The organism is Acetobacter cerevisiae, assembly GCF_001580535.1.
Taxonomy (GTDB): domain Bacteria; phylum Pseudomonadota; class Alphaproteobacteria; order Acetobacterales; family Acetobacteraceae; genus Acetobacter; species Acetobacter cerevisiae.
In genome coordinates, this window is sequence record NZ_LHZA01000154.1 from 1 (window position 1) to 57,671 (window position 57,671).

Here is a 57,671-nt window from a genome sequence, read left to right on the forward strand (position 1 = left end):
CGCAGCGCAGGCCAATCAGCAGGCCGAGGCCGCGCCGTTCTGCAAAAATGGAGGGCGCGCTCTGCACCAGCTCATCCAGCAAACCGTCAAGCAAGGTCGCGCGGGCGCAGACCTGCTCCAGAAAGCCGGGGGCCAGCAGAACATCGAGCACCGCATTGCCTGCCGTGCAGGCCAGCGGGTTACCGCCAAAAGTTGTGCCGTGCGTGCCCGCCGTCATGTTTTTAGCAACAGCTTCCGTGGCCAGAACGGCCCCGATGGGGAAGCCCCCGCCCAGACCTTTGGCAGCGGACATCACATCCGGCGTAATCCCGGCCCATTCATGCGCAAACAGCTTGCCGGTCCGGCCGACGCCGCACTGCACTTCATCCAGTGCCAGTAGCACGCCGGTTTCATCACACAGCGCGCGGACGGCTTTCAGATACTCAGGGCTGGCGACCTTGATGCCGCTTTCCCCCTGAATGGGTTCCAGCATGATGGCGGCCGTCTGCGGGGTGATGGCGGCTTTCAGGGCCGCGATGTCATTAAACGGTACATGGACAAAACCCGGAACAGGAGTGCCGAAGCCTTCCAGATATTTCGGGTTGCCGGTAGCGGAGAGCATGGCCAGCGTCCGGCCATGGAATGCGCCATCCATGCAGATAATGTCCGTCCGTTCCGGGTGGCCGGACATGGCCTGTGCGCGGCGGGCGAACTTCACCATGCCTTCATTGGCTTCCGCGCCGGAATTGCAGAAGAACACGCTGTCCGCAAAGCTGTTGGCCACTAACCGTTCCGCCAGCCGTGTGGCCTGCGGGATCTGGAACAGGTTGGACACGTGCATCACACGCCCCACCTGCTCGGTGAGTTCTTTGACCATATGCGGGTGCGCATGCCCGATGGAGCAGGTGGCAATGCCCGCGGCAAAGTCCAGGAATCGTCGCCCGTCCGTCGTGTACAGCCAGGCGCCTTCGCCACGCTCAAAAGCGAGGGGGGCACGGTTGTAGGTCGGTGTCAGGGCTGGAATCATGGAATAATTCTTTGTGTTGCGTGTGAGGTGGTCATCAAAAAAGGAAAAGAGTGCAAAACAGAAAAGGCCCGCTGCCTGATTTGGAGCGGGCGACCCGTTTGCACCCGGCATGATGACGGTGTCCTGCGGGCAGAGTCAAACGTCTAAAACGAAAATCTCGCATGAAACTGTCACATTTCTTGCGCAGGGGAGGGGTAAATGGGTCAGGAATGGTCTTTTTGCAGCAAAGTGAGGCATAAGGTCTGGCATGGGATCTGACACCGCACCCTCTTCCGATGTTCCGCCGCCTGACCGGAAGGTTTTGAGAGAAGCGGCTCTGGCGCATCTGGCGCGCTTTTCCACCACGCGGCAGGGGCTGGAGCAGGTGTTGCTGCGCCGCATTGCCCGCTGGGAGCGCAGCGCCCTGAAAGCCGGAGCAGAGCAGGAAGATGTGCGCGCCACAGCCGCCGCTCTGCGTCCGGTGGTGGAAAGTGTTGCGGACGATATGATTCGGCTGGGCGCAGTGGATGACGCCGCTTTTGCGCAGGCCCGCGCCCGCAGGCTGGTGCGCTCCGGGCGCTCTGGCCGGGCGGTGCAGGCGCATCTGGCCGCCCGTGGGGTGGAAGCTGATGTGCGTGAGGCTGCCTTGCAGGAGGTGGTCGAAGGGTTTTCTCCTGCGGAAGTTGAACTGTCTTCCGCTCTTGTGCTGGCGCGGAAGCGGCGGCTGGGGCCATTTGCCGGGCTGCCGTCGCTCCGCCCGCCGCGCGCCTCTGCCGCGAAGGAAGAGGAGGGCGGGCGGGGCCTGAGCCCGGAAGAGGCTGAGGAACGCCGCGCTATGGGCATTCTGGCCCGTGCCGGGTTTGGGCGGGATGTGGCGCAGCGGGTGCTGGAGATGGACCCTGCGGAAGCGCAGGAGTGGATGGAGCGTTTGAGGGCCGAGTCGTGAAGCGTTGGAGTGTTCTGTTACTGCCGCTGTTGCTGGCAGCCTGTGCCGGGCATGGCGGATGGGGTGGCTCTGTGCAGTGCGCGCCTTATGCGCGCGAGCATTCCGGCGTTCAGTTGCGCGGGGCGGCGGCCAGCTGGTGGCGGCAGGCCGGGGGGCATTACACCCGCACTTCCGCGCCGGAACCAGGCGAGGTGCTGGTGTTCCGCTCCACCCGGCGTCTGCCGTCCGGGCATGTCTCTGTAGTGCGGGCGGTGAAAAACTCCCGCCTTGTGCTGGTGGACCACGCCAACTGGGAGCCGGGACGGGTGACGCGCCGCGCGCCGGTGGAGGATATCTCACCGGGGAATAACTGGACGCAGGTGCGTGTCTGGTGGTCGCCTATTCACGGCATGGGGAAAACCGTCTACCCTACGTATGGATTTATAGAACCTGTGCTGGAGGGCGGCAGCTCCTGAGGCTGGCGTCCGCCGGGTGATCAGTCCGCACGGTGTTTTGCCCCGTTTTTCAGGCCTCACAGAGAGATCGGGCTTGCATGATGGGGGAAGCGCCGCCATGTGGTCAGAACAGAAACAGGGAATTTTGGCCGTTCGCAGTGCGCCGGCCTTATAAACAGAGGGCTGTTGAATGGGTAGCTTAAGCATCTGGCACTGGCTGATTGTGCTTGCGGTTGTGCTGGTGGTTTTTGGCGGTGGCGGCAAGATCAGCTCCATGATGGGTGATTTCGCGAAGGGGATTAAATCCTTCAAGAAGCACATGGCGGATGATGAACCGATGGATGAATCGGCTCCCCGCGCCGGTGGCCATATTTCTCCCCCGCCTGCTGCCAAACCGGCAGACCCCGCTGCTGTGCAGCCTGAAAAAACACACCAGCCCTGAGGCCAGCCGTACGGCACGGCAGGACGCAGGTCGCCTTCGGGCGGTCCGCAGGCGGATTAAAGGCCGGATTTAAAGCATGAGCGAAACCATGACGGATTTTGCACGCGCCACGCAGGACATTCTGGTGGCTGGGCAGCGGATGGATGCGCGTGGCTGGGTGCCCGCTACGGCCGGGAATATCAGCCGCCGCCTGCCGGATGGGCGCATCGCCATTACACGCTCCGGTTGCCACAAGGGCTTCCTGCAGGCGGCGGATGTCATCACGGTTGATGACGCCGGAAAGCCCCACCGCAGTGGCGATAAGCCGAGTGCGGAAACCCTGCTGCATTGCCAGATCTATCAGCAGGACCCCACGGCAGGCGCAGTGCTGCACGGGCATTCCGTAGCCGCAACCGTGCTTTCCATGGTCGAGAAAGGCCCGGCCCTTCACCTTGCAGACTATGAAGTGCTGAAAGTGTTTGAAGGCCAGACCACGCACGAAACGTCTGTGCCGGTGCCTCTGTTTGAGAACGATCAGGACATTGCTCGTCTGGCGCAGGTTGTTGCCCCGTCTTTTGGCAACATGGCGGCGGGCTACATCATTCGCGGCCACGGTGTGTATGTGTGGGGTAAGGATATGCCAACCGCACTGGCACGGCTGGAAGGACTGGAATTCCTGCTGGCGTGCCTGCTGGAAAGAAGGAAGCTGGGCCTGTGAGCACGCTGACCATCTATCAGGATACCGTTCCCGAAACCCCGGTTTTGCACACGCAGGACCCGGTGGAAATCGCCAGCCAGCTGCGCCCGCTGGGTGTGCGGTTTGAGCGGTGGGAAGGCCCGGAAATTCCGCCACGCTCAGCCGATGCGGAAACGGTGCTGGCGACCTATCGCCCGTTTCTGGACAAGCTGATGGGCGAGACGGGGGCTGGTTCGGCTGACGTCATGCGCGTGGACCCCAACACGCCTAATCTTCCTGCGCTACGGGCCAAATTCCTGTCCGAACATACGCACAGCGAAGATGAAGTGCGCTTTTTTGTGCATGGCTCCGGCCATTTTATTCTGCATGTGGCGGACAAGATCTACGATGTGGAATGCACCCAGACAGACCTGATTTCCGTGCCCGAAGGCACAAAGCACTGGTTTGATGCCGGGCCTGCGCCGGATGTGGTAGCTCTGCGGATTTTCACCCACAAGGAAGGCTGGGTTGCGGACTATACCGGCACCGACCTTGCAAACCGTTTTATGGCTTACGATCAATGAGTTCAGTGTCTCACACGCCGCGCGTCGTCCTGCTGGATATTGAGGGCACAACGGCCCCGGTCTCCTTCGTGCATCAGGTGCTGTTCCCTTATGCCCGCACCCATCTGCCCAAGCTGGTGGCCGAGCAGGCGCATGACCCGGTGGTGCATGAGCAGCTGGAAGAAATTGCCCGTCTGGCCCCCGGTGTGCCCCCCATGGAACAGCTGACGCGCTGGATGGATGAGGATGCCAAAGTCGGCCCTCTTAAAGCACTTCAGGGCATTGTGTGGGGGCAGGGCTATCAGCGCGGTGAACTGATTGCCAGCCTGTATCCGGATGTCGTGCCAGCGCTGGAAGCCTGGTCCAGAGCCGGGGTGACGCTGGCGGTCTATTCTTCCGGCTCTGAGCCTGCGCAAAAGCTGATTTACGGCCATACGCAGCAGGGCGACGTCACACCGCTGTTCAGCCGGTTTTTTGATCTGCGTGTGGGCGGCAAGAAAGACGCGAAGAGCTATCGGAATATCCTGCTGGAAACCGGCTGGAAGCCTGAGGACGTGCTGTTTCTGTCCGATGTGACGGCGGAGCTTGATGCCGCAGCGGATGCCGGGTTGCAGGTCTGCCAGATTGTCCGCCCGGATGATGGCACGGTGGCAGGCAAGCGCCATCCGGTGGCGGCCACCCTGCCGGATGCGGCGCGTCTGTTCGGTCTGCCCGGTGCGGAGCCGCAGGCGTGATCAGGGCGCAGCTGCACGAGAACTGGAAGGCCATCCCCGATGAAGCTCGTGGCTGCGCTGCTGCTCTGGGGAATTTTGATGGGGTGCATCTTGGGCACGCTCATCTGGTGCATACCCTCCATTCCGCCCGGCCTGACCTACCTCTGGCTGTGGTGACGTTTGACCCGCACCCGCGTGAACTGTTCCGCCCGCAGGACCCGCCGTTTCGCCTGACCCTGTCAGCTGAAAAGCTGGCAGCGCTTGAGGCGCTGGGTGTGCGGCATGTCTTCCAGATCAAATTTGATGAAGCCTTCTCCCAGATGTCCGCCGAGCGGTTTGTGGAAGATGTGCTGTATGATGCGCTGGGCCTGAAGCATGTGGCCTGCGGGCCGGATTTTGCTTTCGGGCACCGGCGCGGGGGCGACGTGACGTTCCTGTCCGAACGTTCTGCGGAACTGGGGATGGGCTTTACCCCCGTGCAGGCGCTCTCCGACGGGGCAGGACCGTATTCCTCTTCCCGCATCCGGCGGCTGTTGCAGGATGGCTACCCGGAACGGGCTGCGGAAGAGCTGGGGCGCCCGTGGTTTATCCGGGGTGAGGTCAAGCATGGCGACAAGCGCGGCCGTCTGCTGGGCTTCCCCACCGCCAATATTCCGCTCGGGCGGCATCTGGAGCCGGCTCGCGGTGTGTATGCCGTCACGGTGCGCCTGTCCAACGGCCAGACGCGGCCCGGTGTGGCCAATATCGGCCGCCGCCCGACGATTAATGACGGGCAGGAAAGCCGGCTGGAAGTCAATCTGTTTGACTTTGATGGCGACCTGTATGGCCAGACCCTCTCCGTAGCGCTGCACCGCATGTTGCGGGCGGAAAAACGCTTTGAAGGGCTGGACGCGCTGAAAGACCAGATCAGGCAGGATGCCGTGCAGGCCCGTGGCGTTCTGGAAGAAGAACTGCGCGGGAATTAACCCTGATAATGCCCCTTGCAGCTTGACCCTTTGGGCTTGCGCTTGGATAACGGATAAACGTGCAGGTCTGCCAGTCTGGCGGGCCTGTTGTTGTGCCGAACCCGAACCAGAGTGACACCTGCCGTTCCATGTCTAAATCCAGCAGCAGTGATTCAGAGAAAAGCGCTAACGCCGATCTGTATCGCGATACCGTCTTTCTGCCCCGCACGTCCTTCCCCATGCGTGGCAACCTGCCAAAGCGGGAGCCGGACTGGCTTGCCCGGTGGGCTGAGATTGGGCTGGACGCGCAGATAAAGCAGCAGGCGGAAGGGCGTCAGGCCTTCACGCTGCATGATGGCCCTCCCTATGCGAACGGCCATCTGCACATCGGCCACGCGATGAACAAGATCAACAAGGACGTCATCAACCGCGCCCACCGCATGTCCGGCTATGCCGTGCGGTATGTGCCGGGCTGGGACTGCCATGGTCTGCCGATTGAGTGGAAGGTGGAAGAGGAATACCGCAAGGCGAAACGGGATAAGGATTCCGTGCCTGTGCTGGAATTCCGTGCGGAATGCCGCGCCTATGCCGCCAAATGGCTGGGCGTGCAGATGGAAGAGTTCAAGCGCCTTGGCGTGCAGGCCGAATGGGCCAACCGCTACGCGACCATGGATTTCTCTTCCGAATCCGCCATCGTCGGGGAAATCGGGCGTTTTCTGCTCAATGGCGGCCTGTATCGTGGGCTGCGTCCGGTGATGTGGAGCCCGGTTGAAAAAACCGCGCTGGCCGAAGCTGAAATCGAATATCACGACCACAAATCCACGACCATTCTGGTGGCTTTCCCCATTGTGAAAGATCCCACCCCGGCGCATGCGCTCAAGGATGTGTCCGTGGTGATCTGGACCACCACCCCGTGGACCATCCCCGGCAACCGCGCGCTGGCATACGGGCCGGAGATCACCTACGTGGTGCTGCGTGTGGATGAAACGCATGAGGGCGCTCTGCTGGAGCCCGGTGCCAAGGTTCTGGTGGCCGAAGCATTAGTGGACAGCTTCTGCAACGAAGCCCATATTTCCGCGCACCATATTCTCTACACCCTGCCGGGTGAGGCGCTGAAGGGTGCCGTCTGCGCGCATCCGCTGCGTGGCTCCGGCTATGACTATGATGTGCCGATGCTGCCGGGTGATTTTGTCACGACGGAAGCCGGCACGGGCCTTGTGCATATGGCCCCGGCTCATGGTGAGGACGACTTCCGTCTGTGCAAGGATTACGGCGTGGAAGTGCCGGAAACCGTACAGGATGATGGCACATATGCGCCGTGGGTTCCGGGTTTTGCCGGTGTGCATGTGTTCAAGGCAGCGGACCCGGTCTGTGCGACGCTGACCGCTGTAATGGAGCAGGCCAACGCTGCAGGCACAGCACCAGCCGGTCTGGTGGCCCGTGGTGAACTGGTTCATTCCTATCCGCATTCCTGGCGCTCCCGCGCCCCGGTGATCTATCGCGCCACGCCGCAGTGGTTCATCCGCATGGATGGCGAGGCCGCACTCCGTCAGAAGGCGCTGAATGCGCTGGATGATGTGACGTTTGTGCCCGCACAGGCCCGCAACCGCTTGACGTCCATGATCGAAAATCGCCCCGACTGGTGCATCAGCCGCCAGCGCGCATGGGGCGTGCCCATTGCCGTGTTTGTTGAAAAACGCACCGGCGAAGTCCTGCGTGATGCAGAAGTGATGCAGCGTGTTGTGGACATCTTCCGTGAGGAAGGGGCTGACGCATGGTACAGCTCTCCGGCCTCTCGCTTCCTTGGGGAAGGGCGCAACGCGGACGATTACGAGCAGGTGTTCGACATTGTCGATGTCTGGTTCGAGAGTGGTTCCACGCATTCCTTCGTGCTCGGCCAGCCCGGTCTGTCCTTTCCGGCCGATCTGTATCTGGAAGGGTCTGACCAGCATCGCGGCTGGTTCCAGTCCTCGCTGCTGGAAAGCGTTGGCACGCGGGGCATCTCACCGTTCAAGGCTGTTGTGACCAACGGCTTTGTGCTGGATGAGCACGGTCGCAAAATGTCCAAATCTCTGGGCAACGTGATCGCGCCGCAGGAAGTCAATGACAATCTGGGCGCGGATATCCTGCGCCTGTGGGTCATGAATTCCGACACGAACGAAGATCTGCGCATCGGTAAGGAAATCCTCAAGCAGCAGGGCGAACTCTATCGCCGCCTGCGCAATACGCTGCGCTGGCTGCTGGGCGCTCTGGATGGCTTTACGGAAGAAGAAGCGCTGCCGTATGACGAGCTTCCGGAACTGGAACGCTGGGTGCTGCATCGCCTGACCGATCTTGGCGGCCTGATGACCCGCGCTGTGGAAACGCATGAATGGGTTGGCGTCTATCCGGCCCTGCATGGCTTCTGCACAACGGATCTGTCGGCCTTCTACTTCGATATCCGCAAGGACACGCTCTATTGCGATGCGCCGTCCAGCCTGACGCGCCGTGCGGCTCGCACGGTTCTGGACCATCTGCATCGCTGCCTGACCACATGGCTGGCGCCGGTGCTGGTCTTTACGGCGGAAGAAGCGTGGACGGCCCGCTTTGGGGACGGCGAAAGCGTGCATCTGCAGGCCTTCCCGGATCTGCCGGCTGAATGGAGCAACCCGGAACTGGATGAACGCTGGACGCGCCTGCGCGGTGTGCGGCGTATCATCACTACGGAAATTGAAGGCGCGCGGCGCGATGGCACCGTTGGCTCCTCGTTGCAGGCCCAGGTGGAACTCACCCTTTCTGAAGAGGAAGCGGCTGAGTTTGCCGGGGTGAACTGGAGCGAGCTGGCCATTGTCTCGCACGTCGACGTGCTGATCGCTCCGCAGAGCAGCTCGGTTTATGTCGAGGGCGAAGAAGGTGGCGAACTGCATGGGGCTCCGGTTGTGCGTCCGGCAGAGGGTGAGAAATGCGCCCGCTGCTGGAAAGTTCTGCCGGAAACTGGCACGCGAGACGGTGCGCCGGGCCTGTGCCTGCGCTGTGCCGATGTGGTGGCAGAGCGGGAACAGCAGGTGACAACGGCTGTGCAGGAGGGCGCGTGAGCACACCGCTTGTGCGCCGGCCCTTCGGCATCGGCTTTCTGGTGCTGATGCTGGCTCTCTCGGCGGATCAGCTCAGCAAATACTGGATTTTGTATGGGCTGGATCTGCCGGACCGGGTTTCCGTCAAGGTCATGCCGGGCCTGAACTTCACCATGGTCTGGAACCATGCGGTGACGTTCGGGATGTTCGGTGGGTTAGGCAATGCCGGGCGGATTCTGTTTTCCGTCATCGCGCTCAGCGTGGCCTCCGGCCTGCTGGTGTGGATGGCCAGAACCCCCAGTAAACTGACAGCCGCCTGCGTGGGGGCTATTACCGGCGGGGCCATTGGCAACGTGATTGACCGCGTGCGTTATGGCGCGGTGGTCGATTTTATTCATGCACATGCTTTTGGTTGGTCATGGTATGTGTTTAATGTGGCTGACTCTGCTATTGTATGTGCAGTCTGTGTTCTGGTGTTGCAGAGTGTCTTCTCGGACCGGCAGCAGCAGGCATCGTGATTTATAAAGCAACCTGTCGTACCGGCAGGCTGGGCAGGAAGGATATAAGACAGAAGATGGCGTGCCGTGTCTCGACACTGATTTCTCCGCTGCTTCTTCTGGGTGGCTGCGTAATGCTGACCGGGTGTTCCGGGACGGAAGCCGCCCGTGCGTTCGGGCTGGAACGCAGTATGCCGGATGAATACACCGTCACCACTCGTGCGCCGCTGTCCATGCCGCCCATGGATGCGCTGGCCAAGCCGGTAAGTGGGGCAGACCGCCCGCAGGATGAGAGTGAACGCCTGCAGGCTCTGGAAACGCTCTCTCCCGATGTGGCGCTGCGTGGCACCAACGGGGATACCAGCGGTGCCCAGTCCATTCTGGTGAATGAAGCGGCAGACGCCTCCGATGCGCCGGATGAAGGCGAGCTTGGGGCTGCGGGTTCCGGCTTTGTGAGCCAGCTGATGTTCTGGAAAGGTGGCAATGCCGGGTCTGCTGTTGATGCAGATGCGGAAAACCGCCGCCTGAAAGCCAATGCGGCTCTGGGGAACAAGCCGACCAAAGGTGTCACCCCCACAGTGCATCCCAAAAAATCCGGCCTGTTCTAAGGCTAAGGTCTGACCATGTCGGACCCGGTTTCCTCCTTATCTGAAACGTCCGGCACCCTGCCGTTGCGGCCTGCGCTGCGGCGGTTGCCGGAAGTTCTGGTGAACCGCATTGCTGCGGGTGAGGTGATTGAACGCCCTGCGGCTGCCCTCAAGGAACTGGTGGAAAACGCCATTGATGCCGGGGCTAAGCGGCTGGATGTCAGTCTGCAAAATGGCGGGATTGACCAGATTATTGTGACGGATGACGGGAACGGCATGTTCCCGGATGAACTCACGCTGGCGGTTGAACGCCACTGTACGTCCAAATTGCAGGACGAATCCCTCGTTCATATTCGCACCCTCGGCTTCCGGGGGGAGGCGCTGCCGTCCATCGGGGCTGCGGCGCGGCTGAGCATCACCTCCCGCCCGCGTGGCGAGAGTGGCGCGTGGAAAATCCGCGTCGAAGGCGGCAGGATTTTCCCGCCCGAACCCAGTGCTGGCGCACCGGGCACCAGTGTGGTGGTGGAAGATCTGTTTTTTGCCACCCCGGCCCGGCGCAAGTTTCTCAAAAGCGCACGGGTTGAAGGCCGCCACGCGGAAAGTGTCATCCGGCGTCTGGCGCTGGCGGTGCCGGATACGGCCTTTCGCTTCAGCATGGATGACCGCGTGGTGTTTGATTTGCCCGCGCAGGATATGGCGGCCCGTGCGGCGGCCCTGCTGGGGGCCAATGAGGCCGATGGCTTTCTGAAAATTCACGGCGAGCGCGACGGTATGACGCTGTCCGGCTATGCCTGCGGGCCGTCCGTGCATCGGGCGACGGCGGCAGGGCAGTTCATGCTGGTCAATGGCCGTCCGGTGGTGGACCCGGTTTTGAAAACCGCTGTGCGCGTGGCGTATCGGCGGGTCATTGAACATGGACGACATCCCGTGGTGGCGCTGATGCTCACCATCCCGCCCGACCGGGTGGACGTGAACGTCCACCCCGCCAAAACAGAATTGCGCTTTGCGGATGAAGCCTCTGTCCGCTCTCTGGTCATCGGCACGCTGGGGCGGGCGCTGGAGGCTGGTGCAGGCAGCGTAGGCGTCCGGCCTTCGTTTTCCGCCGTCAGGCCGGGTCGCATCTGGTATCCGCCGGAAAACACGCCGCAACAGCCAGCGCCTCCCGCACCGGGCCAGCGGCCTATGCCATATGGCACGCAGGGAAGCTTTGCCGAGCCGCGCCTTGGGCTGGGGGATACGCCGTCCGCCCGTATGCTGCCGCCTTTGCCTTCAGGGAATGGGACGGGGTTGTATGGTAACGGAGCCGGTGCTGAGGACGGGCTGCCGGGTTCAGACATGTCTGGTTCTGGGGGCTTTGGTGGCGGATTAGATGCACCTGCCTTCTCATCGGATGGGCAGGCTCAGAATGGGCAGGGCGGGAGTGCCTCCGGTTATGCGCCGGGCGCTGGCGGATGGGATGCGGGTAGCAGGGCACCGGGAGCATTGCCGGAGTCGTATGCTGCCGGAACTGTCCCTCCATCCGCCGTTTCTGCACAGCAGGCGGCTGCGCACCCCTTGGGGGCGGCGGTGGCGCAGGTGCTGGATACTTACATTATTGCGGTGGCAGCGGATGGCAGTCTTGTGCTGGTGGACCAGCATGCCGCGCATGAACGGCTTACGCATGAGCGCCTGCGGGAGCAGTTCCTCAGCGGCAGCATCCGCGGGCAGCGCCTGCTGGTGCCGGATGTGGTGGAACTGCCACGCGGGCAAGTGGACGTGCTGGTGAGCCGGCAGGAGATGCTGGCCAAACTGGGCATTGAGCTGGAAGCCTTTGGCGGCACCGCCGTGCTGGTGCGCGCGTTGCCCGCCATGCTGAACACCACGGACGCCATTGGCCTGCTGCGGGACCTGGCCGAAGAGCTGGAAGCGGATGATTCCGGCGCGCCGGATGAAATGCCCTCGCTGGACGGGCGGCTGGATGCGGTGATTGCCCGCATGGCCTGCCACGGCAGTATTCGCGCCGGGCGACGCCTGAGCCGGGAAGAGATGGACGCCTTGTTGCGGCAGATGGAAGCCACACCGCGCGCTGGCACCTGTTCCCACGGGCGGCCCACATGGCTGAAAATGACAAAAAACGATCTGGAAAAACTGTTCGGGCGGCGGTGAGACTCCGCAGGTTCTCACAGAGTATTGGCGTGTGCTCTGCGGAACGTGAACAGCACTTCTCTGGTTTCTCTTTCTAAAAGAGAGCAGGGTCAGAGTGAAGTGATGCAATCTGGATGGTAAAAACGCTGTGCCCCATGCTCTGCTGTCTCTGATAACTTATGTCCCACTGGCGGGTGCGCTGGTAGCCTGGCTTTTTTGTCGGGGAGGGGAGGCGCAGGACCTTCTGGCCCGGCGGATCGGGCTGGGGACCAGTCTGGCCGTTCTGGCGCTGAGCGTTGCGTTGTGGTGCGGTTTTAACCCCGCAACACCGGGCCTGCAGTTTGAAACCCGGCTGGGCTGGGTCTCGGATGCCGGGATCTCCTACCATACCGGGGTGGATGGCATCTCGCTGGTGTTTATCCTGCTCACAGCGTTTCTTACCCCGCTGGCCATGGCGGCGGGAGCGCGCAGCATCCGCACGCAGGCACGGGAGTTTGTGACGGCTATGTTGTTGCTGGAAACGGCGCTCTTCGGCCTGTTTTCCGCGCAGGACCTGCTGCTGTTCTATGTGTTTTATGAAGCAACGCTGATCCCCGCGAGTTTGATGATCGGCATCTGGGGCGGCCCCAAACGGGCATGGGCCTCGTTGCAGTTCTTCCTGTTCACGTTCGGCGGCTCGCTGTTCATGCTCATCGCTCTGATCGTGATGTGGCAGCAGGCAGGAACGACGGATATTCCGGCACTGATGCAGGCAGGCTTTTCCCATTCCCTGCAAGGCTGGCTTCTGCTGGCCTTCCTGCTGGCGTTTGGCGTGAAGCTTCCGCTGTTTCCCCTGCATGCCTGGCTGCCGGATGCGTATTCTGAGGCTCCGGCTCCGGCCTCCGCCATGCTTTCCGGCGTGCTCTCCAAAACCGGGGCGTATGGTCTGTTGCGCTTCGGTGTTCTGATGTTCCCGGATGCTGCCCATCTGTTCGCCCCCTATGTGCTGGCGCTGGGCGTGGTGGCGATTCTCTATGCCGCTTTTGTCGCTTTTGCGCAGACGGATATGAAGCGGGTGATTGCCTATTCCTCCTTCTCCCATATGGGCATGATTGCCGTAGGCTTGTTCACGCTGACGGCGGAAGGCATTGATGGCGCCATTTTCCAGATGCTCTCGCATGGCGTGGTGATTGCAGCACTGTTCTTCTGTGTTTCAGCGGTCGCCTTGCGGTCGGACACGCAGCAGATTTCTGCTCTGGGGGGCGTGGCCCGGCAAATGCCGGTGCTTGCTCTGCTGACCATGCTGTTCACCATGGCCAATATCGGCCTGCCCGGCACCGGCTCCTTTGTGGGGGAGGTGCTGGTGCTGATGGGGGCGATTCACGTCTCCTTCTGGGTTGCGCTGCTGGCCGGGGGCACCATGATTATGGGGGCGGTGTATATGCTCTCCCTGTATCGTCGGGTGCTGTTTGGCGGTGTGCAGGGGGCGGTGCATCTGCTGCGTGACCTGAGTGTGGGGGAAATTGCGGTGCTGGCTCCGCTGGCGCTTGTCACACTCTGGATGGGGATTCACCCCGGCAGCTTCACCCGCCTGTTTGACCCGGTGGTGATGCAGGCCATGCATCATGGCACTCTCACAGCGACAGCCTCTCTGCCAGACGCCACGCTGCATCTGGCAGCCCGGTAAAACAGGTCTTTTAGACCTGGCCTTTCCGACGCTGGTGGGTGGCAGTTTTACTGCGGTAATTCAGGCTGCTCGTTTACCGGGCCTTTTTTGCCCGGAGTGAGCACAGTGCCTGCCGAGGCCAGCACAATGCACAGAATGCCGCCCATCCGGAGAGGGGAAAGGGTTTCGTGCAGCAGCAAAATCCCGGCACAGGTTGCACAGACGGGTTCCAGACTATACAGCACCCCCAGATCCCGTGCGGAGAGGCGGTGCATGGCCTGCATTTCCAGTGCGTAGGGCAGGGCTGAAGAGCTGATAGCCACCAGCACGGCCATACCCAGCAGAAGCGGGTGGTGCAGGCCGATGATGAACGCTGGGGTAAAGCAGGGCAGGAAGAGGATAACCGCGCTGCACAGCAGGCCCAGAGCGCAGGCATGACCCGGGGAAAGCTTGCCGGTCATGCGTTTGCCAAAAACGATGTAGAGCGCCCAGCAGATAGCTGCCCCCCCGGCATACCCAACGCCCATCATGTCCGGCAGAGCGGCTGTATCCGGTTTCAGCAGCAGGCACAGGCCCAGCACTGTGAGGGTAATCCAGCCGATGTCAGCCAGCCTGCGGGAGCCAATAAAGGCCAGAAACAGTGGGCCGGTAAATTCAATAGCGACGGTCATGCCCAGCGGAATGCGTTCCAGAGCCAGATAGAAGCACAGGTTCATCCCGGCAATGGCAATGCCGTAAGGCAGGACAAGCCGAAGGGTGCGGCGTGAGATGGCATGCCAGCTGCGGAAAAACACAACCAGCGCGACGGCCGCAAACGCCGTGCGCAGGCCAACCATGCCCCCAGCCCCAAAAAGCGGGAACAGAGATTTAGCCAGAGATGAGCCAAACTGGAGGCAGATCATGCTGCCGACCAGTTGCGTCAGTGCCAGCACGCGTTCCTTAAGAGGGCTGTTGGGAAAGGAAGCTGGCATGCTCAGGCGAGTCCATGAGTCCGGAGCATGCCGAACATGATGTTAGAAAAAGGGGGCTGGATCATACATCCAGCAGCTCACCAACAGACTGAGCGTGTTCCTGAATGAAGGCAAAGCGGAGTTCCGGCTTACGGCCCATCAGGCTTTCCACCCTCTCCCGCGTGGCCAGCCGATCTTCCGGCAGGGCCACTACGCGCAGCAGCGTGCGGCGTTTGGGGTCCATGGTGGTTTCTTTCAGGTCACCCGGAGGCATTTCGCCCAGACCTTTAAAGCGGGAGACATCAATCTTGCCCCGCGCCTTGAAGGCGGTTTTCATTTTACGCTCCCGGTCGGCATCATCCATCGCATAGACGGTGTGCGCCCCCTGCGTCAGCCGGTAAAGCGGTGGCTGCGCCAGATAGAGCCGCCCGTTGCGGATCAGATCCGGCAGTTCACGGTAGAAGAACGTCATGAGCAGCGAGGCAATATGCGCGCCGTCCACGTCAGCATCGGTCATGATGATGACGCGGCCATAGCGCAGCTTGCTCAACTCAAACCGGTCGCCCGAACCGCAGCCGAGCGCTTCAATCAGATCGCGGAGTTCCTGATTGGCGCGGAGTTTTTCCGTGGTGGCGCTGGCCACGTTCAGAATTTTTCCGCGAAGAGGAAGGACGGCCTGCGTTTCCCGGTTGCGGGCCTGCTTGGCGGACCCACCGGCGGAGTCACCCTCCACCAGAAAGATTTCAGTCTCTTCGGCGCGTTCCCGCGTGCAGTCGGTCAGCTTGCCCGGCAGACGCAGGCGGCGTGTTGCACTTTTACGCGGCGTGTCTTTCTGCTCGCGGCGGCGCAGACGTTCTTCGGCCCGCTCAATCACAAAACCGAGCAGGGCATCGGCCTGCGGCGGGTTCTGGGCCAGCCAGTGGTCAAACCGATCCCGCAGCGCGGTTTCCACCAGTTTGCTGGCTTCGGAGGAAGTCAGCTTTTCCTTGGTCTGCCCCTGAAACTGCGGGTCCCGGATAAAGACGGAGAGCTTGGCGGCAATCATGCCCAGCACGTCTTCCGCCGTGATGGAGGCGGCTTTTTTGTTGGACCGCTGATCCCCCCATGCCCGCAGGCCTTTGACCAGCGCGTTACGGAAGCCCGTCTCATGCGTGCCGCCCTGCGGGGTAGGGATGGTATTACAGTAGGAGGCGAGGGCCGCAGTCCCGCTTTCCAGAAAAGCGACGGCCCATTCCACGCGGCCATTATCCGTGCCATCGGCTGCAGGCGGCAGGTTGGCATCACCGGCCCAGAGCGGGGTGAGCAGCGGCGCAGAGGCACCGAGTTCATCCGTCAGGCTGTCGGCCAGACCGCCGGGGAAATGCAGCGTGGCTTCTGTCGGGGTGTCATCCCCCGTCTTGATAAGAGACGGATCACAGGACCAGCGAATGGTTACGCCCCGGAACAGGAAGGCCTTGGACCGGCACAGCTTGTAGAGTCGGGACGGCACAAAAACGTGCGAGCCGAAAATGAGCGTATCCGGCTGGAATGTAATCTGGGTGCCGCGCCGGTTTTGCGTGGGGCCAACCTTTTCCAGCGCCGTGACGGGCTTGCCGCGCTCATAGGCCTGACGCCAGATGGCGCGGTCCCGGGCAATTTCCACATCCATGCGGGAGGAGAGGGCGTTCACCACGGAAGACCCGACTCCGTGCAGACCGCCGGAGGTGGCATAGGCCTTGCCGGAGAATTTGCCGCCAGCATGCAGGGTGGTGAGAATGACTTCCAGCGCAGAGCGGTCGGGGAAGCGCGGATGCGCATCCACGGGAATACCGCGTCCGTTATCCCGAATGGTCAGACGATTTTCCGGATCCAGCCGCACATCAATGGCCGAGGCATGGCCTGCCACGGCTTCATCCATCGCGTTATCCAGCACTTCGGCGGCGAGGTGATGCAGGGCGCCCTCATCCGTGCCGCCGATATACATACCGGGGCGGCGGCGGACAGGCTCAAGCCCTTCCAGAACCTCAATGGCGCTGGCGTCATAGGCCTGGGGGCTGGTCTCAGCTTTGGTCGCAGTTTTTCCCGCAGGCTTGCGGGAAGGCGGGGGCGCAGAAAACAGGTCGCTCATGGATATGGTCTGTCCCGCTTTGTCGCTGATTCGTCAAGCAGGCCTGATCTGGAAGGGCGACGGATGGCCGGGCCTGAACTGCAATACCATCCGTCGCAAGGCTAAAAGCCTCAGGCGCGATGCGTCGTTTTTGCTTTGGCTTTTGTTGCGCGGCGTGCCGGGCGGGCCGAATGGGAGGCCGCAGGGGCTGCACAGGTTTCAAAAGAGGCCGGCTGGGTGACGTCCTTGGCTTCCGTATAGTTGGCCAGATCTTCAGAGCTTTCCAGAGCATTCACTTCGTCAAACATGGCAATGCGCTGCATGCAGAAGATGGTGCCGGACTGAAGGCCTTTTTCAGACTGAATATTGGCCAGCTGCGTGATGTAATCATCATGTTCACGCTGGGCGCTGCTGCCATAGGTGCTGCGGAAATAGGTGTTGAGCTTCTGCTCTTCATTCAGCAGCGTGGAGCGGAATTTGCCGACAAACGCATTGTAACGGTCCTGCGCGTTGCAGGAGAGAGCCGTGACCATCAGCTCACTTTTCAGAGCCTGAATATCGAACGCTTCATGCGCCGGGGAGTGGCCGCACGGGGTGGCAGCAAGCGTTACGGTGCTGTGCAGCACACCAAAAGCAACGGCACCAGCGGCAAGAAAACGGGAAAAAGACATGCGGGTCCTCCGATACAAGCTGGAGCGGGCGTGCCTCTTCACATCAAGGTCTCCCCGGCAGGCTCAGCGTATGAAACGGTTTTCGACAAGGTTTGATGAACGAAATAGCGTATTCAGCAGAGAAAGATAGAAGTATTTTTTCATACCGCGTCTCAGCATTACAGCACGCTGGAAGTCTCATCACATTCACGCAGGCCGGAACACAGGGATGACACAGTGTGGTCTTCCAAACTCTTAATTTCGGGCAAAATGATGTCGCTTTTTCAAAAGCGAGGCAGCCGTGCGGGGAGATGCTCTTTATCCCCCTTTCTTCCTTCCTCAGTATGTTCTAAACGCAAAGACGAATCATGCGGCACAGCGGGAAGTGGGCATAAGTTTGCCCTATTTGCCCGCAATAGAGTGCGCAGAAGGTTCATGTGTACTTAATAAATAGTGAAGCGGAGCTGTCGAGTGCGCTTGCGAGGAATTGCCGTTTTGGCGCTAACTGGTGGTATGCTTGCCGGCTGTGCGACTACAGGTGGGCCAGTTAACTCCGGGTCTCCCAACCCGTTTGGGTATATGAAGAAATCTGCGGTCTGCCAGACCACGCCGCTGAAAAAGGCCGCTGATGGCAGCCTGAGCACCACCATGACGGTGCGTTCGGACGATGGCCTGTGTGACCTCAAGGTCTCTCAGGACAACGGGAAGGCCTATGCCTCCTTCGGTGTTTCTCCTGCTCCGGAACACGGTAAGGCGTTCCTGTATAGCCTGGATAACGATACCCATGTGACCTACACGCCGACCATGGCTTATGCCGGTCAGGATACGTTCACGGCTATTCTGGTGCCGGGTCCGGGTGAAAAACGCACCCGCCTGACGGTGACGGCTCAGGTTGACGCCACAGGCGTTGTTCTGCCCAGGCCTGCCGCTCCGGTAGAAACCAAAGCTGCGGAAACGAAAACGACCGCTAAAAATGCCACCATGACCCGCCGTCGGGTGGTAAGCCACAAGAAATAAGTCTCTGATGTGTGCAGCGCCCCCGGCTTATGGGGGCGCTGCTGTTTTTGAGACGCTTTTCATAAAAAACGCGCTGTCCCCGGTATTTTCGGGGCAGCGCGTTTTTTGTTTGGGGCAGGTTGTATGCCCCCAGAAATCAGATGGAGAAGGTAATCGGTTCGCTCAGCGGGCGCTTGAGACCACAGCTCTCGGTCTTTTTAACCAGATCATCCAGCGTGGTTTTCTTCATCTGGGCGGTCAGGTCTTTGTCGAACTGCTTCCAGCACGGTTCGATCACCTTGCTGAACAGCGGACCTTGCGGGCCATCATCCCCGTTATTGTCATCCTGCGTGACCGCATTGATGATATCGACCAGAGAAATATCCCGCCGGGGGCGACCCAGACGGTAGCCACCGCGCGGCCCGCGAATGCTTTCCAGCAACCCGGTGCGTGAAAGGGCCTGCAACAGTGGCTCAATTCCACGCCGTGCCAGAGCGGAGCGTTCGGCAATATCAGCAGCACTGACCGTGCCGGAGCGGCCTGCATGAAAGGCGACATCCAGCATGATGAGCACGGCTGTCATGGCTCTGTCCCGACGCAGGATCATGGGTCTGGTTCCTTTCACCTCAGAAAAAGGCAAATCTGCCGTTAAACATGAATGACATCGAGATATAGCAGGCGTTCTCCTGTTTATCTACGCTGATAATTCGTATTATAAAAGAGCCACGTGAGAAAACACACAGAAAAGGCAGGTTCATGACAAGTTCGGATAAATCCGGGGGTGGTTACGGCTTTGCTGCACCACGCGGCAAGGTGTACGACTCGGTCCTTGGCGTCGTTGGTGGAACGCCTCTGGTGGCCCTCCCGCACCTCTCGCGGGACGAAGAGCTGAAATGCCGCCTTTTACTCAAGCTGGAATTTTTTAATCCGCTGGGTTCCGTCAAGGATCGCATTGGCGCTGCCATGGTGCTGGAAGCTGAGCGGGAAGGGCGCATTACGCCCGGTCGCACGGTGCTGGTGGAGCCGACATCCGGCAATACAGGCATCTCTCTGGCGTTTGTAGCGGCGGCGCGTGGCTATCGGCTGATTGTCACTATGCCGGAAGGAGCATCCATTGAACGGCGGCGCATGCTGCGGCTGATGGATGCGCAGGTGGAACTGACCCCGGCTCGTCTGGGGATGGCCGGGGCTATTGCTCGTGCGGGTGAAATCCTGCGGGAAACGCCGGATGCCTGGATGCCGGACCAGTTTGATAACCCCGCCAACCCGGCCGTGCATGCGGCTACGACGGCAGAAGAAATCTGGATTGATACAGATGGCCAGATTGATGCTGTAGTTGCCGGTGTCGGCACAGGTGGCACGGCCACGGGCATTGCCGAAGCCCTGAAGCCCCGCCGTAAAGGCTTGCAGGTGTTTGGTGTGGAACCGACCGAGAGCGCCATTCTGAATGGGGATGAACCTGGCCCACACGGTATTCAGGGCATTGGTCCCGGTTTTTGCCCGGCCACGCTGAATACGAAGCTGCTGGATGGGGTGATCCCCGTCTCTGAGCGCGAAGCCATTGCCGCGGCACGCCGCTGCGCGCGGCTGGATGGTATTCCGGTGGGGATTTCTTCCGGGGCGGCCCTGCATGCCGCGCTTCAGGTGGCCAAAAAGCCGGAGTCTGAAGGCAAGACGATTGTTGCCATCGCGCCGTCCTTTGCAGAACGGTATCTGTCGACCTCTCTGTTCTCCGGGCTCTAAAGGTCCGGTAAGCGCTGCGGCGTAGGGCTGGCCTGCTCTCGGGCGGGTCAGCATCAGCCAATAAAAAACGCTGCTCCAGCTTGATGCCGGGCAGCGTTTTTTATTGGAGAGCGAGGAAGCCTATCAGGGTGCTTTTCAGCTTGCCTGACAGGATTTCCGTCCGCGTTGCTTAGCGGAAGAGAATTTCTACGCGACGGTTCTGAGCTTCCTTGGTGTTGGGGCCGGTTTTGACCAGCGGATTTTCTTCACCATAGCCATGAATATCGATGGTGGCCCCCGGTACGCCATCACGCACCAGTTCGGCCTTCACCATTTCCGCACGGCGGATGGACAGCTTCACGTTGTAAGCTTCGCCACGTTTCTGGCCGGGGAAGGCGGAAGAGTTATCCGTATAACCGGAGACCAGAATGCGGGTGAGGCTGGTATGGGTAGTGGCCTGTGCGGCTACAGCCACAATGGAGCGGGCGCGGTCCGACAGGTCAGACTTGTCCCAGTCAAAAAACACCAGATAGCTGCGGGCTGGCTGTGGAGCCGGAGCCGCTGCGGGTTCCGCGATCTTCGGCGGCGGCGGCGGAGCCGGATTGAACTCATACCGCAGGCCCAGCATCAGGGAGTGGTTGAAATCCGTCTTGGTGTCACGGTTGCCCGTGGCAAAGCTGTAGGACTTGGACTGGTTGGCCCCGCCGATGGTGCCCCATGCAGAAGAGCCGTGAGACTGCGGCCCAAGCATCGTCCAGAAGCGATATTCCGCTGTGAAGGACAGCCCTACGACCCACGGCGTGGGGAAGGCGACACCGAAAATACCCTGATAGGCAAAATTACCGAACGTGCCGCCCACATGCTGGGAAAGCTGGTTCCCCGGTGCCGTGATGGAGGTGTTCATGGCCGTCCAGCCATAGCCGACACCCGCACCAAAATACGGGAAGATGAACGGGTTGCCGACATCCATGTCAAACAGCGCGTTGGCCATCACGCCATAAGTCTGGCGGCGGCCATCAGCACGGCTGGTGAGGGAGTTGGTCACAAACCGCTGATACGTCTGGTTGCGGTAGTCGCCTTCTACTTCCACACGGAAGCCGTTGCCCAGACCATAGCCGATAGAGCCGATTCCGGTTGCACCGGTGCGCCAGCGGTCACGCCCGTCCGGGAACATGTTGGAGGTGCGGACGCGCTGGTCCTGATTAAAGGTCGCGCCGCCTTCGCCCGCAATATACAGGCCCTGAACAGGCTGAGCCATGGCAGGCGCGGCACACAGCAGGAAACCTGCCACCAACGGTGCAGAAAGCAGTGATTGCGCGAGGAGGCCTTGGCGCAGCGTCATGTTCTTCTCCCTGCTGTGGCACTGTTTCCGCAGTGGCCGGGCATTGTGGTCTTGGTGCACGTGGCACATATGCCTGCCTTCTTTGCTGTAAACTGGCCTTGTGTGCAACAGCTTGTGGAAACTGTTTTCAAAAACACCCCTGTTTTGAGGGGAATCAGCGTGTCAGGCGTGTGACATAAGTCACACACCGTTAAGTATTGTCAGACCAGCGTTGCTTCAAACGGAGGTCTGAAGTCCGGCGCTTCCACTTCCAGAACCCATAAATCCGGATCGTAGCGAAGTTGCCGGTCAATATAGGCCTGTGTGTCTTCGGGTGAGAGCGGGTTTTCTCCTGAGCCTTTAAGCCATGCGGCCTCACCTTCGGCTGTGCGGGTCTGGCTGAGGACCATGGCCGTGCCATTCCGCCCCAGCAGAACAACCAGAATCCCCCCGGCATCGGCATCCCCCCGCCGGAGCATCATGGCAGATCGCCCATCCTGTCCGCACTGGCGGAGCAGGGCACGGGCCACAATGTCGGAGCGCAGACGTGGTGTGGTCATTAGTGCGTGACCGAAGCGGCTGAGGCAGAGGCTGAAGCAGAGACAGACGCAGAATCTTCCGGCATGGCGGCAATGGCGGTCTTATACCATTTGGGATTTTGCAGCACGGCGCGGGCGACTTCCAGATCCCGGTCGCTCCCCAGTGCGGCCGGGCAGGCTTTGCGGATGGCCAGAATACGCGAGACCGGCAGCGGGAAGCGGGCAAGACGGGAGGCCTCGACTGCTGGCTGATTCTCCAGCATGCCCGCAGCAAGTTCATGCATCTGGCGCGTCATTTCCGTCTCCCCAAGGCTGGCGCAGAGCTGGGGCATGACGCCGAGGCCCTGCAGCGGCCAGTGGAGGGGCGCAATCACGCGGCTCCATGTCACAAACAGTTCGCCTTCATCCGGCAGCTGCGCGACGGTTTGCACCAGTCCCTTACCGAGGGTGGAACTGCCGATCACCACCGCGCGGCGATGATCCGCGAGGGCAGCCGCCAGAATTTCCGCAGCACTGGCTGTGCGCCCATCCACCAGAATGGCAATGGGCAGGCCGTTGGTCATATCGCCACCCTGCACGGCCCAGATATGGTTGGCCTGCTGGTCTCGCCCATCGGTTACGGCGGCAACACCCCGGTCCAGCAGCAGGGCCGCAGCCGTCACGGCCTGTTGCAGCACGCCGCCGCGGTTGCCGCGCAGGTCAATAATCAGCCCTTTAAGGGTCGGGTCCTGTGTCGCCTGATCGAGATACTGGCTCATCTCTTCCGCCGTATCGGAGGAGAAAGAGGTCACGCGCAACACCACCAGCGGGCCGCTGGCAAAAGCGAACACGGTTTCCGGCGGCACCTTGGCGCGGTGCAGCACTACGGTATGGCCTCGCCGCTGCCCGGGAGAAAGCAGGCGCAGCGTGACGCGGGAGTCTTCTTCCCCCCGCAACCAACTGGTGACGGTTTCAACCGATTGCCCGGCTGTCAGCCTGTTGTTCACAGCCAGCAGCTTGTCACCCGGATCAACCGTGGCGGTCCAGGCAGGGCCGTTGGCGTTGACGGCGGAGATCACGATATCCCGCCCCTTGCGCGTCAGGCTGAGCCCGGCATCTGCCTCACCCCCCACACGGGCCTGACGGTCCGTGGTGGCGGAGGAGGGGCCGATATAGCGAGAGTACGGGTCCAGATGGTTAAATAGCTCATCAAAAAACGCCTGAACCAGATCTTCCCGGCTGGCATCCGCGACAGACTCGGAATGGGCGCGCGCTGCTGAGATAAAGTCCACGGCCAGTCTGGCCCAGTCTTCCGTATTGCCTGCGGCGGGGGCGGCCTGGGAGAGCAGACTGGTCTGCCCGGCCAGCAGGCGAATATCAGCACCACGTGTGTCAAGCGTGAGCATGGGGTCCAGCGCCGTCAGGCAGCCCAGACCCCATAAGGTAAAGTCCCGGCTGGTGTGAGCCTCCAGCGTGCGGGGAGCCAGAAATTGCAGCGCCGTCGCAATGACGGAGTGGACCAGCCCCATATCGACGCTCGGTTTGTCCGGTTCCACAGCTTCCGGCGCGTCTGACGTGGTGGCCGCCGGGGGCGCATCGACCTGGGCGGCAGCTTCTGCTTTGGCCGGGGCGGGCTGTGTGGCGTCGGGCTGGGATGAGGGGAGGCTGTCCGGGCCGGGCGTGGGGGAGTTGCTCTGCGCACGCACGGGCACCGGCTGGGAGACCAGCAAGGTTGCGATGAGAATGCAGGGCAATGCACGCCGCAACGGCAGGGGGAAGAGGCGGCGGGCCGTACTAGCTGGCATGGCGTAGGGGGGCCGTTACCAGAGTCAGTGTGCCCTGGGCTGGATGGGTTGCTGTCAGGACGACAGGCAGCAGGCCGCTGTTCAGGAAACGGGTTCCTGAACTGAGGTCTGAGCGCATAGGTAGCGAGTCGTCATGCATCCCTGAGTCATCCGGCAAGGCGAGAAACGAAAGGAAAGACGGAGTTCCTGTTTTCGTCAATGTCACGGCAAGGCCTGAGCGTGTTGCGGCCGTGACATGAGCTTGGAGAGTGTGCCCGATAAAGGGGGTCAGAAAAATGGCAGCAAGTCTGTCCTGACAGGTCTGAACGGCAGAGGCGGCCCGGCGTTCCGTCAGTTGCAGATGTTCTGCCAGGGCAGGCAGGTCTGATCTGTCCGGCTGGAGGGACGCTGCAATGCGTGCGTCCCGCTCAAGGGTGGCCAGCAGGGCGCGATGCGTCACAAGGTCTGCATAGCGGCGGATGGGGCTGGTGAAATGCGCGTAATGCTCCAGCGCCAACCCATAATGACGCCCGGGTGAGGCCGCATAACGCGCCTGCATGCGGGGGGGCAGACGCGGGCCGCCTGTGCGTTCGCTGGAGGATGTCGGTGGGGACGGATGCACGCGGAACAGTCCCGCCGCGTTGTGTCGCATCAGCTCGTCCGCTGCAAAACGGTTGGCGGCAATCATGAAGGCCGCCACCAGATCATGCGCGGGCTGGCGTTCCCTCAGGCTGAACTCTGCGGGCTGTCCGGCTTCATCCAGCGTGACGCGATACTCTTCTTCCGGCTGGCTCAGAACGCCACGGGCTTTGGCATCGGCCTGCAACGCCAGAGCCGCAGCCTGTAAGGTCAGGATCAGATCGGGCGGGGTGGCGTTGTCCAGTTCCTGCTGCACATCCTGATACGTGAGACGCGCCGCGCTGCGCATAATCCCACGGCCCAGTTTGCCGGAACGGATCTGCCCGGTGGGCGTGATCTCAAGCTCGGTAAACAGGCATAGCCGGTCTTCCCCCGGTTTGAGGGAGCAGACCCCGGCGGAAAGGGCCGGCGGGAGCATGGGCACCACACGGCCCGGCAGATAGACCGAGTTGCCCCGCTTTCTGGCCTCGGCATCGAGCGCAGAGCCCGGCGCGACATAATGCGCAACATCAGCAATGGCGATAATCAGCCGGAACCCATCCGCCGTCCGTTCCGCCCAGATCGCATCGTCAAAATCCTCTGCCGTAGCGTCATCAATGGTGACGAGCGGGAGGGAACGCAGGTCCGTGCGTCTTTCGGCGGACGCTGCGGAGGGAGCCGCAGGGGATTCTGGTCGTAAAGGCGGCTGAGCAACCCGGCACGCTTCTTCTTCCACCTCTGCGGGAAATTTCGTCGGGATGGTGTGCGTGAGAAGACTCAGGGTGGCGGGCATGCCCGGTGCGGTGGCTGGCCCCAGAATGGCGTGAATACGGGCTTGCGGGGGCTGTCCATCCTGCGTGGGGAGGAGGTCCGCCAGCACAACATCGCCGGGTGTTGTGCGAGGGGAGGCGGTATCCGGCACGACATCCAGAGATCGGGTGAGCCTGCGGTCACAGGGGATTAACTGGTCCGGCTTTCCTTCAGACGGTGGGTGCGCCTCACGGGCTGGACGCGCAGGCTGAAAGACGGCGGCAATCTGGCGAGAGGCTGTGGAGAGCAGGCGGATCGGGCGGCCTTCACGCCGGGTGCGGCCTGTTGCAGGGCGCAGGCGGAGGATCAGCTCATCACCGGGGATGAGCAGGTTTCCGTCCAGATGCGGTGTGACGAGGGCAACCGTGCTGCCGCGTGGGTCATCCGGCAGATGGGCCAGCGGAAGGCCATCGCGCCCCATGCGGGTGATGATGGCGCGGGCCGTTTCCGGCAGGCCGGTCACGCCCTTCAGTCTGCCGGGGGGCAGCAGGGCGAGGTCTCCCGCAACCGCCATGGCGTGCAGATGCGTCCGCAGGGCGGCTTTCAGATGCGTGGGCAGGCCAAAGGCCCGCAGGATATCCGGTGGAGAGACGGGGATGCGGTCTGCTTCCAGAAAAGTCCGGAGGGCCGCAGGGTCAGGCAGAGCTGCGGCCCCCGATCTTTTCTGCACGGGTCAGTCCGCCTTTTTCTTCCGTGTGGCGGGCTTTTTGGCCGGAGCCTCAGCGCCATCTTCTGCCGTGGTTTTCTTGGCCGCCGTTTTACGGGTGGTCGTTTTTTTCGCAGCCGTTGTGGTCTTGCTGGCAGCCTTTTTGGTGGCTGTTTTTGGCTCAGCCTTGGTTGCGGTCTTTTTGGCGGCAGTCTTGGTCGTGGTTTTCTTTTTGGCCCCGGCTTTGGCTTTCAGGGGTTTGCCCTTTTCAGCCAATAGCGCCACAGCCTCATCCAGCGTGACCTCGTTCATATCCGTGCCACGTGGCAGGGTGGCGACCATATTGCCATGCTGCGCATAGGGACCAAAGCGGCCCTTGCGGATCATAACCGGTTCACCATCCTTGGGGTGCACGCCCATGTTGCGGATGGAGGCCAGCTTTTTGGCCAGCGCATCCACCGCGCGGTTCAGCCCGATGGTCAGAACGTCGTCGTCTTTATCGAGAGAGCCGTAGATCGCGCCCATTTTCACGTAGGGGCCAAAGCGACCCAGACCCGCTTCAATCGGTTCACCGCTTTCCGGGTGCAGGCCGACAAGGCGCGGGAGGGAGAGCAGACCTACAGCCTGATCCAGCGTGATAGCTTCTCCATCCATGCCTTTGGGAAGCGAGGCGCGTTTGGGTTTGGCTTTCTTATCCGCCGGGTCCGGTTCGCCCTGCTGCACATACAGACCATATGGGCCCTGACGCACGGTGATGTCCTCACCCGTATCCGGATGCTGACCCAGCACGCGCATGCCGTCTTTCAGAGCAGCGCCATCGCCATCTTCCGCGCTGTCGGAGGACAGGCGGCGGGTGAAGGAGCATTCCGGATAATTGGAGCAGCCGATAAACGCCCCGTAACGGCCCAGCTTGAGGCCGAGACGCCCCGTGCCACAGGCGGTGCAATGGCGCGGGTCAGACCCGTCCTCACGCGGCGGGAAGAAGAACGGCCCAAGATCCTTATCGAGTGCATTCAGCACGTCGGTAATGGTCAGATCCTTGGTGTCCGACACCGCTTTGGAGAACGCATCCCAGAAGTTGGCCAGAACGTGTTTCCACTCGGCCCGGCCGTCGGAAATATCGTCCAGCAGTTCTTCAAGGCTGGCGGTGAAGGTGGTGTCCACATACCGCTCAAAGAACGAGACGAGAAACGCCGTGACCAGACGCCCGCGCGCTTCGGGGATGAAGCGACGGTTTTCCAGCGTGACGTAGTTGCGGTCTCGCAGCACAGTCAGGATGGAGGCGTAAGTGGAAGGGCGGCCAATGCCGATTTCTTCCATCTTTTTGACCAGAGACGCTTCCGAGAAGCGCGGCGGCGGCTGCGTGAAGTGCTGGTCCGCCGCAACGCTTTCGCGCTTCAGCGGGTCCTTTTCCTTCATGGGCGGCAGCATGCGGGAGTCATCATCCGCAGGCTTGTCGCTATCATCCCGACCTTCGGTGTAGAGGCGCAGGAAGCCGTCAAAGGTAATGATGGAGCCGTTGGCGCGCAGCACCGTCTTGCCGGACGGACCAGCAATATCGACGGCAACCTGATCAAGCGCTGCGGATTCCATCTGGCTGGCGACAGCACGCTTCCAGATCAGCTCATACAGGCGGCGCTGTTCCGGGGTGAGGTGCGAGGCCACGGAAGAAGGCGTGCGGAACACATCCGTCGGGCGGATGGCTTCATGCGCTTCCTGTGCGTTCTTGGCTTTGGAGCTGTAGAAACGCGGCTGGGCGGGGACATACTCCTCGCCAATATGTTTACCGATATGGCCGCGGATGGCGAACATGGCCTCTTTGGCCATCTGCACGCCGTCCGTTCGCATATAGGTGATCAGACCGACGGTCTCGCCGCCCAGATCAATGCCTTCATAAAGCTGCTGCGCCGTCCGCATGGTGACCTGCGCGCCCATGCCCAGCTTGCGGGAGGCTTCCTGCTGCAAGGTAGACGTGGTGAAGGGCGGCTGCGGGTTACGGCGAACCTTGCGGCGTTCGACCGACTGAACGGACAGGTTTTCCGCTTCCACTGCCTTTTTGGCAGCGGCAGCCTGTTCCTCGTTGCTCAGATCAAACTGGTCGAGCTTTTTGCCATCCAGATGCGTAAGGCGAGCGGTAAACGGCGCGCCAGCCGGTGTGGCGAGCGCTGCCTGCACCGTCCAGTATTCGCGCGGTTTGAAGACCTCAATCTCGGCTTCCCGCTCACAGATCAGCCGCAGGGCGACGGACTGCACACGGCCCGCACTGCGGGAGCCGGGCAGCTTGCGCCACAGAACCGGGGAGAGCGTGAACCCTACCAGATAATCCAGCGCACGGCGGGCCAGATACGCCTCAATCAGCGGCATATCGAGGTCACGCGGGTGGGCCATGGCGGTTTTGATGGCGCTTTTGGTGATCTCGTTGAAGGTGACGCGCTGGACGTCTACCCCCTTCAGCGCTTTCTTTTCTTCCAGCATGGCGCGGACGTGCCAGGAAATTGCTTCCCCTTCACGATCCGGGTCAGTGGCGAGATAGAGCGTTTTGGCGCCTTTCAGAGCCTTGATGATGGCGGCAACCTGCTTGTTGCCCCGCTCATCGGCCTGCCAGGACATGGCAAAATCTTCGTCCGGGCGCACGGAGCCATCCTTGGGCGGGAGGTCCCGCACATGCCCAAAGGAGGCCAGCACCGTATAGTTATCGCCCAGATATTTGTTGATCGTTTTCGCCTTTGCGGGCGATTCGACCACCACAACGTCAGTCATACTCTCTCCGACCTGCCGGAAGCAGCACCTAGATCAGCCGTTTTTGCCATGACTGGCGGCACGAACAACACGCCCACCGGGGAGTGAGTCCAGACAGCCAGAAAGCTCAAGTTCCGTGAGCACGGTCAAGACGGCGGAAGCTGAGAACTGGCAGCGCCTAACCAGATCGTCAACCGCTATGGGCGTAAAGGAGAGCAGATCAAGCACTTTTTCCCGCACGGTCTCACACGTTTCTGCGAGGGGTGGGGGTGGTTGTGTTGTGACAGAAGGGGAACTGGGGACGGACGAGGCGGAGGGACTGGAAACACGCTGCAACGGCGGCAGAGCGCCAGTTTGCGGGTCTCCCGTGGTCCTGCCGGAAGCGGGTTGTGAGGCTCTGGCGGTGTTCGCTTTTTCTTCTGTTTCAGGCGCATCTGAAATGCTGAGTGAAAAAGAGTGTTGCGGAGTCTGCGGGCGGTCCGGAACGGTCTGCAAACGCGGGGCTTGCGGGAAAAGTGATGGGGATGAGGTGGTGCGCGAGGGTGCTGGGAACACCACCGGTGGCAGGTGCGGCAGGATGTCGGCGACGGTCTCTGTCAGCACCGCGCCGTTGCGCAGCAGGTCATTACTGCCCCGGCAGCGGGGGTCCAGCGGGGAGCCGGGGACGGCGAAGAGTTCCCGCCCATACTCGCCGACCAGCCGGGCGGTAATGAGCGAGCCGGATTTAGGGGCGGCTTCCACCACCACGCAGCCAAGCGTCATCCCGGCAATCAGCCGGTTGCGGCGCGGAAAATGGCGATTGAGCGGCGCCGTCCCGAGCGGCGCTTCCGTCACCACGGCCCCTTTTTCCGCGATTTCCGCTTGTAGGTGAGCATTCTGGAGGGGGTAGGGTTTGTCCAGCCCACCGGCAATGGCGGCCACCGTCAGGCCTTGCCGGTGCAGTGCGCCTTTATGGGCTGCGGTATCAATCCCGCGCGCCAGACCGGAGACGACCGACACACCGGCTTCCACCAGTTCCGTCGCCAGACTTTCCGCCAGCCGCAGGCCGGAGGACGATGCATTACGTGCGCCAATCAGGCCGATGCCGGGTTTGCTGAGAGCGGCGACGTCCCCCAGCACGCTCAGAACAGGTGGGGCGTCGGGGATTTCTTTCAGGAGGAAAGGGTAATCGGCATCCAGTAGCGTGAGGATGCGGCCCCCCATGTGAAGGGTAGCTTCAATTTCCCGCAGAATACTGTCTTGTGAGGGGATAACCAGCGGCACCCGTCCGCGCTGGGGGAGGCGGGGTAAGGCCTCAAGCGCTGCCTCGGCTGTGTGATACTGGCTGAGCAGCCGCCGCCATGTGCGTGGCCCCACAGACTCGGTGCGGGCCAGACGCAGGCAGGCGACAAGCGTGTTCATTTTTGTTTGGGAGGAACCCGGGGTTCGGTGCCGTTGAGGATACGGCCAATATTCGCGCTATGTCGCATGAGCACCAGCAGGCTGATCAGCAGCACGGCCATAGGCTTGCCGGACGCCTGAAAACTGAACCCGTAAAGAGCCAGCGTAACAAACGGCATGATGATGAAGGCCGCCAGCGCCCCGGCGGAGGAAATGCGGGTCAGCTTGGCGACACCCAGCCATGCCGCGCAGCCGATCAGCCCCGTAATGGGGGAAAGCGCCAGCAGCGCACCAAGCCCGGTGGCAACACCCTTACCGCCTTTAAAGCCGAGGAAGATCGGGTAGCAATGCCCGACCACGACAGCCAGCGCAGTGACGGCGAGAATCCGGTCTGAAAAGTCCGGCGGCGTCATGATCCACGCAATCATGACAGCCAGCGCGCCTTTGGCTGCATCCAGCCCCAGTGTGGCGGCGGCCAGATCTTTCCGGCCTGTGCGCAGCACATTGGTAGCCCCGATATTGCCGGAGCCAATTTTGCGCAGGTCGCCCACGCCAGCCACATTGGTCAGGATCAGGCCGAACGGCACACTGCCCAGCACGTATCCCATGAATGCCATGGCCGCGAGCAGCCACAGCGCATAGGAGGGGAGGTCGGACATCATGCTGCGGAGGCTCCGTAAACGCGGCGTCCGCCCTTCCAGGTGCCCAGCACACGGCCTTCCAGCGGTCGGCCATCAAAGGGGGTGTTCTGCGCACGGCCCGGCAGTTTGCCAGCCTGCACCAGCCAGCTCTGGTCCGGCGCAAACAGGCAGAGGTCTGCCGCAGCCCCCGTTGCCAGCGTGCCGCAGGCAGCACCCAGCAGCGCGGAGGGTTTATGCGTCAGCAGGGCAAGGGCCTGTGGCAGCGTAAGCGTGCCGTCATGCACCCGTGCCAGTGTGACACCCAGTAGCGTGACCATGCCAGTGCCGCCTGTGGCCGCCTGCGCAAACGGCAGGCGTTTATCATCGGCGTCACGCGGCAGGTGGTCGGACGCGATGGCGTCAATCGTGCCATCGGCCAGTGCCGCACAGATTGCCAGACGGTCTTCTTCAGAGCGCAGCGGCGGTGAGAACTTGGCGTAGGTGCGGAAGTCGCCAATCGCGTTTTCGTTCAGGTCGAAATAATGCGGTGCGGTGTCACACGTCACACGCAGCCCCCGCGCCTTCGCCTGACGGATCAGTTCGACACCTTCCCCCGTGGAGACATGCCCAAAATGCAGGCGACCCCCGGTGAGTTCGGCCAGACGAATATCCCGCGCAATCATGATGGCTTCCGCCACCGGCGGAATGCCTGGCAGGCCCATGCGGGTTGCCAGTTCGCCTGCCGTGGCGCAGCCGGAGCCAGCCAGAGAGGGGTCTTCCGGGTGCTGCACAACCAGAGCGCCGAAGCCGCCCGCGTAGGACAGCGCCAGACGCATCAGGCGGGCAGGGTCAATAGCGCGGGCCCCATCGGTAAAGGCGACAGCACCGGCTTCATGCAGCAGGCCGATTTCTGCCAGTTCCTGCCCTTTGCAGCCTTTGGTCAGCGCGCCATAGGGGAGGATGGTAATGGCCCCGGTTTCTTCTCCGCGGCCACGCAGCAGGCGGACCAGAGCGGGGTTATCAATGGCGGGTTCACAGGTGGGCAGCACGGCAATGGTGGTGATGCCACCGGCAGAGGCCGCGCGGGCCGCGGAGGCAATGGTCTCACGATATTCGTGGCCCGGTTCACCAATTTCCACGCGCATATCGACAAGTCCGGGGCACAGAACAGCGCCCTGACCGTCAATCACCTCAGCATTCTCCGGCGCGCCTTCGGCTCCGGCTTTGTCCGTGCCGGCAATCTCGCCATTGCGCACCAGCAGGCGGCCCGGCTGGTCCAGCCCGGAGGCGGGGTCTATCAGGCGGACATTGTCAAAAAGAAGAGTGCTCATGCGGAATGCCTGCTGCGGGTCAGCCGATCAAGCACGGCCATACGCACAGCCACGCCCATTTCGACCTGTTCCTGAATCACGCTCTGGTCAGAATCGGCCACCAGACTGTCAATTTCCACGCCCCGGTTCATCGGGCCGGGGTGCATGACCAGTGCGTCCTTGTTCGCCAGAGCCAGACGCCGCTGGTCCAGCCCGTAAAAGCGGAAATATTCCCGCGCGCTGGGGATCATCCCGGAGGACATGCGCTCACGCTGCAGGCGCAGCATCATCACCACATCCACGCCACGCAGGCCTTCTTCCATCGTATGGAAGACCTCCACGCCAAGGCTCTTGAAGCCACCCGGCACGAGCGTTGGCGGGCCAACCACGCGGACCTTGCAGCCCATGGTGGTGAGCAGATGGATATCAGACCGCGCCACGCGGGAATGGGCGACATCCCCGCAAATAGCGACCGTCAGCCCCCCGAACCCTCCGCAATGGCGGCGGATGGTCAGGGCATCCAGCAGGGCCTGCGTGGGGTGTTCATGCGTGCCATCGCCCGCATTGACCACACAGGCTTCCACCTTCTGCGCCAGCAGGGCAGGCGCACCGGACTGGGAGTGCCGCACCACTAGCAGGTCTGCCTGCATGGCGTTGAGTGTGGCCGCCGTATCCAGCAGGGTTTCCCCCTTGTTTACGGAGGACTGCGCCACGGACATGTTGATCACATCCGCGCCCAGACGCTTGCCAGCCAGCTCAAAGGACGTGCGGGTCCGGGTGCTGTCCTCAAAAAAGAGGTTAATCAGCGTCCGGCCCCGCAGCACGTCTCTTGGCACCTTGCGGGAGCGGTTGAGCAGAGCATAGCTTTCGGCCAGATCAAGCAGCGGCTCAATCTGGTCTGGCGTCATGCCTTGCAGACCGAGCAGATGCCGGGAGTGACGGCCGGGGAAGCTAGCCATGCAGAACAGCTCCGATGCGTGCGAGCGTTTCGTCCTTACCCAGAGCCGCCAGCGTGGCATCAATCCCCGGGGAGGTGTTGGAGCCTGTCACCGCAGCGCGCACTGGCTGGGCAACCTGACCGAGCTTGTGCTCGCCAGCTTCCGCAAAGCGGCGCAGGGCGGCATCAATGTTTTCCGGCGTGAAGTCTTCCACCGCAGCCAGTTCACGCGCCAGACCATCCAGAATGGTGCGGGCTTCCGGCGTGAGGATTTTTTCTGCCTTGGCATTGAAGCTCAGCGGCACGTGGCGGCCGAGGAAGGCGGCGCTGTCAGCCAGTTCCACCAGCGTGCGGGCGCGCTCTTTCAGGCCGGGCATCAGGGCCAGAACGCGGGCGCGGACGGTGTCATCCGTGCTCACACCCTCAACGGCTTTCAGGCGATCCATCACGTCATTGGTCAGGCGCTCATCATCAGCCTGACGCATCCAGACGGCGTTGATGTGCAGCAGTTTGGCGTAATCCATGCGGGAGGGGGAGCGGCCCACGCCGTCCAGATCGAACAGCTTGATCTGTTCTTCACGAGACAGGATTTCCGCATCGCCGTGGCCCCAGCCCAGACGCAGCAGATAGTTGCACAGGGCTTCCGGCAGGTAGCCTTCATCACGGAATTCCACAACGGACTGTGCGCCGTGACGTTTGGACAGTTTGGCACCATCCGGCCCGTGGATGAGCGGCAGATGTGCAAAGCGCGGCAGATCCCAGCCCATGGCGCGGTAAATCATGGCCTGACGGAAGGTGTTGGTCAGATGGTCATCACCGCGAATAACGTGGGTGATGTCCATGTCATGGTCATCCACCACCACGGCGTGCTGGTAGGTGGGGGTGCCATCGGAGCGCAGGATAATCATGTCATCCAGCTCGGCATTGGCTACGCGGACTTCGCCCTGAACCAGATCTTCAATAACAGTTTCGCCCTCACGCGGGGCTTTGATGCGCACGGCATAGGGTGCGCCGGCAGGGGCTTCGGACGGGTCACGGTCGCGCCACATCCCGTTGTAACGGGGCGGCTTGCCGTTTGCCATTGCGTCCTCACGCATCTGCTTGAGTTCTTCAGGCGTGCAATAGCACTTGTAGGCCAGACCTTTTTCCAGCAGTTCCAGCGCCACTTCCGTGTGGCGGTCCTGCCGGGTGGACTGAAAGACAGGTTTTTCATCTGCCGTAATGCCCATCCAGGCCAGCCCGTCGAAAATAACATCGACAGCCTGTTGGGTGGACCGTTCACGGTCGGTATCCTCAATACGCAGGAGGAATTCGCCGCCGTGATGACGGGCAAACAGAAAGTTGAACAGGGCCGCGCGGGCGTTGCCGATATGCAGCAGGCCGGTCGGACTCGGGGCAAAGCGTGTGCGGATCGTCGTCATGGGGCGCATCCTTATCACGCACACACGCGGGGAGCCATATGCCGTTGCTGACGGCTGCCCTTCTTGCTGAGCAACGGCGGCTGGTGCTGTGGGGGCCTGTGGGCATGGCGCTGGGGGCGCTGGCCTATTTTCTGCTGCCGCAGGAGCCGGGGGCGCTCTGGGGTGTGGGTCTGCCTGTGGCAGGGCTGGTACTGGGCCTTTGCATTCTGGTTGCAGGGTGGCTGTCCCTCTGGGCGCGTCTGGCAGGCGGGGCCTGTGTGGCGGTGGCGCTGGGATTTGTATCGGCGTGGAGTGCGGCGCATCGCCAGCCGCCCCTGCCGGAGCTGCCGCGTCGGGCGGTTGTGGTGTCGGGCACGGTGCAGTCCGTTATGGTCCTGCCGCCGCGTGGCGCGGAAGATTCCGCCGGAGCGCGTCGGGCTGTGCTGGCCGGGGCCAGATTCGCAACGCCGCTTGACCACGACATGCGGCCTTTGCAGCGCACGCTAAGCCTCACGTTGCGCCCGGATGACCCCGCGACTCTGGCTCCCGGTGCGGCAGTGCAGGTGCGGGCCTTGCTGCGCCCTCCGCCGTTTCCGGCTTTTCCCGGCGGCCGGGACTTTCAGCGCGAGGCGTGGTTTGCGGGCAGCGCCGGGTCTGGCCGGGCGCTGGGGAGGATGCAGCCGGTGGCGTGCTCAAATGAACAGTCGTTTCATGGCGGTCTGGTGGGGCAGAGTGGGCGGCCCGATTCTGAGGCGCGCGCTGATGACGGGCGTGCGGGCTTTGAGGCTGACGGGCAGGGCGACCTGGCGGCCTGTGTGGCGTCTCAACAAGGCTTTTCCATAAGGCTGGAGCCACTGCGGGAGCGGATTGACGCCCGGATCAGGCAGGTTCTGCCGGGGCCTGCGGGAACTGTCGCCTCTACGGTGCTGACGGGTGAGGGGGCCTCTGTGCCGCGAGACGTGCGTGAAGATTTTGCCGCCTCTGGTCTGGCGCATCTGCTGGCGGTGGCCGGGTTACATCTGGGCATTGTGCTGGGCGTGTTGATGGCTGTGTTTCGCATCGGCTTTTCCGCATGGATGTGGGCGGCGTTGCGCTGGCCGTGCAAGGAACTGTCTGCCCTGCTGGCGTTGCTGGGTGGTGCGGCCTATGTGGCGCTGACCGGCCTGCATTTGCCCGCGACCCGTAGCCTGATGATGGCGGGGGTTGTTGTGCTGGGGCTGGTGGCAGGGCGACGTGCGGTTTCCATGCGTGGGCTGGCGCTGGCGGCGACCATTTTGCTTCTGGTCATGCCGCAGGAGCTTCTTGGTGCTGCCTTCCAGATGTCCTTTGCCGCCGTCATGGCGCTGATTGCGGGCTATGAAGTCGCACGCCCGCATCTTGCCCGGTTCCGGGAAGAAGGACGCGGTTTCCGGCGCTGGCTGGCGTTGCATCTGGTCACCCTGACGTTGACCAGCTTGCTGGCGGGGCTTGCGACGCTGCCTGTCGTGATGGCGCATTTTGGAGAAGTGCAGCCGTTTTTTATTCTGGCTAATCTGATTGCGGTGCCGCTCATGGCTGTATGGATCATGCCGCTGGGCCTGCTGGCTCTGGTGCTGATGCCGCTGCATCTGGATGCCGTGCCATTGCATCTGATGGGCTGGGGCATTCAGGTTGTGCTGCATCTGGCTTACAGCATTGCGCACTGGCCCGCAGCCCGCATGCTTGTGCCGCATATGCCCGGATGGGGGCTGGCGGCTGTGTTGCTCGGGTTGTGCTGGCTGTGTCTGTGGCGGCCGGTGTGGCGACTTGCTGGAGTGGTGCCGCTTCTGGCGGGGGTGCTCTCCCCGTTTTTTGTCACGCAGCCAGACCTGCTGATCAGCCCGGATGGGGGCCTGATGGCGGTGCGGGAGGGGCGTGCGCTGCTGGTGGGTGGACAATCACGCGATGCGTTTCTGGTGCGCGTTGCATGGCAACAGGCTTTGGCATTGCCGCTGCAACCGTTCCCTGCGGAGGGCGAAGAAACGCCGGATGGCGCGCTGGCATGCGGGCAGGATGGTGTGCCGGATGTGTGCCTGCTCAGCCTGAAAGGGCGTTCCGTGCTGCTCAGGGTGCGGGATCGCTCCGATGGGGCGGCTCTGCTACCCGACTCGCTCTGTGCGGGGATGGATCTGGTTATCAGCGCTGCGCCTTTGCGCCAGTCCTGCCCCGGTGTGCGCAAACTGGATCGGTTCACGGCATGGCGCGAGGGCGCGCAGGCAATCTTCCTGCGTCCGGATGCTGTGCAGGTGGTATCAGATCGTGAGGTTCGGGGTGCTCGTCTCTGGGTGATGAAGCCCGGAGGCCACGGCATGCCCACGTTGCCGCTGGCCCCGGAGGAATAAGAGGCTGCTTTTAAGCAGGCTGATTTTCAAACGCATCCAGCACGCGGCTGGAATAGACCACGGCAGCCCCCGCGTTCAGCGCCACGGCGACGCCAAGGGCTTCTGCAATTTCTTCCTTTGTCGCTCCGGCTTTTTTGGCAGCGACGGTGTGGACGGAAATGCAGCCATCGCAGCGCGTGGTGACGGCGACGGCCAGGGCAATGAGTTCCCGTGTTTTGGCGTCCAGATGTTTGTGCTCAGCGGGCACGGTTTCCAGCGTTTGCAAACCCTTCATCGTGTTGGGGGAAAGCTGCGCGAAAACCTTTGTGTTGGCACCCAGATGGGTGCGGTAGGCGTTCCAGTCCATAAGTCCTGCTCCTGCTTGGAAAAAGGGTCTCCAAGAGTGCCGCGGGCGGCCCGGAGTCTGTCACGACACAGTTACGAGAGGCTCTGACCCTTGCGGAAGGGCATATGTCCCCGCTATCCGCCTATAGTTATGACGTATATCAACAAGGACGAGGCCTCGTCTTTTAGCGGGCGCGGGCCTCTTGCTGTCTACCGGGAGCGTATTGCGTCCGGAGACCTGAAGAATGATCCGGATCAGGCCCGTGTGGTGGACCGGCTGGACCAGCTCTGGCACGAGCTGGCCACCATGCCGCCGCTGGCCCCTCCCGCTAAGGGCGGGCTGCTGGCGGGCCTTGCGCGCAGGCTGAAGCCACAGGCTCCGCCACCACGCCCGCGCGGGCTATATATTGTGGGGCGGGTTGGCCGTGGCAAAACCATGGTGATGGACCTGTTCTTCAGCTGTGCGCCGGTGCAGAAAAAGGAGCGCATCCATTTCCTGCGCTTCATGCAGGATGTGCATCAGAAACTGCATGACCTGAAAGCCGCCAACCCCGGCATGACGGACCCCATCCCACCGCTGGCCGCTGCCATTGCCGCCCGCGCCCGGTTACTGTGCTTTGATGAATTTCAGGTCAATGACATTGCCGACGCCATGATTCTGGGGCGGCTGTTCGAGGCCCTGTTTGCGCAGGGGGTGGTGATTGTCGCCACATCCAACACCGAGCCGGGTGAGCTGTTCCAGAACCGCCCCGGTGCGGATGCCTTCAAACCGTTTATCGCCATCATCCGGCGGGAGCTGGATACGGTGGAACTGGACTCCCAGCGGGATTACCGTCGTGGGCGGCAGCAGGACCGGGAGACATGGCTGGTTCCCGCAGATGCACAGGCGCGTGCCCGGCTGGACGCTATTTTCACCCGCTATGCGGAGGGCGAGAAGGCCACGCCTGTCACGCTGGAATTCAGTGGGCGCACGTTTGAGGTGGATCAGGCGGCGGGTTCCGTGGCCCGGTTCGATTTCAACTCTTTGTGTGGCACGCCGCGCGGGCCGAACGATTATCTGGCGCTGGCCAGACGCTTCCCCGTGCTGATTATCGACGGAATTCCCAGCATGGGGCAGGACGAGGCCAATCTCGCCCGGCGGTTTATTACCCTCGTAGATGCGCTATACGATAACGGAAACCTGCTTTTTGCCTCGGCAGAAGCGGCACCTGACCAGCTTTTTACCACGGGTGAGGGATCTGACGCGTTTGCCCGTACCGCATCACGCCTCGCAGAGATGGGAAGTGAAAGCTGGCTGGCGCGTGGGGCAGCGGCTGCACAGGCCGCGCATCGCCTCTCCACACCGTGACAGCTGGCTCTCTTGTCCCCGCTTCTGGCGCGGTCTAGCAAAATCATCAGAGCGGCTGAGGGCAGTAAGGTCTTCAGCCTCACGGAATTCAGACTATGCGGGCAGGGCACCCTGCAACGCCGCAGGGTGAGAGAAAAAATGAACCGGCTTACGTTCGGGACTAACACAACCGCTGGCTGCCAGAACGGGCTTGCCCGGCAGCAGGGAGGACTCTGATCATGGCAGCTTCAGACGTGCTGACAACCGCGCTTAACGGAGCGAATATCGCGTATCTGGCGGACCTGTATGCCCGCTGGGCGCAGGACCCCAAAAGCGTTGATCCTTCATTCGATACGCTTTTCGGCTCTCTGGATGATGATGAAGCCGCTGTGCTGAAAGACGCCGTGGGAGCCTCCTGGGCCCCGCGCCCGTCCATCATCACGGGTGAAGAGCCGGCAGCACCGGCCAAAGGTGTGGCAGGCAGCCCCGCAGGTGGGCTGGCCGCAACGGACAGTCTGGCCATTGCCCGGCTGATCCGCGCCTTTCGCGTTTACGGGCATCAGGAAGCCCGGCTGGACCCGCTGGGCCTGCATGAACCGCATGCAACCGCGGAACTGGACCCGGCCACGTATGGCTTTGCGCAGAAAGATCTGGGCCGCGAGGTCTTTATCGGCTCTCTGATGGCACCGCTGCTGAAAGGCCGCACCACGGCCAAAGTGAGCGAAGTGGTAGACGCGCTGCGTGCAGTCTATTGCGACACCATCGGCGCGGAATACATGTATGCCCGCAACGCCGAGCAGCGTGACTGGCTCCGCACCCGGCTGGAAGGCGACCAGTGGCGTACACAGGTGACGGTGGATGAGCAGAAAGCCATCCTGAAAAACCTGACGGAAGCGGAAGGTTTTGAAAGCTTCTGCCAGAAACGCTACGTGGGCGCGAAACGCTTTGGTCTGGAAGGCGGGGAAATTTCCATCCCCTCCCTGCATGCCATTATTGATCAGGCCGCCGCACAGGGCGTGACCTCTGTCACCATCGGCATGGCGCATCGCGGGCGTCTGAACACGCTGGTGAACGTGGTTCGTAAACCGTATGTGGCCATCTTCAATGAATTTGCCGGTGGGTCTTTCAAACCGGATGACGTGGCAGGCTCGGGCGATGTGAAATATCACCTTGGCTCCTCCACGGATGTGGAAGTCAGCGGCAAGTCCGTGCATATCGCGCTGCAACCCAATCCGTCCCATCTGGAAGCGGTTGACCCGGTGGTGTGCGGTAAAGTGCGCGCCATTCAGGATGATGCGGGCGATACGGAAACCCGCACCGGCCATATGGGCGTGATTATCCATGGTGACGCCGCGTTTGCAGGGCAGGGGCTGGTGTATGAGACCCTCTCCATGTCCCAGCTTCCCGGTTACCGCACGGGTGGCACCATCCATATGGTGGTGAACAATCAGGTGGGCTTTACCACCGACCCGAAAAACGGCCATTCCGGCATTTACGGCACCGACGTTGCCAAATCCATTGAAGCCCCGGTGCTGCATGTGAATGGTGATGACGCTGAGGCGGTGATTTATGTCTCGCGTCTGGCAGAAGATTACCGGCAGGCTTTTGCCAGTGACATCGTTCTGGATATCGTCTGCTACCGTCGCCACGGGCACAATGAAACGGATGAACCCGCTTTCACGCAGCCAGTGATGTATAAAGCGATTGCGAACCATGAAACGCCGCACACGCTTTATTCAAAACGCCTTGTAGCAGCAGGCGTTGTGACGGACGACGAGGTGAAGGCCCAGTGGGATGCCTTCTTCCAGAAGCTGGATGAAGACTACAAGGCCGCGCAGTCCTACAAGGTGAACAAGGCGGACTGGCTGGAAGGCGGCTGGTCCGGGCTGACCGCCCCGACATCCGGCAAGGTGGACGCTGCTTATCCGGAAACAGGTGTGGCTGTTGAAACGCTCCAGAAAATCGGGGCTGCCATTACCAAAGTGCCGGGTGATTTTGACCTCAATTCCAAAATTGCCCGTCAGCTTAAAGCAAAAGCCGGGATGTTCTCCTCAGGTGAAGGGTTTGACTGGGCAACCGGTGAGGCTATGGGCTTTGGCTCTCTGCTGGTGGAACAGCATCGGGTGCGTCTCTCGGGTGAAGATTGCCAGCGCGGCACCTTCAGCCAGCGTCATGCGGTGCTGATTGACCAGACAAACCAGACGCCGTTTACACCGCTGAACCATATTGAAGACGATCAGGCCAAAATCGAGATCTGGAATTCCCACCTCTCGGAATACGGCGTGCTGGGCTTTGAGTATGGCTACTCTCTGCGGAACCCGAAAACGCTGGTGCTGTGGGAAGCGCAGTTTGGTGACTTTGCCAACTGTGCGCAGGTGATTATCGATCAGTTCATCGCCTCGGGGGAAACCAAGTGGCTGCGGATGTCCGGTCTGGTGATGCTGCTGCCGCACGGGTACGAAGGGCAGGGGCCGGAACATTCTTCCGCACGCCTTGAGCGGTATCTCCAGCTTTGCGCTGAAGACAATATGTTCGTGTGCAATATCACAACCCCGGCCAACTATTTCCATGCCCTGCGCCGCCAGTTGAAGCTGGATTATCGCAAGCCGCTGATCCTGATGGAGCCGAAATCTCTGCTGCGTCACAAGCTGGCGGTCTCTGCTCTGTCCGATTTCGGGCCGGGCACGCGCTTCCAGCCGGTTTTGGCGGATGTGAATGATGCGGAACTGGACGGCATGGCGGCTGATGCCAGCATCAAGCGCGTCGTCATCTGCTCTGGTAAGGTCTATTATGATCTGTTGGCTGCGCGCCGGGAGAACAAGCTGAAAGATGTGGCGATCCTGCGTCTGGAACAACTCTACCCGTTCCCGGAAGCAGCCCTCGCGGCCGAGCTGAAGCGTTATCCTGAAGCCGAAGTGATCTGGTGCCAGGAAGAAACGGAAAATGGCGGGGCCTGGCACTTTGTGGATCGTCGGATTGAGGGCGCCTTGCAGGCTGCACAGCATAAGGCGGGTCGTCCGCGTTATGTGGGCCGTGCCGCAGCGGCCAGCCCGGCCACAGGTCTGGCGCGCATCCATGCGGCAGAACAGGCGAACCTTGTGGAAAGGGCCTTGGGTTTGAAAAAAACGGACTGAAAGCAGACCATCTGAAAAGACCGCCTGCCGCAATAACGGCAGGCATGCCAGCCCGGCAGATTTGAAAAACAGAAGACTCTGCCGGGGAGTGTTTGAAGGAAATGGGGACATAGGATGTCAGTCGAAATCAAGGTGCCGACACTGGGTGAAAGCGTAACAACGGCTACGGTGGCCAAATGGCTGAAAAAAGCTGGGGACACTGTGGCGGCTGATGAGCCGATTGTTGAGCTGGAAACCGACAAGGTGAGTGTGGAAGTTCCGGCACCGCAGGCTGGTGTACTGGGCACGGAAGTGGCCAAGGTAGGGGATGAGGTGGAAGTTGGCGCGCTGCTGACGACGCTGGAACCCGGTGCCGCTGGCGCAGCGAAGCCCGCAGCCAAAGCTGCTCCGGCTGAAAAGAAGGCTGCTCCGGCTGCCTCCGCACCTGCCGCAGCACCTGCGCCTGCACCCAAAGCCGCCCCGGCCTCTGCCCCGGCAGTGGACGCTGCTGCGGCTCTGCCTGCTGCCCGCAAGATAATGGCGGAAAACGGCCTGAGCGCAGGACAGCTTGGCGCTGGCACCGGCAAGGATGGACGGATTACCAAAGGCGACGTTCTGGGCTTCCTCTCCCAGCCGCCGGTGGCTCAGGCTCCCGCAACTCCCAAACCGGCCCGTAATGATGACCCGCGTGAAGAACGCGTGAAGATGACGCGCCTGCGCCGCACCATTGCCCGCCGCCTGAAAGATGCGCAGAACACCGCAGCTATTCTGACGACCTTTAACGAGGTTGACCTTTCCGAAGCCATGGCGCTGCGGAAGGAATATCAGGACGCATTTGTGAAAAAGCATGGTGTGAAGCTGGGCTTTATGTCCATTTTCTCCCGCGCTGTGATTGCGGCTCTGAAAGAATTCCCGGCGATTAACGCTGAAATTGACGGCGATGACGTGATTTATCGCGACTTCGTCAATCTCGGTATTGCCGTGGGTGGCCCGAACGGGCTGGTGGTGCCGGTTATTAAAAATGCCGACAAGCTGGGCTATGCCGAAATTGAAAAAACCATTGCAGGCTTCGGTAAAGCTGCGCGTGAAGGCACGCTGAAGATTGATGATCTGGCGGGTGGCACGTTCTCCATCACCAATGGCGGGATCTATGGATCTCTGCTGTCCACGCCTATTCTGAATGCACCGCAGTCCGGTATTCTGGGCATGCACGCCATTCAGGAACGCCCGGTGGCAGTGAATGGTCAGGTGGTGATCCGCCCGATGATGTATACCGCGCTGTCTTATGATCATCGCATTGTGGACGGGAAGGAGGCGGTCAGCTTCCTCGTCCGCATCAAGCAGAATGTGGAAGACCCGCGTCGTCTTCTGATTGACGTCTGAGACTGCTCAGGGCTGGCCGAAACATAGTCGGCCAGCCTTTTTCTTTTTCTGACCCCTGAATGCGAACGAGAGCGAAGCCATGCCGATTGAAATCAAAGTTCCGTCCCTTGGAGAGAGTGTCACCACCGCCACCGTGGGGAAATGGCTGAAGCAGCCGGGCGATGCCGTGAAAACGGATGAGCCGGTTGTGGAGCTGGAAACGGACAAGGTGAGCGTGGAAGTCCCCGCTCCGGCGGATGGTCGGCTGGCTGCGCACGCGGTTGCAGAAGGGGATGAAGTGGACGTGGGTGCCGTGCTGGCAACACTGGAGCAGGGGGCTGCGGGTGCGTCTGCACCGGCCAAAGCGGCTCCGGCAACGGCAAAGACTGATAAGCCTGCTGCTCAGCCCGCCGCAGCAGCCAAACCTGCAGCGGCGCAGGCAGAAGCCCCGGCTGAAACAGATTATGATGTGCTGGTGATTGGCGCTGGCCCCGGTGGCTATGTGTGCGCCATTCGTGCTGCGCAGCTTGGCTTCAAAGTGGCCTGCGTGGAAAAACGCGCCACACTGGGCGGCACGTGTTTGAACGTGGGCTGTATCCCGTCCAAGGCGCTGTTGCAGTCTTCTGAAAACTACCATGCGGCAGGCCATGATTTTGCAGCGCATGGCGTGGTGATTGACAGCGTGAAGCTGGATCTGGCTCGCATGCAGGCCCGCAAGGCCGATATTGTTGGTGCGAACGTGAAGGGTGTTGAATACCTCTTCAAGAAAAACGGCATCACCTGGCTGAAAGGCCACGGCAAGGTGGAAGGCACAGGCCGCATTACGGTGGATGGCAAGCCGGTTACGGCGAAGCACATCATCATCGCCAGCGGTAGTGACAGTGCCAACCTGCCGGGCATTGAGGTGGATGAAAAAACCATCGTCACCTCAACCGGCGCACTGGAACTCTCTGAAGTGCCGAAGCGTCTGGTCGTGATTGGTGGCGGCGTGATTGGTCTGGAGTTGGGCAGCGTCTGGCAGCGTCTGGGTGCTGAGGTCACGGTCATTGAATATCTGAACCGTCTGGTGCCGGGCACGGATAACGAGGTCGCCTCGCAGTTCCAGAAGCTGCTGGTCAAGCAGGGCTTCAAGCTCAAGCTGGGCCATAAGGTCACCAAAGCCGAAAAAACCAAAAAAGGCGTGGTGCTAACGGTTGAGCCTGCTGCCGGTGGCGCAGCCGAAACGCTGGAAGCGGACATTGTGCTGCTGGCAGTCGGCCGCACCGCCGCCAGCAAAGGCATGGGGCTGGAAGAAGCCGGGATTGAGCTGGACAAGCGCGGCCGTGTGGTAACGGACGCTCACTTTGCCACCAACGTTCCGGGCATTTACGCCATTGGCGACGTGATTGCCGGACCGATGCTGGCGCACAAGGCTGAAGAAGAAGGCGTTGCGCTGGCTGAAATTCTGGCCGGGCAGGCTGGCCATGTGAACTACGATGCCATTCCGGGCGTGATTTACACCTGGCCGGAAGTGGCCTCCGTGGGCTTTACGGAAGAGCAGCTCAAGGAAAAAGGCACCGCTTACAAAATCGGCAAATTCCCCTTCATGGCCAATGGCCGTGCGCGGGCGCTGGGCATGACGGACGGATTCGTCAAAGTGCTGGCTTGTGAGAAAACAGACCGCGTTCTGGGCGTGCATATCATCGGCCCGTGTGCGGGTGAACTGATTGCCGAAGCCACCATGGCCATTGAGTTTGGGGCGTCCGCTGAGGATATCGGTCGGGTTTGCCATGCTCACCCCACACTGAGTGAAGCTGTGAAGGAAGCAGCTCTGGGTGCAGATAATCGCTCCATCAATATTTGACGATTTCCTTCCTGCGGGAAGGAATGCCATAATCTCTTTTGATAGTGATGCAGGAGAGACTTGGTATGTCAGGGGCAAGGTGTCCGACACTTCTTTTTATAGCCGGCAGCTTGCTCCTTGTGCCGGGACTGGCATACGCAGCGGGAACGGGGTCTTCTGATCCCGTTTCGTCGTCCGGGCAGACAAGCGCTCAGCCCGCACAGCCTGATCAGGAAGGGGCGCCGTCCCCCACACTCACTCCGACGGAGCCGGTGCTGAAGGAAGCGCCGCCACTGCCGGAGATTCCGGTTCTGAATGAAGAGGATGCTCGGGCGGAAGCCACGCGTCTGAACAGTGCGTTCCGGCATGAAGTGCCTGTGGCGCTTAAAGTCTCATCCGCACAAAAAGCCGCATGGATTATGCTGGCGCAGGAACAGATCCAGCAGGCATCTTTCCCGCTGGACCGCCCGCAGGTGGTGCTGGTGGTGGACCGGAACCCTGCCGTGCAGCGCATGTGCCTGATGCTGGCGCTGCCGGGGCAGTCAGACTGGCAGGTGATTGGCAGCACTAAGGTCTCCACCGGCACAACCGGGCGGAAATTCTACTACATCACCCCCACCGGCGTGTTTAACAATACGGCGGATATTCTCGGCTATCGCGCTCTGGGCACCAAGAACGAGAACGGCATTATGGGGAACGGCACCAAAGGCATGCGGGTGTGGGATTTCGGCTGGCAATGGGCCGAAAAAGGCTGGTTGCCTGTGCCGCGTGAAAAAGGGCAGATCCGGCTCGAAATGCACGCAACGGACCCGGTCTATCTGGAAAGCCGTCTGGGTCATGTAGCGTCCGAGGGCTGTATCCGCATCCCGTCATCGCTGAATGTGTTTATCGACAAGCACGGGCTGATTGATGTGGAGGATGAGCAGATGGCGGTGATTGATAACCGCTTCCGCGCGCTCCTGCGGCCAGACCGTGTGGCGTCTCCGCTGGCAGGCTCTGCCGTCATTGTGGTGGACAGCGCCAACAGGCCTGATCTGGCGCATGTGAATATCAGCGAGAACAAGACCGCCTCGAGCCGCCATACGCCGCAAACGCATAGTTAAAGAGGGTGAGGCCGGGTTGCCCGGTCTTCCATAGGAAAAGGCGTGCGAGGTTTCCCCCGCACGCCTTTTTTGTGTCTGTTTGGCTGTAAGACTTACAGACCAGCAGGAACCTTGCCGCCGTTGGCAGCCAGTTTGGCGCGGACTTCCTTGATCAGCCAGACGTTCATGCTGGCGGAATCATTGGTGTCGCCCGTGTAGCCCAGTTCTGCAGCCAGCTTCTTGCGGGCATCCAGAGAGCTGTCCAGACCCAGCAGCTTCAGCAGGTCAACGATGGACTCTTTCCAGTTAAGGTTCTGTCCGTTCTGGGCAGCCAGACCGGTCAGAACGGCATCAATGTCCACCGGAGCAGCCGGGGCAGCGGCAGCAGCAGCTTCCGGGGAAGCAGACGGTGCAGCAGCCTGCGTGGCCGGTGCGTCAGCCGGAGCGGCAGACGGCGTAGCCGCGTTGGCGTGGTGGAAAATGGTGGAGAGAATGGTGCCGAAAATGCTCATTCTAAAAGTCCTTTCGCAGCAGATAACGCTCAGCTGCCAACACGAAAGCGTGCTCGCATACTGAATCATCTTCTTACAAACCATACACCAATAGGAATGGTTGCAAAGAAGTGTGATGAACGATTTGCATATCTGGGAAGCATTCCCTGCCTGCCAGATGGGCAGAGCAGGGTAATGCGGGGAGAGAAACAGCCGCCAGCCGGAAGGGCAGGGGCGGCTGCTTCGCTCCGGGGTCGTCTTAGTAGCGGTATTCTTCGTGCTTGAACGGGCCGTTAACCGGCACGTCAATATAGTCAGCCTGCTTCTGAGACATTTTGCTCAGCTGCGCGCCAACTTTGGCAAGGTGCAGGAAGGCCACTTTCTCATCCAGCTTTTTGGGCAGGGTGTAGACTTTGGCTTCGTACTTGCCTTCCGGAGCTGTCCACAGTTCGATCTGGGCCAGCGTCTGGTTGGTGAAGGACGCAGACATCACGAAGGACGGGTGGCCCGTGGCGTTGCCGAGGTTCACCAGACGGCCTTCGGACAGGATGATCAGGCGCTTGCCATCAGGGAACACAACTTCGTCCACCTGCGGCTTGATGTTGTCCCACGTGAAGTTGCGCAGGGCACCGATCTGAATTTCAGAATCAAAGTGGCCGATGTTGCACACAATCGCGCGGTGCTTCATGGCGCGCATGTGGTCCAGCGTGATGACGTCCACGTTGCCGGTTGCGGTCACGAAGATGTCGCCACGGGGGGCGGCTTCTTCCATGGTCACAACTTCATAGCCTTCCATGGCGGCCTGCAGAGCGCAGATCGGGTCAACTTCCGTCACCAGCACGCGGCAACCTGCGTTGCGCAGGGAGGCAGCGGAGCCTTTGCCCACGTCACCATAACCCGCAACAACGGCAACCTTGCCGGCCATCATCACGTCCGTGCCACGGCGGATGGCGTCAACAAGGCTTTCACGGCAGCCATACAGGTTGTCGAACTTGGACTTGGTGACGCTGTCATTCACGTTGATGGCCGGAACCTTCAGCGTGCCTTTTTTCTGCATTTCCCACAGGCGATGCACACCCGTCGTGGTTTCTTCAGAAAGGCCCTTAACGTTCTTCAGCAGTTCCGGGAACTTGTCGTGCATCATAACGGTGAGGTCACCGCCATCATCCAGAATCATGTTCGGGGTCCAGCCATCGGGGCCCTGAATGGTCTGCTCAATGCACCAGTTGAATTCGTCTTCCGTCAGGCCTTTCCAGGCGAATACGGGGATGCCGGCAGCAGCAATGGTCGCAGCAGCCTGATCCTGCGTGGAGAAGATGTTGCAGGAAGACCAGCGCACCGTGGCACCCAGAGCAACCAGCGTTTCAATCAGAACGGCGGTCTGGATGGTCATGTGCAGGCAGCCCGCAATGCGTGCGCCCTTCAGCGGCTGGCTGGCGCCGTATTCCTCGCGGAGCGCCATCAGGCCCGGCATTTCGCCTTCTGCGATGGAAATTTCTTTACGGCCCCACTCTGCGAGCGAGAGGTCCTTAACCTTGTAATCGGTCATGATTGTCCTGCTTCCTGATCAAAATCGAGGGTTTCTATACAGGCTGGAAGGCACTCAGGCCAGCCGTAACCCGCATCAGCCCTGCGCAAACGTGCGCGCAGCTTGCAAGACGGGCTGTTTTCTGGTCTCCACAGGGCAGAATATCCCTTTGAATTTTGCTGGTCTGGCTCGCTTATGGCTTTGCTTCGCTCCATCCTGTTCAATGTTATGGCCTTTGTGCTGACCCTTATCATGGGGGTTGGTGCGTTTCCCATTCGCTGGTTCGCCAGGCGGCTGGCGTTGCCGTACGCCAAGCTATGGACCCGGCTGGTGCTGATGCTGTTCCGCGATATCTGCGGGGTGGAAGTGCGCATTACTGGCCTTGAGAATCTGGCCGCAGCTGGTGGCGGCCCCATGCTGATTGCCTCCCAGCATCAGTCCGCCTTTGATACGCTGATCTGGATGTTGCTGGTGCCGTATCCGTCCTACGTGATGAAAGGCGAGTTGCGCCGTATTCCGCTGTTGGGGCCGATGTTGATTCTGGCGGGCATGATGCCAATTGAACGTGCTGCCGGGGCGAAAGCCATGCGGGTTCTGCTGCGGGAGACGGAAAAGGCCGTTAAGGCGGGCAAGCAGATTGTCATTTTCCCTGAAGGCACCCGCACGGCCCCCGGTGAGCATGTGGCGCTCAAACCCGGCATTGCCGCCATGGCAGCGCATGCCGGGCTTCCGGTTGTGCCGGTGGCGACTAATTCCGGCTTGTTCTGGGGACGCAATGCCTTCCTCAAGCGCTCCGGTGTGCTGCATGTCGCTATTGGTGCTCCTCTCGCGCCCATGAACCGGAAGCTTTTACTGGGTGAGATTGAGAAAAGCTGGCGCGGGCTGGAGCAGGACTTTGCCGCGCAGGACCGGATTGTAGACGGCAAGGTCGTCTGAGGCGGGGATAAGTCAGACTATCCTGTGGATAACTTTGTGGATGCAGGAGGCGGTGCTTTGACGTGCCGCAGGTAAAACATCCTTTTTCATGTGGCATTCCAGTAAAGGCCAGCATGAATACTGGCAGAGAAACGAAATGGATTTTTGTTGAAAATTAAGAAAGTCCTTGAAAAATAAGCCTGTTTCAATTTTTAAATTTTTATGAAGGACTGTCTGAAAACTGTCATTTTTGAAACACAATTCGGACGCGCTGCTTCTTGCAGGAACGGTGGACCAATGTGGACGAAATGCCGGATTTTCCGAAAGAACAGTGGGACGCTGGCAGTTCCTCCAGCGGAATCTCGCGCATATGACCCTGCATTTGAGGGGACATGAAAGTCTGGTAAGCTAACCATCTTCTTCGCTCAGCCAGAGTTTTTCATGTCTCAGATGATGCCTGCCGCACCCCTTCCAGCGTTTTTACTGCGCAATGTCCGGATGCTGCCAAACCGGGATGATATTTTGCCGCTTCTGCCCAAAAACGCAGTGATTGCGGAGGTGGGGGTGATGACGGGTGATTTCTCTCAGAAAATTCTCGATATCTGCAAACCCCGGCAGTTTTACGCGTTGGATATTTTCAATGTGCATGAACTGCCGGAAGTGTGGGGCCGGCCGTCGGCTGAAATGTTCGATAATAAAACGCAGCAGGCGTTCTATGAATCCCGCTTTGCGGACGAGATTGCGCGCGGGCGGGTCAAGGTGCTGGCGGGCGATAGTGGCGTGATGCTGGATCAGTTGCCAGACCATGGTGTGGACGTGATTTATCTGGATGCCGACCACAATTATCAGGCCGTTGTGCGGGATCTGGAGCTGTGCGAGCGCAAGCTGAAACCGCATACCGGCCTGCTGATCCTTAATGATTACATCATGGCGGATGGTGGCGGTCCGTACGGCGTCATTCAGGCGGCCCATGAGTTCATGCTGCGTCATGGGTGGGAAATGGTCGTTTTTGCACTGCAGGAATACATGTATTGCGATATCGTTTTGCGCAAGCATCCCGCAACGCGCCCACGCCGTATTCTGCAAAGGCTTGTGCAGAAAATGGGTTATACCAAGCTGGGGCGTTTTTGAGTGCGGCTTTTCAGGTCTTCGCTGTCTGGGCCAGCGCTTTGTCTGGCCGGGGGCTGAATGCGTAAATCTTTAGGACTGCTGGCCTGTGCCGGAGCGAGTGTGCTGGCGCTGGATAGTCTGCTCTGGTGGGGTGGTATTCAGTTTCTGGAGCATCGACTGGCCAGTGCCAGTGCCAGTGCCAGTGCCAGTGCCAGTGCCAGTGCCAGTGCCATTGGCGGGGAAGGCGTGGCGCAGTCTGTCGGCTGTCCGGTGGTTTTTCAGCACAAACAACGGGGCGGCTGGCCGTTTCGAGCTCAGGTATTGCTGGAGGGTGTGCAGATAATGTGTGGAGCCTCAGCCGGGCAGGGTGGCGTGTCTTATGCTGTAAGCCATGCCGTGCTGGATCTGGCCCCATGGCATCCGCTCACAGTTCAGGGCACGCTGGACGGTGGGCAGGCACTGGCTGTGCAAGCAGAAAAGGGGCCTGCGGGCGGTCAAAAGCCGGGGTATCTCCTGCTCAAAACAGATGGCGCACCCGTGCGGATTTCTCTGCCGTTGCGGGCGGCTGAGGCGGGCACTCTCCTGTTCCACACCGACTTTTTGCATCTGGTGCCGCAACGTGGCGTGGCGGAAGCGCATCCGGTTACGGCGCGAGGTGTGAGCGGAAAGCTGGTCTGGAATAGCCATGCGGATGCGCAGGCCAGCGCCCTTGCTCTGTCTTTTGCAGCTAAACGTGCCGTGGTGGCTCCCTGGGGGGACAGCGTGGACGATGTGCAAGGCGCGGCCTCCCTCCCCGGGCCGATGGGAAGGCTTGTAGCGCTGTGGTCGCTGGATGAGGCTGCTTCCAATGGTCCACCGGCTTCAGATGCTGGAAATCTGGGCGGGGGAGAGAGCCCCGACGGTGGGATGGGTTCGACGTCTAAGGACCAGTTGACGTCGTCCGATCATGGGGCGACGGATGCCGGATCTCCCTCGGTTTTACCGTCTTCGCCTTCCGGGGCATCGCCCGGTTACGCGGAAATTTTGGTGCAGCATGTAAGTGGGCGCTGGCGTGGGCTGGGCATCTCATGGTCGGGTCGGCTGGTCATGGCCCCCGGAGGCACGCCGCTGGGCGAGACATGGCTGACTCTGAGTAACTGGCGACCTTTTCTAGCGCGTTTGCAGCAGGACAAAACGCTAAGCCCGGCGCAAACGGTGCTTTTGTCAAAACTGACCGACCAGCTTGAGCAACGCACCGGTGGCACAGAAGGGCCGCTGAGCGTGCCTTTGCAGGTGCGGGACGGGGCTGTGCAGCTTGGCGGAGTGCCGCTTCTGTCTGTGCTGGCGACGCTGCACAATGTTTCGCTATCGGGTGCGAGCGCGCCCTGATTTAACGTATGATTATGCACGCTGAGACCCCTGCCATGATGTCCAGGGAGTGCTCGTTGCGTTTGTCATCCTTCCTTAAAACGTATCCTTCTCACGCCGTAATCTGGCGAGGGTCGGCACATCAGGGGCGCGCAGGAACGGGTTTGTGGCGCGTTCTTCGCCAAGTGTGGAAGGCACGGTTGCGCGGCCTTCAGTCCGCAGGCGTTTAACCTCCGCCACGCGGGTTTTCAGGGCGGCGTTGTCTGGTTCGGCATGCAGGGCAAAGGCGGTGTTGCCCTCGGTGTATTCATGCCCGCAGCAGACCAGCGTTTCATCCGGCAGGTCCGCAAAGCGTTTCAGGCTTTCAAAAAGCTGCTCGGCCGTGCCTTCAAACAGACGGCCACAACCCAGACTGAACAGGGTGTCCCCACAGAACAGGGTCGGCGGTTCCGCAAAATAATAGCTGATATGGCCGCGTGTGTGGCCCGGCACGGCAATGACCCGGCCCTGAGACTGGCCAACGGCAATCGTCTCATTGTCATGCAGCGCAATATCCAGTGCAGGCATGCGGGCTGCTTCGGAGGCCGGGCCAGCCACGCGGGCATTGTAGCGGGTGCGCAGGGCATCCGTGCCGCCAAGATGGTCGGCATGGTGATGGGTGAGCAGGATCAGGTCCAGTCGCCCGCCGGTCTCATCCAGCACAGCCTGAATGGGGGCGGCTTCTCCGGGGTCCACAATGGCGGTGCAGCCGGTTTCCGTGTCTCGCAGAAGCCAGCTGTAATTGTCTGACAAAACCGGAATGGCGCGGGTTTGAAGAGACATGAGGCAATTCTCCAGAGTGGAAACTTTGAGGGGACGCGTGCGCAGTCATGGCGCCGGGAGCGGATATCATGGTACACATCCGCTATGCATAAGGCCATTCCTCCCTCGGCAGACGCCTTTTATCAGACCCATGAGGGCCAGACCTGCGCGGCTTTGCTGCGTGAGCGGCTCCAATGGTTCTGGCCTGATCTGCGCGGCCAGCGCGTGCTGGGGCTGGGCTATGCCGGGCCGTATCTGGGGGCATGGCGCGGGCGCGGAGCCCTTTGCATTTCCGCCCGGACGCCGGACCACCGGCCTGAGAGTGCCAACGTGCAAACGTCCATGCCGTTTTCGGCTTGCGACCGGGAATGCGTGGTGGACCCGTATGCTCTGCCGTTTGATGAAGATGCCTTTGACCGGATCGTGCTGGTGCATGCCTGTGCGGAGGAGGACCAGATGGTGCCTCTGTTGCGGGCGGCTGGCCGGGTGCTGAAAGATGACGGACGACTGCTGATGATCCTGCCTAACAGGCTGGGCGGGCGGCTGCGGCAGAAAAATACGCCTTTTGCGCAGGATGTCGCCTGTTCCCGCACAGGCCTGCGCACCATGCTGGGCCATGCCATGCTGCTGGCAGAGCGGCGGGATGAGGCTTTGTTTCTGCCTGCCCGGCAGGCCTGTACCAGTATGGGCCGGGGGCGCCGGTCCGATATTGCTGGAAAAGTTCTCTCACCGGGGCTTGGCAGCCTGATGCTGGTGGAAGCCGTGAAAGATGTCTTTTCCGGCACGCCGCTGCCCGTCCGCTCTCCCCGGACATGGTTTAAAAAGATGCTCTGCCCGGCGCAGGAGACGGCAACCCAAAAGAGCGGTGGCCCGCCGGAGGGTGCGAGCCGTATACCGGAGACATAAAGGCAAATTCGCTACGCGTAGCCTTGCCTTCTGCCACGAGCGTTGCCACAGAACCGCGCTCATGGTGTTATCCGCCCGTCTTTACATCCCGTCTGGAGCCAGAGTTCCATTTTCACCTCTTTTGTTCTTTGCAGTTTGTTCGTGCTGTTTGTGGTGGCGGGGGTTCTGGCTGTGCTGCCAGAGCGCCTGTTGCGGCGGTGCGCTCCGTGGCGTTCTGAAATTCTGGCCGGGGTCTGGGGTTGCTTAGGCCTGCTGGCGCTGGTCGGCGCGGTGTGCAGGCTGGAAGGCGGGGTGAGCTGGTTCCCGGTGTTCGGCATGGATGGGCCGGCTCTGCCCATGCTGGTGCTGCTGGCCTTTGCCGGCGGACTGATGGGCGTGGGGCAGCGTGGGCTGGCCTGTGCGCTTACCGGACTGGCGTTTCTGGCTCTTTCTCCCTTGGTTTTCGGGCTCCTTGCAGGCACGGCGCTGGTGTTGCTGGCCGACCGTGGGCGGCAGGGCGTGTGTCTGCCTTTTGCTGTGATTCCGGCCTGTATTCCCGCAGATAGTCCTCTTTCTCCGCCCGCCTTGTGCCTGATGGTGCTGTTGCTGGGCTGGGCGGTTTCTTCACAAAAAGGGCCGGAGGCTGTGTTGCCTGCGGGCATTGGCCTGTTTCTGCTTGGGCGGTTGCTGGCGGAAGTCGGTGTTCTGCCACCGGTGCAGCAGGGCTTGCTGATGGTCAGCGGTGGCGCTGTGGCGCTCTGGGGTGCCGTGCAGGCTGTGCGCAGTCCAGCGGCCTGCGGTATCCTCGCCGGTGTGGCGAGTGCTGGTTATGGCGGGCTAGTGGTCATGCTGACACTGGCTCTGGCTGCTCCTGTGAAAGGCGGAGAGTTCTTTCGCACAGCAACACTTCTGGCAACGGGTGCGCCGTTTCTGGCGTTGCTGGCAGCCCTCTGGCTTTCCCGGCAGGACGGCGGATTGTTTACGCCAAACAGTGCTGTGGCGCAGGCCCGTGGTAGTCGGCTTGCGCTGGGAGGCAGCCTTTTGCTGCTCTCCGCTGTGCCGCCGCTCGGGGGCTTTTCTGTTTTCTGGAGCCTGCTGAACGCGGGTGAAGTGGCCGCTGCCCATACGCATCCTGCGCAGGCTTTGTGCCTTTTACTGGTTCTGGTCGGGGCCGCCTGTGTCATGGCGCTGGGGATGATCGGTCTGTTGCGGGTGGGGTTTGCAACCTTTGTGCAGCAAATGCCCGCTTCCGTGCCACAGGGCAGCCGAACGGCCGATGATGCCCCATCTCTCAGCAGCGTGCTTCTGCTTCCGGCATGGATCTGCGCAGGGGGTGCGGTGCTGATTACGTTACTGCCTGGTGGCTGGCTGGCGCTGGTGGACCATCTGTTTGCAGGGGATACACCGCGTGACTTTGCCTGGAAGACGCTGGCGCGGGTGCAATTTGCCGGATCTGATATCACGTTGACGCCTGTGTTTTCGGTGCTTGCACTAGCGGTCTGTGTGGTGGGTGCCGGTTTGCTGGGGCGAGCGTTTGGCGTGTTCCCACTACGTCCGGCGGTGCCCGGTGCAGCCGCATGGCGAGACGGTGCCCCAGTCGTCCAGCAGGATGACGAAGTGCAGTCTGCTCCAATTTCCGAGCCCTCCATGCCTGTGGTCTGGACCGCATTCGGGGTTCTGCTGGGTGCTGCGGAGCAGAAGCCAACCGACTGGCCTGTGGTGGAAAAGACGAGCGCCGGGGCGCGGTATCTTCAGGCTGTGCTGTTCAGAACCGTGGCATGGTGTGAGGCGCAGGGCATGGTTCTCATCCTGCTCTTTCTGGGGGCCGGGCTGCTGCTGGGGCTGTTTGCTGCAAAATGACGCATGAACTCACATGGGGCTGGGCTTTTGCCTGCCTGCTGGCTCTGGCCCTGCAAACTGTTCTGATGGTTCTGGCAGCCCCCTGGTTTAGTGGCTGGGTCAATCGTCTGGCAGGTCGTCTGACGGGCGAGCATCGTTTTCTGGCCGGTGGTCGCTGGCAGGATATTCATCATCAGTTCCGCAGGCCGGCCCTGCGCCAGCGCGGGGATGGGCTGAGTAGTCTGGCCTGCCGGGGCGCGCTGGTTCTGGCTGTTTTTGCAGCGTGCATGACACCGGTTTTCACGCTGGTTCCGGCAGGTTTTCCCGCACCGGGCTTTTTCCTGCTGTGTTCAGCACTGGTCGGCGCATCGCTTCTGCTGGGCCTGCCGCTGGTGGTGCAGGGTGGCACAACAACTCTGGCGGGGTATGCGGCGCTGCTGGCGGAGAGCCTGCTCTTGCCTGCGCTGGTGCCGGTGCTGGTTATGGCGGGTGGTCAGGATTTTTCCGCCTTTCTTGCGCATTTACGCCAGCTTTCCCCGGTAGGGGATGGCGCACCGTTTGTGCTGATGGGCGTCGCTCTCTTTCTGGTCACGGCATGGAAAGGGCGGCAGGCCGGTGCGGAACTGCCGTGCCAGCTTTCAGGGGCTGATCGTGCCTTGTGGATGCTGGCTACGGATTGCGTGCAACTGGTCTGGATTACACTGGCCGGGGACGTTGCATGGGCCAGTAGCCTCGCTCTGCCGGGTGAAAGCGGTGTGGAGCCCTGGCTCGCGCAATGTCTTGCAGGCGGCGCGTTCTGGGTGGCGAAGCTGGCGATTGCGGCTCTTCTGCTGGCAGGCACGCAGTTGATGGTGCTCACTTTCCCGCGTCGGGCGCGTGTGCGTCTGGCTGCGGTGTTCCTGCTGGGGCTGCTGGCCTGGCAGGTCGCGTATGCGGGCCAGTCCGGTGCAATCGGGCAGGACAGAACGGCCTCCGCGCAGGATGAGCAGGATGAGCAGGATGAGCAGGATGAGCAGGATTCTGCATGGAGTGATGAAGGGAACGCAACACCATGACGCTTGCTGTCATTCTGGCGCCGCTGCTGGCGCTGTGTGTTGTGGCCCGAGGCATTGGCTTTTTGCCCGCGCTGGGCGTGGTGACAGCGGTGGCCATGCTGGTAGACGCGCGGGAACCTTTGCAGGAATTTGGCGCGGTCTGTGTGGTGCTGTTTTCCGTGCTGCCGGTCTGGTTTGTCAGCCGATATCAGGATGATGGCGCACGCGAGCGCACCGGCCCGATGGTGCCGTTTCTGGCGCTCGGGCTGATGGTCATTCTGCAACTTGCTACGGGCACGCCTGCGGCTATGGGGGAAGCTCCCGGCCATGCTGGAGCGGCCTATTTGCCTGCCGGACTGTGCGTGGCTCTCGCCGGACTGGTGGCCGTAACCTGTCGTCAGGCTATGGTCTGGCAGTGGGCTGGCCTGCTGGCCTGTGTGGATGGCGTCATGCTCTCCGGCGTCATTGAAAATCAGGTCATGGTGGTGGGCGTTACAGCGCTGGCGGGCTGCGTGGTGGCTCTGCTGGGTGGCATGTGCGTGCATCGCGTCATGCTGCGGGTTGCGGTGGCACCGGCGCAGGACGGGGCAGGGGCTGAGCGCCCTTCCGCCCAGTCCGCAGGGTTTGAACTGGGCGATGTTGAGCAAACAGGCCCGGAACCGCGAGGGCTGGGGCCCGAAGCCGTGGTGGCCCCGCGCATCTGGACAGAAGCTGAAGCAGCGGCTGAGGACGAAGAGCCGCTTCCCCGGCCAGACAAGGCGGCAAAAAAAGCCGTACCTTCCGATGGAGAAGCAAAGGCAGACGTTGATCAGCCGCCAGCAGGGACGGGTGCGCTGCAGGATAAGAGGGCTTCGGATGCAGAAACGGTCGCCTCTGATGATGATGCTGAAACGGTGAAACAGAAGGACGTCCCGGACGCCAGTCATGACACTGCTAAGCCGACAGAAACGGAAAGCATCGAGACCGGCGTAATGAAAACAGACCCTTCTGAAGACGCCCTCTCTGAAGACAAGGCGCAGGACCGTAAGGCTGGGCTGAATCCAGCGGCTCCTGATGCTGAAGCCTCTGAGAAAATACCGGAACACACATCGGACACGGCGACCTCCAGCGCGGCGGATCAGCCCGAGCCGTTTGGCCCGGAAGAGAAAGAGCCTGAGGCCGAGCCAGTGCCGCGCACGCCGGAAATGATTGCGCGGGATGTCTGGTTGAGAGGCTATCTGACCGAGCGCGGGAGGGACGCATGACCGTTCCTGTTTTTCTGGCTGCTCTGGCCTTTGCTTGGCCTTTGCTGGGGGCTGCCATTGTCATGGCCGCGCCCACACCGCGCAGCCGCGAGATTGCCATCTGGATGGCCGGGGCTGGCTGTGCGCTGGCTGTGGCCGTGTTCCTGTTCCCCGCGACCAGTGCCGCGGCGGAAGGCTGGGATGATGACCCGGTCCAGCGGGCAGGCCGTGTGATGTTGGCGTTTGGCCTGCTGCTGACGGTGATGGAAAACGGCATCTTGCAGGACCGTCTGTTGCGCGGTCTGCCACACATTTCGACGGCACTGACGGGGCTGGCCTGCGTCGCCCCGGACCCGATTATCGGGCTTGGTATTCTGGAAGCCGCACTGGCTTACGGCGTGTTTGTGTTCAGCCGCCCCGCCGGGCAGGCGCGGGCCGGATGGGCGCTGGTGCGCACCGGGTCTGTGGGAATTTTTCTGGTGCTGTCTGGCCTGCTGTTGCCGTCAGGTTCTGCACCAGCTGGCCTAATGATGGCCTGTGGTCTGGTCATGCTGGCGGGGCTGACGCCGTTTGGTCAGTCATGGCGTGAGGAAAATGATACCTATCTGTTCCTGCCATTTGCCGGGGCTGCCCTGCTGCTGTCCATGCGGCTGCGGGTGCATGGTGGGGAGGCGTTTGAGACGGCGCTGGTTGCGGCGGGTCTGGCCTCGGTCTGGCTGACAGCCTGCGCGGGTCGCTCCGATGAGGGGCTGCGCCTGTTCCGCACCTTTCCGTCTGCTCTGGCCCTGATGGCGGTTGGGGCAGGCGCCGATGTGGCGGCGTTGCTATTCCTGTGTGGCTGGTGTCTGGCCGGGGGCAATCGCTCTGGCCGGTCATGGGCGGCGCGGGCGCTGGCCTGTTTCCCGCCGGGTGCGCCGTTTGTGGGCTGTCTGCTGCTGCTCTCCATGCTGAGCGACTGGTCCTGGAGTGTCACGGTGCTGACCGTGGCCGGGATTTTGTGCGCGGTGGTGCGTTCCGTGCCGGTGGAAGGGTT

The 57,671-nt window shown here is 61.4% G+C and carries 47 protein-coding genes (1 of these 47 running past the window's edge); 28 read left to right on the top strand and 19 right to left on the bottom strand.

What is annotated here, in order from left to right; all coding sequences use genetic code 11:
• Positions 1-1,006 (bottom strand): aspartate aminotransferase family protein (locus AD928_RS11090; RefSeq protein ID WP_062250704.1); only part of this gene is annotated, 1,006 nt, incomplete at its 3' end.
• Positions 1,007-1,253: 247 nt separating this feature from the next.
• Here AD928_RS11090 and AD928_RS11095 point away from each other — a divergent pair.
• From AD928_RS11095 to AD928_RS11150, 12 genes are all read left to right on the top strand, one after another.
• Positions 1,254-1,931, top strand: a complete 678-nt coding sequence (locus AD928_RS11095) for a RecX family transcriptional regulator (RefSeq protein WP_062250561.1) — start codon at positions 1,254-1,256, stop codon at positions 1,929-1,931.
• The gene (locus AD928_RS11100) at positions 1,928-2,386 is read left to right on the top strand and encodes a CHAP domain-containing protein (protein WP_061508896.1); all 459 of its coding nucleotides are present in this window, start codon (positions 1,928-1,930) and stop codon (positions 2,384-2,386) included. The genes AD928_RS11095 and AD928_RS11100 overlap by 4 nt, the downstream gene beginning before the upstream one ends.
• A 169-nt stretch (positions 2,387-2,555) precedes the next feature.
• A complete protein-coding gene (locus tag AD928_RS11105; RefSeq protein WP_062250564.1) occupies positions 2,556-2,807 on the top strand; it encodes a twin-arginine translocase TatA/TatE family subunit in 252 nt (83 codons plus the stop codon).
• Positions 2,808-2,883: 76 nt separating this feature from the next.
• Complete coding sequence (locus AD928_RS11110; protein WP_062250566.1) at positions 2,884-3,504, top strand: methylthioribulose 1-phosphate dehydratase; 621 nt, start codon at positions 2,884-2,886, stop codon at positions 3,502-3,504.
• Positions 3,501-4,046 (top strand): 1,2-dihydroxy-3-keto-5-methylthiopentene dioxygenase, encoded by a 546-nt coding sequence (locus AD928_RS11115; RefSeq protein ID WP_062250568.1) that lies wholly within the window; start codon positions 3,501-3,503, stop codon positions 4,044-4,046. Before AD928_RS11110 ends, AD928_RS11115 begins: the two co-directional genes overlap by 4 nt.
• Positions 4,043-4,759: an acireductone synthase gene (gene mtnC, locus AD928_RS11120; RefSeq protein WP_062250570.1), complete on the top strand. Its 717-nt coding sequence runs from the start codon at positions 4,043-4,045 to the stop codon at positions 4,757-4,759. The genes AD928_RS11115 and mtnC overlap by 4 nt, the downstream gene beginning before the upstream one ends.
• Positions 4,756-5,703: a bifunctional riboflavin kinase/FAD synthetase gene (locus AD928_RS11125; protein ID WP_209436693.1), complete on the top strand. Its 948-nt coding sequence runs from the start codon at positions 4,756-4,758 to the stop codon at positions 5,701-5,703. Before mtnC ends, AD928_RS11125 begins: the two co-directional genes overlap by 4 nt.
• Before the next feature lie 128 nt (positions 5,704-5,831).
• Positions 5,832-8,756: an isoleucine--tRNA ligase gene (gene ileS / locus AD928_RS11130; RefSeq protein ID WP_062250708.1), complete on the top strand. Its 2,925-nt coding sequence runs from the start codon at positions 5,832-5,834 to the stop codon at positions 8,754-8,756.
• Positions 8,753-9,253, top strand: coding sequence for a signal peptidase II (gene lspA / locus AD928_RS11135; protein ID WP_082779869.1), 501 nt, complete (start codon positions 8,753-8,755; stop codon positions 9,251-9,253). The genes ileS and lspA overlap by 4 nt, the downstream gene beginning before the upstream one ends.
• A gap of 56 nt (positions 9,254-9,309) precedes the next feature.
• Positions 9,310-9,840, top strand: a complete 531-nt coding sequence (locus AD928_RS11140) for a DUF3035 domain-containing protein (RefSeq protein ID WP_062140689.1) — start codon at positions 9,310-9,312, stop codon at positions 9,838-9,840.
• A 15-nt stretch (positions 9,841-9,855) separates the two neighbouring features.
• Positions 9,856-11,964, top strand: coding sequence for a DNA mismatch repair endonuclease MutL (gene mutL, locus AD928_RS11145; protein ID WP_062250573.1), 2,109 nt, complete (start codon positions 9,856-9,858; stop codon positions 11,962-11,964).
• Positions 11,965-12,091: 127 nt separating this feature from the next.
• Positions 12,092-13,609 carry a complex I subunit 4 family protein gene (locus AD928_RS11150; RefSeq protein WP_062250575.1) on the top strand — a complete coding sequence of 506 codons (1,518 nt, stop codon included), beginning with the start codon at positions 12,092-12,094 and terminating at the stop codon, positions 13,607-13,609.
• A 47-nt stretch (positions 13,610-13,656) separates the two neighbouring features.
• Here the strand turns inward: AD928_RS11150 and AD928_RS11155 are convergent, their stop codons facing one another.
• The 3 genes from AD928_RS11155 to AD928_RS11165 all read right to left on the bottom strand — a co-directional run bounded on the left by AD928_RS11155 (position 13,657) and on the right by AD928_RS11165 (position 17,295).
• Positions 13,657-14,559 (bottom strand): EamA family transporter, encoded by a 903-nt coding sequence (locus AD928_RS11155; protein ID WP_062250576.1) that lies wholly within the window; start codon positions 14,557-14,559, stop codon positions 13,657-13,659.
• Positions 14,560-14,620: 61 nt separating this feature from the next.
• Positions 14,621-16,645, bottom strand: coding sequence for a DNA topoisomerase IV subunit B (gene parE, locus AD928_RS11160; RefSeq protein ID WP_062140696.1), 2,025 nt, complete (start codon positions 16,643-16,645; stop codon positions 14,621-14,623).
• Positions 16,646-16,755: 110 nt separating this feature from the next.
• Complete coding sequence (locus AD928_RS11165; protein ID WP_062250578.1) at positions 16,756-17,295, bottom strand: hypothetical protein; 540 nt, start codon at positions 17,293-17,295, stop codon at positions 16,756-16,758.
• A gap of 450 nt (positions 17,296-17,745) precedes the next feature.
• On the opposite strand from AD928_RS11165, the gene AD928_RS11170 reads away from it, so the two are divergent.
• The gene (locus tag AD928_RS11170) at positions 17,746-18,291 is read left to right on the top strand and encodes a hypothetical protein (RefSeq protein WP_062250580.1); all 546 of its coding nucleotides are present in this window, start codon (positions 17,746-17,748) and stop codon (positions 18,289-18,291) included.
• Between the two features lie 136 nt (positions 18,292-18,427).
• Here the strand turns inward: AD928_RS11170 and AD928_RS11175 are convergent, their stop codons facing one another.
• Positions 18,428-18,877, bottom strand: a complete 450-nt coding sequence (locus AD928_RS11175; protein WP_062140700.1) for an RrF2 family transcriptional regulator — start codon at positions 18,875-18,877, stop codon at positions 18,428-18,430.
• 149 nt (positions 18,878-19,026) lie between these two features.
• Here AD928_RS11175 and cysK point away from each other — a divergent pair, with 149 nt between their 5' ends.
• On the top strand, positions 19,027-20,013 hold the full coding sequence (cysK, locus tag AD928_RS11180) for a cysteine synthase A (protein ID WP_062140702.1): 987 nt from the start codon (positions 19,027-19,029) through the stop codon (positions 20,011-20,013).
• Positions 20,014-20,182: 169 nt separating this feature from the next.
• Here the strand turns inward: cysK and AD928_RS11185 are convergent, their stop codons facing one another.
• The 10 genes from AD928_RS11185 to gltX all read right to left on the bottom strand — a co-directional run bounded on the left by AD928_RS11185 (position 20,183) and on the right by gltX (position 34,096).
• Positions 20,183-21,334 carry an OmpA family protein gene (locus AD928_RS11185; protein WP_062140704.1) on the bottom strand — a complete coding sequence of 384 codons (1,152 nt, stop codon included), beginning with the start codon at positions 21,332-21,334 and terminating at the stop codon, positions 20,183-20,185.
• A gap of 200 nt (positions 21,335-21,534) precedes the next feature.
• A complete protein-coding gene (locus AD928_RS11195; protein WP_062250582.1) occupies positions 21,535-21,873 on the bottom strand; it encodes a DUF1491 family protein in 339 nt (112 codons plus the stop codon).
• Positions 21,873-23,636: a S41 family peptidase gene (locus tag AD928_RS11200; RefSeq protein WP_062250584.1), complete on the bottom strand. Its 1,764-nt coding sequence runs from the start codon at positions 23,634-23,636 to the stop codon at positions 21,873-21,875. The genes AD928_RS11195 and AD928_RS11200 overlap by 1 nt, the downstream gene beginning before the upstream one ends.
• Positions 23,626-25,713 (bottom strand): RNB domain-containing ribonuclease, encoded by a 2,088-nt coding sequence (locus tag AD928_RS11205; protein ID WP_062250586.1) that lies wholly within the window; start codon positions 25,711-25,713, stop codon positions 23,626-23,628. The genes AD928_RS11200 and AD928_RS11205 overlap by 11 nt, the downstream gene beginning before the upstream one ends.
• A gap of 3 nt (positions 25,714-25,716) precedes the next feature.
• Positions 25,717-28,449 carry a type I DNA topoisomerase gene (gene topA / locus AD928_RS11210; protein ID WP_062250588.1) on the bottom strand — a complete coding sequence of 911 codons (2,733 nt, stop codon included), beginning with the start codon at positions 28,447-28,449 and terminating at the stop codon, positions 25,717-25,719.
• 33 nt (positions 28,450-28,482) lie between these two features.
• Entirely contained in the window at positions 28,483-29,829 is a 1,347-nt protein-coding gene (gene dprA, locus AD928_RS11215; RefSeq protein WP_062250590.1) for a DNA-processing protein DprA, read from the bottom strand.
• Positions 29,826-30,467 (bottom strand): glycerol-3-phosphate 1-O-acyltransferase PlsY, encoded by a 642-nt coding sequence (plsY, locus tag AD928_RS11220; RefSeq protein ID WP_043553204.1) that lies wholly within the window; start codon positions 30,465-30,467, stop codon positions 29,826-29,828. Before plsY ends, dprA begins: the two co-directional genes overlap by 4 nt.
• On the bottom strand, positions 30,467-31,759 hold the full coding sequence (locus tag AD928_RS11225; protein WP_062250593.1) for a dihydroorotase: 1,293 nt from the start codon (positions 31,757-31,759) through the stop codon (positions 30,467-30,469). The genes plsY and AD928_RS11225 overlap by 1 nt, the downstream gene beginning before the upstream one ends.
• On the bottom strand, positions 31,756-32,697 hold the full coding sequence (locus AD928_RS11230; protein WP_062250595.1) for an aspartate carbamoyltransferase catalytic subunit: 942 nt from the start codon (positions 32,695-32,697) through the stop codon (positions 31,756-31,758). The genes AD928_RS11225 and AD928_RS11230 overlap by 4 nt, the downstream gene beginning before the upstream one ends.
• Positions 32,690-34,096 (bottom strand): glutamate--tRNA ligase, encoded by a 1,407-nt coding sequence (gene gltX, locus AD928_RS11235; RefSeq protein WP_062250596.1) that lies wholly within the window; start codon positions 34,094-34,096, stop codon positions 32,690-32,692. Before gltX ends, AD928_RS11230 begins: the two co-directional genes overlap by 8 nt.
• A gap of 38 nt (positions 34,097-34,134) precedes the next feature.
• Here gltX and AD928_RS11240 point away from each other — a divergent pair, with 38 nt between their 5' ends.
• On the top strand, positions 34,135-36,435 hold the full coding sequence (locus AD928_RS11240; protein ID WP_062250598.1) for a ComEC/Rec2 family competence protein: 2,301 nt from the start codon (positions 34,135-34,137) through the stop codon (positions 36,433-36,435).
• 10 nt (positions 36,436-36,445) lie between these two features.
• Here AD928_RS11240 and AD928_RS11245 read toward each other — a convergent pair whose 3' ends face one another.
• Complete coding sequence (locus AD928_RS11245) at positions 36,446-36,781, bottom strand: carboxymuconolactone decarboxylase family protein (RefSeq protein WP_043552089.1); 336 nt, start codon at positions 36,779-36,781, stop codon at positions 36,446-36,448.
• A 129-nt stretch (positions 36,782-36,910) separates the two neighbouring features.
• On the opposite strand from AD928_RS11245, the gene zapE reads away from it, so the two are divergent.
• From zapE to AD928_RS11270, 5 genes are all read left to right on the top strand, one after another.
• The gene (gene zapE / locus AD928_RS11250; protein WP_062250601.1) at positions 36,911-38,107 is read left to right on the top strand and encodes a cell division protein ZapE; all 1,197 of its coding nucleotides are present in this window, start codon (positions 36,911-36,913) and stop codon (positions 38,105-38,107) included.
• A gap of 218 nt (positions 38,108-38,325) precedes the next feature.
• On the top strand, positions 38,326-41,220 hold the full coding sequence (locus AD928_RS11255; RefSeq protein ID WP_062250603.1) for a 2-oxoglutarate dehydrogenase E1 component: 2,895 nt from the start codon (positions 38,326-38,328) through the stop codon (positions 41,218-41,220).
• A gap of 114 nt (positions 41,221-41,334) precedes the next feature.
• Positions 41,335-42,582 (top strand): 2-oxoglutarate dehydrogenase complex dihydrolipoyllysine-residue succinyltransferase, encoded by a 1,248-nt coding sequence (gene odhB / locus AD928_RS11260; protein WP_062250605.1) that lies wholly within the window; start codon positions 41,335-41,337, stop codon positions 42,580-42,582.
• 79 nt (positions 42,583-42,661) lie between these two features.
• Positions 42,662-44,404: a dihydrolipoyl dehydrogenase gene (gene lpdA / locus AD928_RS11265; RefSeq protein ID WP_062250607.1), complete on the top strand. Its 1,743-nt coding sequence runs from the start codon at positions 42,662-42,664 to the stop codon at positions 44,402-44,404.
• Between the two features lie 65 nt (positions 44,405-44,469).
• The gene (locus tag AD928_RS11270) at positions 44,470-45,486 is read left to right on the top strand and encodes a L,D-transpeptidase (protein ID WP_062250609.1); all 1,017 of its coding nucleotides are present in this window, start codon (positions 44,470-44,472) and stop codon (positions 45,484-45,486) included.
• A gap of 92 nt (positions 45,487-45,578) precedes the next feature.
• On the opposite strand, the gene AD928_RS11275 is transcribed toward AD928_RS11270, so the two are convergent.
• Positions 45,579-45,977 (bottom strand): DUF3597 domain-containing protein, encoded by a 399-nt coding sequence (locus AD928_RS11275; protein ID WP_062140736.1) that lies wholly within the window; start codon positions 45,975-45,977, stop codon positions 45,579-45,581.
• Positions 45,978-46,215: 238 nt separating this feature from the next.
• The gene (gene ahcY, locus AD928_RS11280) at positions 46,216-47,505 is read right to left on the bottom strand and encodes an adenosylhomocysteinase (protein ID WP_062250611.1); all 1,290 of its coding nucleotides are present in this window, start codon (positions 47,503-47,505) and stop codon (positions 46,216-46,218) included.
• A 174-nt stretch (positions 47,506-47,679) separates the two neighbouring features.
• On the opposite strand from ahcY, the gene AD928_RS11285 reads away from it, so the two are divergent.
• The 3 genes from AD928_RS11285 (at position 47,680) to AD928_RS11295 (ending at position 50,877) form a co-directional block, all read left to right on the top strand.
• Positions 47,680-48,420, top strand: coding sequence for a lysophospholipid acyltransferase family protein (locus AD928_RS11285; protein ID WP_062250612.1), 741 nt, complete (start codon positions 47,680-47,682; stop codon positions 48,418-48,420).
• Positions 48,421-48,840: 420 nt separating this feature from the next.
• Complete coding sequence (locus AD928_RS11290; protein ID WP_062250615.1) at positions 48,841-49,530, top strand: class I SAM-dependent methyltransferase; 690 nt, start codon at positions 48,841-48,843, stop codon at positions 49,528-49,530.
• Positions 49,531-49,587: 57 nt separating this feature from the next.
• Positions 49,588-50,877, top strand: coding sequence for a DUF2125 domain-containing protein (locus AD928_RS11295; protein WP_062250617.1), 1,290 nt, complete (start codon positions 49,588-49,590; stop codon positions 50,875-50,877).
• Positions 50,878-50,952: 75 nt separating this feature from the next.
• Here AD928_RS11295 and gloB read toward each other — a convergent pair whose 3' ends face one another.
• Positions 50,953-51,678, bottom strand: coding sequence for a hydroxyacylglutathione hydrolase (gene gloB / locus AD928_RS11300; RefSeq protein ID WP_062250619.1), 726 nt, complete (start codon positions 51,676-51,678; stop codon positions 50,953-50,955).
• An 84-nt stretch (positions 51,679-51,762) separates the two neighbouring features.
• On the opposite strand from gloB, the gene AD928_RS11305 reads away from it, so the two are divergent.
• The 5 genes in view from AD928_RS11305 to AD928_RS11325 are tightly spaced (at most 42 nt apart) and all read left to right on the top strand, a layout consistent with a single transcriptional unit that may run on beyond the window.
• Complete coding sequence (locus tag AD928_RS11305; RefSeq protein WP_062250621.1) at positions 51,763-52,563, top strand: class I SAM-dependent methyltransferase; 801 nt, start codon at positions 51,763-51,765, stop codon at positions 52,561-52,563.
• A gap of 42 nt (positions 52,564-52,605) precedes the next feature.
• Positions 52,606-54,402, top strand: a complete 1,797-nt coding sequence (locus AD928_RS11310; RefSeq protein WP_233420052.1) for a hypothetical protein — start codon at positions 52,606-52,608, stop codon at positions 54,400-54,402.
• Positions 54,399-55,436: a hypothetical protein gene (locus AD928_RS11315; protein WP_062250624.1), complete on the top strand. Its 1,038-nt coding sequence runs from the start codon at positions 54,399-54,401 to the stop codon at positions 55,434-55,436. Before AD928_RS11310 ends, AD928_RS11315 begins: the two co-directional genes overlap by 4 nt.
• On the top strand, positions 55,433-56,659 hold the full coding sequence (locus tag AD928_RS15085; protein ID WP_209436694.1) for a hypothetical protein: 1,227 nt from the start codon (positions 55,433-55,435) through the stop codon (positions 56,657-56,659). The genes AD928_RS11315 and AD928_RS15085 overlap by 4 nt, the downstream gene beginning before the upstream one ends.
• Positions 56,656-57,671, top strand: partial view of a hypothetical protein gene (locus AD928_RS11325; RefSeq protein ID WP_062250626.1) — the 5' portion only. Its footprint extends 106 nt past the window's final position; the window shows 1,016 of its 1,122 coding nt (coding positions 1-1,016); its start codon is at positions 56,656-56,658; its stop codon lies beyond the right edge, outside the window. Before AD928_RS15085 ends, AD928_RS11325 begins: the two co-directional genes overlap by 4 nt.

Coding starts and splice junctions, on each gene's coding strand:
- AD928_RS11095 (WP_062250561.1), top strand. CDS start 1,254: ATGGGATCTGACACCGCACCCTCTTCCGATGTTCCGCCGCCTGACCGG.
- AD928_RS11105 (WP_062250564.1), top strand. CDS start 2,556: ATGGGTAGCTTAAGCATCTGGCACTGGCTGATTGTGCTTGCGGTTGTG.
- AD928_RS11110 (WP_062250566.1), top strand. CDS start 2,884: ATGAGCGAAACCATGACGGATTTTGCACGCGCCACGCAGGACATTCTG.
- mtnC (WP_062250570.1), top strand. CDS start 4,043: ATGAGTTCAGTGTCTCACACGCCGCGCGTCGTCCTGCTGGATATTGAG.
- ileS (WP_062250708.1), top strand. CDS start 5,832: ATGTCTAAATCCAGCAGCAGTGATTCAGAGAAAAGCGCTAACGCCGAT.
- AD928_RS11140 (WP_062140689.1), top strand. CDS start 9,310: ATGGCGTGCCGTGTCTCGACACTGATTTCTCCGCTGCTTCTTCTGGGT.
- mutL (WP_062250573.1), top strand. CDS start 9,856: ATGTCGGACCCGGTTTCCTCCTTATCTGAAACGTCCGGCACCCTGCCG.
- AD928_RS11155 (WP_062250576.1), bottom strand. CDS start 14,559: ATGCCAGCTTCCTTTCCCAACAGCCCTCTTAAGGAACGCGTGCTGGCA.
- parE (WP_062140696.1), bottom strand. CDS start 16,645: ATGAGCGACCTGTTTTCTGCGCCCCCGCCTTCCCGCAAGCCTGCGGGA.
- AD928_RS11165 (WP_062250578.1), bottom strand. CDS start 17,295: ATGTCTTTTTCCCGTTTTCTTGCCGCTGGTGCCGTTGCTTTTGGTGTG.
- AD928_RS11175 (WP_062140700.1), bottom strand. CDS start 18,877: ATGATCCTGCGTCGGGACAGAGCCATGACAGCCGTGCTCATCATGCTG.
- cysK (WP_062140702.1), top strand. CDS start 19,027: ATGACAAGTTCGGATAAATCCGGGGGTGGTTACGGCTTTGCTGCACCA.
- AD928_RS11185 (WP_062140704.1), bottom strand. CDS start 21,334: ATGACGCTGCGCCAAGGCCTCCTCGCGCAATCACTGCTTTCTGCACCG.
- AD928_RS11195 (WP_062250582.1), bottom strand. CDS start 21,873: ATGACCACACCACGTCTGCGCTCCGACATTGTGGCCCGTGCCCTGCTC.
- AD928_RS11200 (WP_062250584.1), bottom strand. CDS start 23,636: ATGCCAGCTAGTACGGCCCGCCGCCTCTTCCCCCTGCCGTTGCGGCGT.
- topA (WP_062250588.1), bottom strand. CDS start 28,449: ATGACTGACGTTGTGGTGGTCGAATCGCCCGCAAAGGCGAAAACGATC.
- dprA (WP_062250590.1), bottom strand. CDS start 29,829: ATGAACACGCTTGTCGCCTGCCTGCGTCTGGCCCGCACCGAGTCTGTG.
- plsY (WP_043553204.1), bottom strand. CDS start 30,467: ATGTCCGACCTCCCCTCCTATGCGCTGTGGCTGCTCGCGGCCATGGCA.
- AD928_RS11225 (WP_062250593.1), bottom strand. CDS start 31,759: ATGAGCACTCTTCTTTTTGACAATGTCCGCCTGATAGACCCCGCCTCC.
- AD928_RS11230 (WP_062250595.1), bottom strand. CDS start 32,697: ATGGCTAGCTTCCCCGGCCGTCACTCCCGGCATCTGCTCGGTCTGCAA.
- gltX (WP_062250596.1), bottom strand. CDS start 34,096: ATGACGACGATCCGCACACGCTTTGCCCCGAGTCCGACCGGCCTGCTG.
- AD928_RS11240 (WP_062250598.1), top strand. CDS start 34,135: ATGCCGTTGCTGACGGCTGCCCTTCTTGCTGAGCAACGGCGGCTGGTG.
- AD928_RS11245 (WP_043552089.1), bottom strand. CDS start 36,781: ATGGACTGGAACGCCTACCGCACCCATCTGGGTGCCAACACAAAGGTT.
- zapE (WP_062250601.1), top strand. CDS start 36,911: ATGACGTATATCAACAAGGACGAGGCCTCGTCTTTTAGCGGGCGCGGG.
- AD928_RS11255 (WP_062250603.1), top strand. CDS start 38,326: ATGGCAGCTTCAGACGTGCTGACAACCGCGCTTAACGGAGCGAATATC.
- odhB (WP_062250605.1), top strand. CDS start 41,335: ATGTCAGTCGAAATCAAGGTGCCGACACTGGGTGAAAGCGTAACAACG.
- lpdA (WP_062250607.1), top strand. CDS start 42,662: ATGCCGATTGAAATCAAAGTTCCGTCCCTTGGAGAGAGTGTCACCACC.
- AD928_RS11270 (WP_062250609.1), top strand. CDS start 44,470: ATGTCAGGGGCAAGGTGTCCGACACTTCTTTTTATAGCCGGCAGCTTG.
- AD928_RS11275 (WP_062140736.1), bottom strand. CDS start 45,977: ATGAGCATTTTCGGCACCATTCTCTCCACCATTTTCCACCACGCCAAC.
- ahcY (WP_062250611.1), bottom strand. CDS start 47,505: ATGACCGATTACAAGGTTAAGGACCTCTCGCTCGCAGAGTGGGGCCGT.
- AD928_RS11285 (WP_062250612.1), top strand. CDS start 47,680: ATGGCTTTGCTTCGCTCCATCCTGTTCAATGTTATGGCCTTTGTGCTG.
- AD928_RS11290 (WP_062250615.1), top strand. CDS start 48,841: ATGTCTCAGATGATGCCTGCCGCACCCCTTCCAGCGTTTTTACTGCGC.
- AD928_RS11295 (WP_062250617.1), top strand. CDS start 49,588: ATGCGTAAATCTTTAGGACTGCTGGCCTGTGCCGGAGCGAGTGTGCTG.
- gloB (WP_062250619.1), bottom strand. CDS start 51,678: ATGTCTCTTCAAACCCGCGCCATTCCGGTTTTGTCAGACAATTACAGC.
- AD928_RS11305 (WP_062250621.1), top strand. CDS start 51,763: ATGCATAAGGCCATTCCTCCCTCGGCAGACGCCTTTTATCAGACCCAT.
- AD928_RS11315 (WP_062250624.1), top strand. CDS start 54,399: ATGACGCATGAACTCACATGGGGCTGGGCTTTTGCCTGCCTGCTGGCT.
- AD928_RS15085 (WP_209436694.1), top strand. CDS start 55,433: ATGACGCTTGCTGTCATTCTGGCGCCGCTGCTGGCGCTGTGTGTTGTG.